This is a genomic window from Levilactobacillus brevis ATCC 14869 = DSM 20054 (genome assembly GCF_001433855.1).
Taxonomy (GTDB): domain Bacteria; phylum Bacillota; class Bacilli; order Lactobacillales; family Lactobacillaceae; genus Levilactobacillus; species Levilactobacillus brevis.
Genome location: NZ_AZCP01000005.1, coordinates 95,592 through 147,173, shown reverse-complemented (window position 1 = coordinate 147,173; position 51,582 = coordinate 95,592). Strand labels below are relative to the sequence as shown.

General features: G+C 46.3%; 52 protein-coding genes and 2 tRNA genes. 6 read left to right on the top strand and 48 right to left on the bottom strand.

Annotated features, from left to right (window positions below; translation table 11 throughout):
- Positions 1-36 precede the first annotated feature (36 nt).
- The 3 genes from glmM to cdaA are packed head-to-tail and all read right to left on the bottom strand — an operon-like array spanning position 37 to position 3,243.
- Entirely contained in the window at positions 37-1,392 is a 1,356-nt protein-coding gene (glmM, locus tag FC61_RS10545; RefSeq protein ID WP_035464359.1) for a phosphoglucosamine mutase, read from the bottom strand.
- Positions 1,393-1,423: 31 nt separating this feature from the next.
- Complete coding sequence (locus FC61_RS10540; RefSeq protein ID WP_021741416.1) at positions 1,424-2,392, bottom strand: CdaR family protein; 969 nt, start codon at positions 2,390-2,392, stop codon at positions 1,424-1,426.
- Positions 2,392-3,243 (bottom strand): diadenylate cyclase CdaA, encoded by an 852-nt coding sequence (gene cdaA / locus FC61_RS10535; protein WP_021741417.1) that lies wholly within the window; start codon positions 3,241-3,243, stop codon positions 2,392-2,394. The genes FC61_RS10540 and cdaA overlap by 1 nt, the downstream gene beginning before the upstream one ends.
- 248 nt (positions 3,244-3,491) lie before the next feature.
- Between cdaA and FC61_RS10530 the strand changes: the two genes are divergently transcribed.
- Entirely contained in the window at positions 3,492-4,154 is a 663-nt protein-coding gene (locus FC61_RS10530) for a DUF1361 domain-containing protein (RefSeq protein WP_021741418.1), read from the top strand.
- A 54-nt stretch (positions 4,155-4,208) separates the two neighbouring features.
- Here FC61_RS10530 and FC61_RS10525 read toward each other — a convergent pair whose 3' ends face one another.
- Together FC61_RS10525 and murB are read right to left on the bottom strand one after the other, a co-directional pair.
- Positions 4,209-6,341, bottom strand: a complete 2,133-nt coding sequence (locus FC61_RS10525; protein WP_021741419.1) for a cation:proton antiporter — start codon at positions 6,339-6,341, stop codon at positions 4,209-4,211.
- 16 nt (positions 6,342-6,357) lie between these two features.
- A complete protein-coding gene (murB, locus tag FC61_RS10520; RefSeq protein ID WP_021741420.1) occupies positions 6,358-7,272 on the bottom strand; it encodes a UDP-N-acetylmuramate dehydrogenase in 915 nt (304 codons plus the stop codon).
- Positions 7,273-7,446: 174 nt separating this feature from the next.
- Between murB and FC61_RS10515 the strand changes: the two genes are divergently transcribed.
- Both FC61_RS10515 and FC61_RS10510 read left to right on the top strand, forming a co-directional pair.
- Positions 7,447-8,211: an exodeoxyribonuclease III gene (locus tag FC61_RS10515; protein ID WP_021741421.1), complete on the top strand. Its 765-nt coding sequence runs from the start codon at positions 7,447-7,449 to the stop codon at positions 8,209-8,211.
- A 25-nt stretch (positions 8,212-8,236) separates the two neighbouring features.
- Positions 8,237-8,773 (top strand): 3'-5' exonuclease, encoded by a 537-nt coding sequence (locus FC61_RS10510; RefSeq protein WP_011667453.1) that lies wholly within the window; start codon positions 8,237-8,239, stop codon positions 8,771-8,773.
- An 81-nt stretch (positions 8,774-8,854) separates the two neighbouring features.
- Here FC61_RS10510 and FC61_RS10505 read toward each other — a convergent pair whose 3' ends face one another.
- The 5 genes from FC61_RS10505 to FC61_RS10485 form a co-directional block, all read right to left on the bottom strand.
- Positions 8,855-9,871 carry an aldo/keto reductase gene (locus FC61_RS10505; RefSeq protein ID WP_035464389.1) on the bottom strand — a complete coding sequence of 339 codons (1,017 nt, stop codon included), beginning with the start codon at positions 9,869-9,871 and terminating at the stop codon, positions 8,855-8,857.
- A gap of 16 nt (positions 9,872-9,887) precedes the next feature.
- Positions 9,888-10,406, bottom strand: coding sequence for a GNAT family N-acetyltransferase (locus tag FC61_RS10500; protein ID WP_021741423.1), 519 nt, complete (start codon positions 10,404-10,406; stop codon positions 9,888-9,890).
- The gene (gene tsaE, locus FC61_RS10495; RefSeq protein ID WP_035464361.1) at positions 10,399-10,872 is read right to left on the bottom strand and encodes a tRNA (adenosine(37)-N6)-threonylcarbamoyltransferase complex ATPase subunit type 1 TsaE; all 474 of its coding nucleotides are present in this window, start codon (positions 10,870-10,872) and stop codon (positions 10,399-10,401) included. The genes FC61_RS10500 and tsaE overlap by 8 nt, the downstream gene beginning before the upstream one ends.
- A gap of 93 nt (positions 10,873-10,965) precedes the next feature.
- Entirely contained in the window at positions 10,966-11,940 is a 975-nt protein-coding gene (pta, locus tag FC61_RS10490; protein ID WP_021741425.1) for a phosphate acetyltransferase, read from the bottom strand.
- Positions 11,941-11,996: 56 nt separating this feature from the next.
- Positions 11,997-12,716, bottom strand: coding sequence for a uracil-DNA glycosylase (locus FC61_RS10485; protein WP_021741426.1), 720 nt, complete (start codon positions 12,714-12,716; stop codon positions 11,997-11,999).
- A 123-nt stretch (positions 12,717-12,839) separates the two neighbouring features.
- On the opposite strand from FC61_RS10485, the gene FC61_RS10480 reads away from it, so the two are divergent.
- Positions 12,840-13,409, top strand: a complete 570-nt coding sequence (locus tag FC61_RS10480; RefSeq protein ID WP_021741427.1) for an LURP-one-related/scramblase family protein — start codon at positions 12,840-12,842, stop codon at positions 13,407-13,409.
- 102 nt (positions 13,410-13,511) lie between these two features.
- On the opposite strand, the gene FC61_RS10475 is transcribed toward FC61_RS10480, so the two are convergent.
- From FC61_RS10475 to FC61_RS10415, 13 genes are all read right to left on the bottom strand, one after another.
- Positions 13,512-14,249, bottom strand: a complete 738-nt coding sequence (locus tag FC61_RS10475; protein WP_021741428.1) for an amino acid ABC transporter ATP-binding protein — start codon at positions 14,247-14,249, stop codon at positions 13,512-13,514.
- A 68-nt stretch (positions 14,250-14,317) separates the two neighbouring features.
- Positions 14,318-14,791: an SsrA-binding protein SmpB gene (gene smpB, locus FC61_RS10470; RefSeq protein WP_011667445.1), complete on the bottom strand. Its 474-nt coding sequence runs from the start codon at positions 14,789-14,791 to the stop codon at positions 14,318-14,320.
- Between the two features lie 15 nt (positions 14,792-14,806).
- Entirely contained in the window at positions 14,807-17,200 is a 2,394-nt protein-coding gene (gene rnr, locus FC61_RS10465; protein ID WP_021741429.1) for a ribonuclease R, read from the bottom strand.
- A 3-nt stretch (positions 17,201-17,203) separates the two neighbouring features.
- Positions 17,204-17,962 (bottom strand): alpha/beta hydrolase, encoded by a 759-nt coding sequence (locus FC61_RS10460; RefSeq protein ID WP_021741430.1) that lies wholly within the window; start codon positions 17,960-17,962, stop codon positions 17,204-17,206.
- Positions 17,963-18,046: 84 nt separating this feature from the next.
- Entirely contained in the window at positions 18,047-18,283 is a 237-nt protein-coding gene (gene secG, locus FC61_RS10455) for a preprotein translocase subunit SecG (RefSeq protein WP_011667442.1), read from the bottom strand.
- A gap of 96 nt (positions 18,284-18,379) precedes the next feature.
- Positions 18,380-19,936: a ClC family H(+)/Cl(-) exchange transporter gene (locus FC61_RS10450; RefSeq protein WP_021741432.1), complete on the bottom strand. Its 1,557-nt coding sequence runs from the start codon at positions 19,934-19,936 to the stop codon at positions 18,380-18,382.
- Positions 19,937-20,002: 66 nt separating this feature from the next.
- Positions 20,003-21,094, bottom strand: coding sequence for a hypothetical protein (locus FC61_RS10445; protein ID WP_235803832.1), 1,092 nt, complete (start codon positions 21,092-21,094; stop codon positions 20,003-20,005).
- Between the two features lie 111 nt (positions 21,095-21,205).
- A complete protein-coding gene (gene eno / locus FC61_RS10440; protein ID WP_021741434.1) occupies positions 21,206-22,525 on the bottom strand; it encodes a phosphopyruvate hydratase in 1,320 nt (439 codons plus the stop codon).
- A gap of 107 nt (positions 22,526-22,632) precedes the next feature.
- Entirely contained in the window at positions 22,633-23,391 is a 759-nt protein-coding gene (gene tpiA, locus FC61_RS10435) for a triose-phosphate isomerase (protein WP_035464362.1), read from the bottom strand.
- Between the two features lie 144 nt (positions 23,392-23,535).
- Positions 23,536-24,738: a phosphoglycerate kinase gene (locus tag FC61_RS10430; protein ID WP_011667437.1), complete on the bottom strand. Its 1,203-nt coding sequence runs from the start codon at positions 24,736-24,738 to the stop codon at positions 23,536-23,538.
- Positions 24,739-24,917: 179 nt separating this feature from the next.
- Entirely contained in the window at positions 24,918-25,928 is a 1,011-nt protein-coding gene (gene gap / locus FC61_RS10425) for a type I glyceraldehyde-3-phosphate dehydrogenase (RefSeq protein ID WP_011667436.1), read from the bottom strand.
- A 68-nt stretch (positions 25,929-25,996) separates the two neighbouring features.
- A complete protein-coding gene (locus FC61_RS10420; protein ID WP_021741436.1) occupies positions 25,997-27,025 on the bottom strand; it encodes a sugar-binding transcriptional regulator in 1,029 nt (342 codons plus the stop codon).
- A 225-nt stretch (positions 27,026-27,250) separates the two neighbouring features.
- Positions 27,251-27,322 (bottom strand) — tRNA-Arg (locus tag FC61_RS10415).
- 121 nt (positions 27,323-27,443) lie between these two features.
- Between FC61_RS10415 and FC61_RS10410 the strand changes: the two genes are divergently transcribed.
- Complete coding sequence (locus FC61_RS10410; RefSeq protein ID WP_011667434.1) at positions 27,444-28,055, top strand: ECF transporter S component; 612 nt, start codon at positions 27,444-27,446, stop codon at positions 28,053-28,055.
- A gap of 70 nt (positions 28,056-28,125) precedes the next feature.
- Here the strand turns inward: FC61_RS10410 and FC61_RS10405 are convergent.
- The 3 genes from FC61_RS10405 to FC61_RS10395 all read right to left on the bottom strand — a co-directional run bounded on the left by FC61_RS10405 (position 28,126) and on the right by FC61_RS10395 (position 29,454).
- Positions 28,126-28,197 (bottom strand) — tRNA-Arg (locus tag FC61_RS10405).
- A 91-nt stretch (positions 28,198-28,288) separates the two neighbouring features.
- A complete protein-coding gene (locus FC61_RS10400; protein WP_021741437.1) occupies positions 28,289-29,002 on the bottom strand; it encodes a LiaF transmembrane domain-containing protein in 714 nt (237 codons plus the stop codon).
- 5 nt (positions 29,003-29,007) lie between these two features.
- Entirely contained in the window at positions 29,008-29,454 is a 447-nt protein-coding gene (locus FC61_RS10395) for a LytTR family DNA-binding domain-containing protein (protein WP_024525615.1), read from the bottom strand.
- A gap of 269 nt (positions 29,455-29,723) precedes the next feature.
- On the opposite strand from FC61_RS10395, the gene clpP reads away from it, so the two are divergent.
- Positions 29,724-30,320 (top strand): ATP-dependent Clp endopeptidase proteolytic subunit ClpP, encoded by a 597-nt coding sequence (gene clpP, locus FC61_RS10390; RefSeq protein ID WP_011667431.1) that lies wholly within the window; start codon positions 29,724-29,726, stop codon positions 30,318-30,320.
- 123 nt (positions 30,321-30,443) lie between these two features.
- On the opposite strand, the gene whiA is transcribed toward clpP, so the two are convergent.
- The 22 genes from whiA to FC61_RS10280 form a co-directional block, all read right to left on the bottom strand.
- Positions 30,444-31,382, bottom strand: coding sequence for a DNA-binding protein WhiA (gene whiA, locus FC61_RS10385; protein WP_011667430.1), 939 nt, complete (start codon positions 31,380-31,382; stop codon positions 30,444-30,446).
- A gap of 2 nt (positions 31,383-31,384) precedes the next feature.
- Positions 31,385-32,395, bottom strand: coding sequence for a gluconeogenesis factor YvcK family protein (locus tag FC61_RS10380; RefSeq protein ID WP_015473435.1), 1,011 nt, complete (start codon positions 32,393-32,395; stop codon positions 31,385-31,387).
- The gene (rapZ, locus tag FC61_RS10375) at positions 32,392-33,276 is read right to left on the bottom strand and encodes an RNase adapter RapZ (RefSeq protein ID WP_011667428.1); all 885 of its coding nucleotides are present in this window, start codon (positions 33,274-33,276) and stop codon (positions 32,392-32,394) included. Before rapZ ends, FC61_RS10380 begins: the two co-directional genes overlap by 4 nt.
- A gap of 146 nt (positions 33,277-33,422) precedes the next feature.
- Entirely contained in the window at positions 33,423-33,968 is a 546-nt protein-coding gene (locus FC61_RS10370) for an HdeD family acid-resistance protein (protein ID WP_011667427.1), read from the bottom strand.
- A gap of 155 nt (positions 33,969-34,123) precedes the next feature.
- The gene (gene uvrA / locus FC61_RS10365) at positions 34,124-36,979 is read right to left on the bottom strand and encodes an excinuclease ABC subunit UvrA (protein WP_021741439.1); all 2,856 of its coding nucleotides are present in this window, start codon (positions 36,977-36,979) and stop codon (positions 34,124-34,126) included.
- A gap of 19 nt (positions 36,980-36,998) precedes the next feature.
- Complete coding sequence (gene uvrB / locus FC61_RS10360) at positions 36,999-39,005, bottom strand: excinuclease ABC subunit UvrB (RefSeq protein WP_011667425.1); 2,007 nt, start codon at positions 39,003-39,005, stop codon at positions 36,999-37,001.
- Positions 39,006-39,121: 116 nt separating this feature from the next.
- Positions 39,122-39,646 carry a hypothetical protein gene (locus FC61_RS10355; RefSeq protein WP_015473432.1) on the bottom strand — a complete coding sequence of 175 codons (525 nt, stop codon included), beginning with the start codon at positions 39,644-39,646 and terminating at the stop codon, positions 39,122-39,124.
- The gene (locus tag FC61_RS10350; RefSeq protein WP_011667423.1) at positions 39,643-40,284 is read right to left on the bottom strand and encodes a YfbR-like 5'-deoxynucleotidase; all 642 of its coding nucleotides are present in this window, start codon (positions 40,282-40,284) and stop codon (positions 39,643-39,645) included. The genes FC61_RS10355 and FC61_RS10350 overlap by 4 nt, the downstream gene beginning before the upstream one ends.
- 93 nt (positions 40,285-40,377) lie before the next feature.
- Positions 40,378-41,319, bottom strand: coding sequence for a thioredoxin-disulfide reductase (gene trxB / locus FC61_RS10345; RefSeq protein ID WP_011667422.1), 942 nt, complete (start codon positions 41,317-41,319; stop codon positions 40,378-40,380).
- A gap of 71 nt (positions 41,320-41,390) precedes the next feature.
- Positions 41,391-42,296, bottom strand: a complete 906-nt coding sequence (galU, locus tag FC61_RS10340) for a UTP--glucose-1-phosphate uridylyltransferase GalU (protein WP_021741440.1) — start codon at positions 42,294-42,296, stop codon at positions 41,391-41,393.
- A 37-nt stretch (positions 42,297-42,333) separates the two neighbouring features.
- Positions 42,334-43,347: an NAD(P)H-dependent glycerol-3-phosphate dehydrogenase gene (locus FC61_RS10335; protein ID WP_011667420.1), complete on the bottom strand. Its 1,014-nt coding sequence runs from the start codon at positions 43,345-43,347 to the stop codon at positions 42,334-42,336.
- Positions 43,348-43,362: 15 nt separating this feature from the next.
- Entirely contained in the window at positions 43,363-44,226 is an 864-nt protein-coding gene (gene lgt / locus FC61_RS10330) for a prolipoprotein diacylglyceryl transferase (RefSeq protein ID WP_011667419.1), read from the bottom strand.
- 5 nt (positions 44,227-44,231) lie between these two features.
- On the bottom strand, positions 44,232-45,167 hold the full coding sequence (hprK, locus tag FC61_RS10325) for an HPr(Ser) kinase/phosphatase (protein ID WP_011667418.1): 936 nt from the start codon (positions 45,165-45,167) through the stop codon (positions 44,232-44,234).
- An 88-nt stretch (positions 45,168-45,255) separates the two neighbouring features.
- Positions 45,256-45,627, bottom strand: a complete 372-nt coding sequence (locus tag FC61_RS10320; RefSeq protein WP_015473430.1) for a phage holin family protein — start codon at positions 45,625-45,627, stop codon at positions 45,256-45,258.
- Complete coding sequence (locus FC61_RS10315; protein WP_011667416.1) at positions 45,628-45,957, bottom strand: PspC domain-containing protein; 330 nt, start codon at positions 45,955-45,957, stop codon at positions 45,628-45,630.
- A gap of 193 nt (positions 45,958-46,150) precedes the next feature.
- The gene (phoU, locus tag FC61_RS10310; protein WP_011667415.1) at positions 46,151-46,831 is read right to left on the bottom strand and encodes a phosphate signaling complex protein PhoU; all 681 of its coding nucleotides are present in this window, start codon (positions 46,829-46,831) and stop codon (positions 46,151-46,153) included.
- 11 nt (positions 46,832-46,842) lie between these two features.
- Positions 46,843-47,601: a phosphate ABC transporter ATP-binding protein PstB gene (gene pstB, locus FC61_RS10305; protein WP_011667414.1), complete on the bottom strand. Its 759-nt coding sequence runs from the start codon at positions 47,599-47,601 to the stop codon at positions 46,843-46,845.
- A gap of 15 nt (positions 47,602-47,616) precedes the next feature.
- Positions 47,617-48,405: a phosphate ABC transporter ATP-binding protein PstB gene (gene pstB / locus FC61_RS10300; protein ID WP_086231933.1), complete on the bottom strand. Its 789-nt coding sequence runs from the start codon at positions 48,403-48,405 to the stop codon at positions 47,617-47,619.
- Between the two features lie 48 nt (positions 48,406-48,453).
- Positions 48,454-49,338 (bottom strand): phosphate ABC transporter permease PstA, encoded by an 885-nt coding sequence (gene pstA / locus FC61_RS10295; protein WP_011667412.1) that lies wholly within the window; start codon positions 49,336-49,338, stop codon positions 48,454-48,456.
- Positions 49,338-50,264: a phosphate ABC transporter permease subunit PstC gene (pstC, locus tag FC61_RS10290; protein WP_011667411.1), complete on the bottom strand. Its 927-nt coding sequence runs from the start codon at positions 50,262-50,264 to the stop codon at positions 49,338-49,340. Before pstC ends, pstA begins: the two co-directional genes overlap by 1 nt.
- Positions 50,265-51,146: a phosphate ABC transporter substrate-binding protein gene (locus FC61_RS10285; RefSeq protein WP_021741443.1), complete on the bottom strand. Its 882-nt coding sequence runs from the start codon at positions 51,144-51,146 to the stop codon at positions 50,265-50,267.
- Positions 51,147-51,397: 251 nt separating this feature from the next.
- A partial coding sequence (locus FC61_RS10280) for an ATP-binding protein (RefSeq protein ID WP_057717085.1) occupies positions 51,398-51,582 on the bottom strand: 185 nt, incomplete at its 5' end.

Sequence of the window (51,582 nt, the reverse complement as noted above, 5' to 3'; positions counted from 1 at the left end):
GGCGGGAACCATCCCCGCCACACAAACATCTTTACTTTATTCGACACCCACTTCAGCCCGAACCACATCCGCAATTCGATCAACATAGGCTGCCACAGTTTCTTCCGTTGGCACCTCTGCCATCACCCGTAACAAGGGTTCAGTTCCTGAAGGCCGAACTAACACACGGCCGTCACCATTCATTTCCTTTTCTACAGTCGCAATCATTGCCTGTACCTGCGGATTCGTCAAGGCCGCTTGCTTATCTGACACCTTGACGTTCACCAGCTTTTGTGGATAAGTCTTCACGTCTGCGGCCAGCTCTGATAACTTCTTACCGGTAACTTTTAAGATATGCAGTAATTGTAGACTAGTCAGTAACCCATCACCGGTCGTATTAAAGTCTAAAAAGACAATGTGACCAGACTGTTCGCCGCCCAAGTTATAGCCTGACTTCCGCATTTCTTCAACAACATAACGGTCACCAACTTTGGTCTTCACCGATTGTAAATCATGAGCTTCCATCGCCTTATACATACCGAGGTTACTCATCACCGTCGTCACAATCGTGTCTTTTTTCAGACGGCCATGTTCTGCCATGTACTTTCCACAAATGTACATGATCTTATCACCATCAACCAAATGGCCTTCTTCGTCAACCGCGATACACCGGTCACCATCACCATCAAAAGCCAACCCAATCGCTGCGCCCTGATCAACCACAAATTTTTGCAATTGTTCAGGATGCGTTGAGCCCACTTGATCATTGATGTTTAACCCATTCGGCGTCGTTGCAATCGTATCAAAATCTAAATTAAGATCGGCATATAAGCGAGACACTAATCCACTGGTTGATCCATTGGCAGAATCAACGGCGATGTGCAAACCATCCAAGTCATCAGCAATCGTTTGTTCCAAGAACTGAATGTATTTCTGACTACCTTCTGAGTAATCCTCAACGGTACCTAAACCATCAGTCGTTGGTCGCGGTAAGTCATCCGTTGGCGCATCCAAGAGTGCTTCAATTTCCTCTTCCATCTCATCGGACAACTTGTAACCATCATTACCAAAGTACTTAATCCCGTTGTATTCAACTGGGTTATGCGAAGCTGTAATCATGACACCGGCTGCCGCACCTTGCGTCCGCACTAGATAAGCCACAGCAGGCGTCGTAATCACACCTAAGCGCAATACTTCGATCCCTACTGATAATAGACCAGCGACCAAGGCATTCTCTAACAATTCGCCAGAAATCCGGGTATCGCGAGCTACCAAAACTTGGGGATGGGCATTTTGACTATCAGCGTGTTGCGTCAAGACATACCCGCCAAATCGACCAACTTTAAATGCCAACTCAGGTGTTAGTTCCTGATTAGCTACGCCACGGACTCCATCAGTTCCAAAATACTTCATCACAAAATTCCTCATTTCTCAAATTGTTTACTTACTTTGTTGTCGCCTTGACCGTCACTTTAATCGTGGTCGGATCAAACGCCGTTACGTTATTATCACTCGTGTCCAGTGTGACCGTCTTAGTTGCTTGACTCTTGACGTCACTGACATCTACGTCCACATCAACCTTACTAAGCTTCTTTAGCTGTGTCGCACTACCGTAAGCGGTGACCTTGGTGGTGTCACTGCTTAGTTTATACGTCGTTCCGGACGAGCCGTTCTTCGCGTTCAAGTTCACGCCAACCTTTTTACTTTGACCATCCGAGGTAATGGGTAAATTCACGGTTGTAGTTGATGGCGTCAAAATGACATTCACAGTTTTACCACTACGATCAATGGCCTCAATAACCGCCTGACTACTAATCGTTTTCTTGGTGTTAGCGGGAACCGTCAATTGAGCAACGACCTGCTTGACCCGTGATATTTCATTAGCGGCGCCCGTTGCTTTGACCGTTGTCGTATCGGAAGTTGCCTTCCCGGCTGAGTAACCAGCCGCAATATTTTGGCTATTATAACGAACCTTAACCGGGAAAGAGACCGTACGCCGTGGTTCGATATCTACGGTAATCTTCTCAGGCTTAATCGTCGACTCAATTTCATGATTAAGTCCTTCTTGATGTAAGGTGACTTTGTGCTTGCCTACGCCTAGATCGCTTAAGGCCGCATAGACCTTAAAATTCTGGGTGTTGGCGGTTGTCGTGACTAACGCCAACGGTCCCTTCAAGGTCACCTTTACTTTTTGCGGATACCCGGTAACAAAATACTTATTACTGTTAACATTAAGCTGTAAAGGAACCGATACCGTCATTGTTTTGGTGGCCGTCAAAGATGTGGTACTGCCAGTAGAACTTGACTGATTATTACTAGACGACTTCGTACTATTAACATATGAGAAAAGTAGAATCGCTAAGATTAACGCCAGAATACGGTAGAGCCACGTTGTATAACGCTCATTTTTCATTAGCGCCGCCCCCCTCTAAACCGTTGATCCACCCAATCCATCGCCTTAACAAAAATATTGTTCGTGGTGGCTGGTGCTTCTTGATTCATGAGTTCATTTCGCAAGAACTTCAGGTAATCGGTCTGGGTTAATCCCCGTAAAAGCTCGTTGTTCTTGGTGATGGACACTTCACCCGTTTCCTCAGAGATTACGATGGTCAATGCATCTGTAACTTCCGAAATCCCAACGGCGGCGCGATGACGCGTCCCCAGTTCTTTAGGAATAAGATTACTTTCGGATAGTGGTAAATAGGCTGCAGCGACCGCCACGCGATTATCGCGAATGATCACAGCCCCATCATGCAGTGGGGTGTTGGGAATAAAGATATTGATCAATAATTCACCTGTTAGTTCTGCGTCCAGATCAATCCCGGTTTCAATATAGTCTTCCAGCCCTGTGTCCCGCTGAATTGTCATCAACGCCCCAATTCGACGTTTTGACATATACTGAATGGCCTTGTCTAAACCATCGATCACTTTATTGGCAGCTTCATTTTCATGTCGGACCCGCACAAATAGTGAGCCTCGACCCAGATGCTCCAAGCCGCGCCGAATTTCCGGTTGGAAAACAATGATGATCGCAATAACTGACCAGTTAATCACCTGATCCACTAACCATGAAACGGTGTTCAAGCCTAAATAAGCGCTAATAAACCGGACAATTAGAATTAAGATGACGCCTCGAAAGAGTTGAATCGCTTTCGTTCCCCGTAACATGACAATGAGTTCATAAATCACGAACCAAACAACTAAAATGTCGAGTAGGTTCACCAAATGCCCCAAAGTCAGGAGATTTCCCCAATCCAGGTTCATAACTTTCCCTCCAAATTGAATTCAAATTTTATTATAGCACGGCCCCGCAAACATTTCGCCCTGATTCACATAATCCAGCGCAAAGTCCCATTTTAACCGACTAAAATGCTTATGGATTTCTTAAAGTCTATATTAGGGGGTCATTATTACTTGGATAATCTGTTAACATAGAAGTCATATTCTGTCCGCTTACAGCGCCGGCGCTGTAAAATAGAGGTAGTTAGTTGTGAAAGGTCTGGTGATTGCTTATGAGTCGGCGTGCCCGCTGGGAAATTCGGGGATTTTTCATTGCCTGGTTAATTTTTCTCTTTTTCCGGGCAAAAGATCCCTTTGGTTTTCTTGTCCTTAATACCTTTTTGGGATACATTCCGATTGAACTGAGCTTCCATATCGGTAAACAACGTCCGCGTAGTGGCTGGCTTTTTTGGCCATTGGTCTTGATCTGGTTACTCTTTTATCCAAACGCGCCTTATCTACTGACTGACCTCTTTCACCTTTCGCTCCTGCAACCATACGCGGTTAGTGGATTACTTCGGGTAACTCCACACTTATGGATCTATTTCACTTATATGCTGACCAGTGCCGTTAGTTGCGCCTTCTTGGGTTTCTGGAGCTTGAACTATGTCAGTCACGTGCTAACTGCCCGAATAGCTCATGATAACCGTGGCGTACGGTTGCTAGTTGTCTTAACCTTAACATTCTTAACCTCCGTTGGCGTCTACATTGGCCGGTTCTTACGTATTCATACCATCTATCTCTTCTTGAATCCAGAACAATTTATTCGACCACTACTAAATATGTGGACCAGTAATTTATGGATTTTCGTTGGTCTAATGACCTTTATCCAACTATTCTGCTATTGGATTTTGCATATTATTATGGCGAATAATCCTTCTAAATCGGCTGAATGACTAACACCATCAAAAAAACTCGGTGACCCCCATCAGGGACCACCGAGTTTTTATTTAGCCATCTTCACTATTCAAAGACATCACGAGCACGTTTTCTGAGTAATTCACGTATTGCCGCAAATGTGATGCCATATTCCAAGTAATGTTTCCGGCTTCCAACAAGGTCTGGATACCGGAACGCTCGGCTCCCAAGGCTCGGACCCGCATCTTGTTAATCTGATGCTGATACTGTTCCTCATGACCGGGCGCCGTTTCTGCTTTAGCTCGTTCAATTCGATTTCGATATTGAACCAATAAATGGTAGACCGCTTGGTTATCGAACTGGGTCTCATCAACGTCTGAACTCGCCAAATATTGCGATAACGCTTTGATGGCGGCCTTAGACGTTTCTCGTTCAATCAAGTGGTTCTCTGCATGTAACCGCTCCGTATCCTCTGAGTGCAGCCAGTAAGCCGCGTTACGGAACATATGCTTGAAAAAGACTCGCCAATATCGCATAACACTTGGCATCGTATTTCCTGCTACCTGAGTCAACCGACTTTCTAGATTTTCAATTCGCCGCAAGGCCCCAACATAACTAGTTTGCGTAATTTTTTCAGCCTGTCGAAGTTCTTTAAGTGAGGCCCGTTCACCAGCCAAGGCCACTTGTCGTAATTTAATCTCATCGGCTAAGACCTTTTGCATAGCGGTATCCGCGCGATAGTTCATTTCCAACCGACGAATGATAAATTGATAATCCAAAATCAAATCATAGGCTGCCCGCTGATTGTCCGGTCGGCGCATCTCTTCAATCTTCGAGATGGCTAACCGCATGATGTACGCCCGCGCTTCGTCCTCACTAATCTGTCGGACTTGATTGGCGGGAATCTCATCGCCATCAGCATCTAAATCAATCTCATTGGCACCTTCATCACTAGCACTCGCCCGTGTTTGTAACGGTTGCTTAGACGTTGAAATTAATGGCAACGTCACCGTGGCAGCCACCAAACTAATAATAATGACACCCGATGCCACAAACAGCATCAAAGAACGGGTGGGAAAACTCGCACCAGAAGCAATAGTTGCTGGCACCGATAATACCCCGGCCATGGTCACAGCGCCTCTGACGCCTGAAAGCCCCGACAGAAGAGACATCCGAAAACCTGGACGATCCTTGGGCGCTTTGTGATTTAATCGTTCAAATAACACATAACCATACGTCCAAGCCGTTCGAATGGCAACCAAAATAACCCACGCCATAAACGCAAAGAACAAGGCTTCCCACGTATTGAACTGGCCGCCCTTGATCACTTCAGAGGTTGCGACTGGCAGCTCAATTCCTAAGATCACAAAGACAATCCCATTCAAAGAATAGATAATAATATCCCAGACCTTTTCCGTAACTAACTTTAACTCCGGCGAGTCATCAACGATCCGATTCTCCCGGGCATGATACAATACACCGGCCGTAACCACGGCAATCACGCCAGAAGCATGCGTAATCTCTTCGGTCACTAGATAAATCACAAACGGCGTCGCAATTTGAAGCACCGTATTGAAAATCACATCATCGATGCCTTGGCGCCGCAGGACATCCATTAATAACTGAATAGCCGTCATAAAAATTAACCCGGATAAGAACCCGACAACACTGATATAAAAGAAATCCCCCACGGCCGTTCCAGCCGAGAAAGTTCCCGTGACCGTCGCCGCAATCGCATATTTAAACGCAATCAGGCCACTGGCATCATTGATTAAGCTCTCACCGCTGACCAAATGCATCAGACTCGCTGGTAACTTAGCTTGCTTAGAAATTGACTGCACCGCCACCGGATCAGTTGGTGACAAAATAGCCGCCAACGCTAACGCCACGGTAAATGGCATCTTCGGAATCAATTCATAGATGAGAAACCCACCAAGAATTGTCGTTAGAAATACCAGCCAAATGGCATTAGCGAAGATTGGCCCCCGCAACCGCCACAATTCTTGTCTTGGAAAGCGCCGGCCATCGTTATACAGTAATGGCGCAATGAATAGCAGCAAAAACCAATCCGTTTCCAGCGGCACTTCGAATTGCCACACTAATGCGACCACTAAGCCAAGTGCAATCTGAATTAAACTAACCGGAATAAACGTGAGGTAGTGACTGATAATATTGGAAAGTAACACTAACACAATTAACAGAATCACTGCTTCAACTATAGGCACATAAGGTCACTCCTTTTTATTTTTGAGTCGTTGGTTCTTCACCAATAATACGGACCTCAGTTTCTAAGGTCACTCCATCTTTTTCTAAAATAACGGCTTGGATATGGTGAATTAGTTCCAGATAATCCGTTGCAGTTGCATGGTCAATGTTCACAATAAACCCAGCATGTTTGGTCGACACTTGGGCGCCACCCCATTTCAAACCTTGCAACCCAGCTTCTTGAATCAACTGACCCGTATAATGTCCAACTGGACGCTTAAAGACGCTCCCACAGGATGGTAGTTCTAGCGGTTGTTTAGCAGCCCGCCGTGCATTCAAGTCATCCATTTGGGCTTGAATTGCGGCACCATCCCCAGGAGTCAGCGCAAACGTTGCTGTCAAGACGATATCATGATAATCCTGAATCGAACTATGCCGATAGCCAAAATCAAGTTCTGTTTGATTTAAGGTCCGAATCTCGCCTTCTGGCGTCAAGACCTCAGCGGCAACTGCCACGGTGCTAATCTCACCACCATAAGCCCCAGCGTTCATAAAGATTGCCCCCCCAACACTACCAGGGATGCCGGCGGCAAATTCCAAGCCACTTAATGCATGTGCTTGGGCCACTTGCGTCGTCGTAATCAATGCCGCTCCCGCCTCAGCGGTGACCGTATTACCGGCTGTTGTAATGGCCGCCATCTGTGTCAGAATCATCACTAAGCCACGAATACCACCATCTCGCACAATCAGGTTACTAGCGTTCCCAACTACTGTGACGGGTAAGCTAATCTGATTGGCATATGCTAACAGTGACTTGGTCTCCTGGACATTTGTTGGAAAGGCCAAGTAGTCGGCGGGACCCCCAGTCTTCGTGTGGGTGTAATGCGCTAAAGGCTCATCACGCAAAATCTTAATTGCTGGAAATGCCGTCGCTATATCTGCCATCATCATGAATTTTCCCTCGTTCCGCAAAGATTTAAGTATCGTTTGGTTAATTACCGATCAAACTTTTTGAACATTAATAGTCCTATTTTACCATGAAACACCCCCTGTTCGGTAATCAACGCTTCAATTACAGTAAAATCTAACTTTTCTGGTATACTAACAAGTAGTTGGAGGTGCCACATGAAATTTATTTCTTGGAACGTGAATGGCTTACGGGCAATTGTCAAAAAAGGGTTTGTCGAGACCTTTCAGGAGCTTGATGCTGATTTCTTCGGCATTCAAGAAACTAAGTTGCAGGCCGGACAAATTGAACTCGATCTGCCAGGCTATTATCAGTATTGGAATTATGCCGAACGCAAAGGATACTCCGGAACGGCACTCTTTACCAAACATCAACCCCTGAATGTCATCTACGGCATCGATGCGCCTGAATTTGACCACGAGGGACGAGCGATTACGTTAGAGTATCCCGACTTTTATGTCCTAACCTGTTACACTCCCAACTCGGGGAGCGGCCTTAAACGGCTTGACTTTCGTCTAGGTTGGGAACACGCCTTCTTGACCTTCATTCAAAAGCTAGATGCCAAAAAACCAGTGATTTTTTGTGGCGACCTCAATGTTGCCCATACCGAAATCGATTTGAAGAACCCCAAAACCAATCATCATAATGCCGGTTTTACCGATGAAGAACGAGCGAAAATGACCGCGCTACTAGCGGCCGGCTATACGGATACATTTCGTTACTTTAACCCAGATGTGACCGAACGTTATTCTTGGTGGAGCTACCGATTCCATGCTCGCGATAACAATGCTGGTTGGCGAATTGATTACTTTATCACCAGTCAGCGCTTGCAAAATCATCTGCAAGACGCTAAAATTCTAGACCAAATTATGGGTTCTGATCATTGTCCAGTGGAGTTGGACGTGACTGATCTCACTGTTTAATTGATAATCGAAAGGAAAGATGACCGTGAATTTTGTTGCAATGGACTTTGAAACGGCAAGTGGCAAACGCTACAGTGCCTGCTCGCTTGCCCTCACTATTGTCCGTAATGACCAAGTCGTCGACGAGTTTTACTCATTAATTAAGCCGGATACCGACTTCTTTTGGCGGAATGTTCAAATCCACGGGATTCATGAACGAGACGTTGCCAACGCCCCTACCTTCCCAGAAGTTTGGCAGCACGTTGCCCCATTCTTTCAGCGGGATCGCCTAGTGATTGCGCACAATGCCCCATTTGACAATGGCGTTTTACGCAGTAGCTTGGAACACTATAACCTGCCACCCGCCCGGTACCTGACATTAGACACCGTTAAAACGAGTCGCAAATTTTTCCCAGAATTTCCAAACCATAAGCTAGACACAGTCTGTGACGAACTTGACATTGACTTACATCATCACCACAATGCGCTAGATGATAGCCTGGCATGTGCGAATATTCTGCTTTATGAAGCCCAGCATTTTGGGACACAACCACTGAAATCCTTTGTTTCAGTCACTGCTTAGCCAAAGCTGGTGCGACCTGCTATATATTAAAAAACTAGTATCTGCCAATTTATTTTTGGCGATACTAGTTTTTTGATCACATTATTTTGCGGACCAGTCAATCGGTGCTTGTCGATCCAAGATTGTATCAATTTCCGTTAATTCAGCGGGCGTAAAGTCCAAATGATCTAAGGCCTGAACATTAGCGACAACCTGTTCTGGACGACTAGCCCCAATTAGGACGCTCGCCATCGTTGGTTGCCGTAAGTTCCATGCCAATGCCATCTGCGCCAAACTCTGATGACGGCGTTGAGCCACCTGATTGAGCGCCTGAATCGTCTGCAAGGTCTGGTCAACTTGTGCCGGATGTAAGAACGGAATCGTTGCCTTATTGGCCCGCGAGTCTGCTGGCACACCATGTAAGTATTTATCTGTCAATAGTCCCTGGCACAGTGAACTGAAACTCACCGCAGCTTGGTGCTGGTTGGCTAACTCTGGGAGTAAGTCCGTTTCAATCTGCCGATTTAATAAATTATAACGGGGTTGATTGATAATATAGGGGGTTCGTAACTCCCGAAAAATCTGGGCCATTTGCCGCGTTTGTTCCCCATTATAATTGGATAATCCCACATATAATGTTTTGCCGGAACGGACCAATTGATCCAACGCCAAAGCGGTTTCTTCCGGATCGGTTTGCGGGTCCGGTCGATGACTATAAAAGACATCAAAGTAGTCCAAGCCTGTACGCCGTAAGCTCTGGTCAGCGCTGGCAATCAGACTCTTACGTGACCCCCAATTACCATAAGGTCCAGGCCACATCACGTAGCCTGCCTTACTGGCAATAAATAACTCATCACGATAAGTGTGCAGGTCCCGGGCCAGAATCCGTCCAAAATTGCTTTCCGCACTACCCGGTTCCGGACCGTAGTTATTCGCCAAATCAAAATAGGTAATTCCCAAATCAAACGCTTGGTGAATGATTGCAGCCTGCCGATCATTAGCATCGACACTGCCGAAGTTATTCCACAATCCTAATCCAATGGCCGATAATTTAATGCCACTTGTTCCCAAAGAACGGTAAACCATCCGCTCATACCGCTGTGAAGCTGCTTGATAGATCATCTTTGTCGTCACCTTAATTTGCTGAATGTCGTTGATACACCATTTCAATAGCGGTTACTGATTGCCCACTGGCATCAATGACCGTTGTGGCCGGGTTAGCCGTCCGCTCAAAGCCCAATTTTTGATAAAGTTTAACGGCAGGTACATTACGTGTTTGGACTTCTAAACCAATTGCTTGCAGGTCACTCGCCGTTTCTAACCAATACAAGGCCTCATCAACCAATGCGGTACCAATCCCTACATGCCAGTAAGCCTTAGCAACCGCCACACCTAATTCGCCCACATTGCCCTGTGGCGTTGGCGCAACCGAACACACGCCGATCAACTGCGGTCCCACGCTGGCAACCAACAATAAGTGGCGGGTACTCTGCTGGATCTGAACCAGCTGATCTGCTTCTTGGGCGGCGCTGAGCGGTTCAGCGGCATCCGCCAAACTAAAAGTGTCACTCTCCTGTTGGAGCTGATCCATCAGGGTTAAAAGCGCCTGGGCTTCCGTTGCTTCTGGTAGCCGAATGCTGACTTCTTCACTCATGAGCCACCGCCAATTGTGCGACTAATTTTTCAAAATGCGCACCGACTGGCTCAAAGCGTAAGGTTCGTTGTGACTCTCCCGCTTCATCATCTCGTTTGAAAACGATTCGTAAATAAGCGGCCGGTAGTTCGTCCGCAATGAATTTTGACCACTCAATAACATTAACACCATCGCCATTAAAGTATTCATCTAGCCCCAATTCATCTCCACCACCATTTTCTAACCGGTAGACGTCCATATGGTACAACGGTAAACGACCGCCCTGGTATTCTCTAATAATGGTAAAGGTCGGACTTTTGACGTGCCGTTTGATGCCAAGCCCGACTGCCAATCCCTTAGTGAATGTCGTTTTACCAGCACCTAAATCGCCATCTAACAAAATAACATCTTGGGCATGTAACCCAGCTGCTAATTGTTGTCCGAGTGCCATCGTTTCTTCCGGACTTGTTACCGTTATTTCAAACACGCCTGTCACGTCCTTTTCTTCTTAACTATCTGATTACCCATAAATAATACCCGGACCGCTAATAAATCGCAATCCGGGCACCTCTTTTATCCGTTATAGTGATTGTGCCGCCGTAATGATGGCTACCTTGTACACATCTTCCTCATTACACCCACGAGATAAGTCGGAAACTGGCTTGTTCAAGCCTTGCAAAATTGGTCCGATGGCTTCGAAGCCGCCAAACCGTTGCGCAATCTTGTAGCCAATATTTCCAGATTGTAATTCAGGAAAGACGAAGACATTGGCATGCCCAGCAACCTTAGAATCAGGCGCCTTTTGCGTCCCGACACTGGGAACAAAGGCCGCATCAAATTGTAATTCACCATCTAATGGTAGGTCTGGCGCCGATTCATGGGCCAAAGCCGTTGCCTCTTGAACCTTCGTCACCATATCACCTTTGGCTGATCCTTTAGTGGAGAAGCTCAGCATGGCAACTTTGGGATCAATATCAAAGACCTTAGCCGTGTGTGCACTTTCAATGGCCACTTCAGCCATTCCGGCTGCATCCAATTCAATATTAATCGCACAGTCGGCAAATACGTAGCGTTCGTCACCCTTTTGCATGATAAAGGCCCCACTAATACGGTGAACGCCAGCTTTAGTTTTAATAATTTGTAGGGCTGGACGCACTGTATCACCAGTTGCGTGCACCGCACCAGAAACCATACCGTCAGCCTGCCCCATATAAACCATCATAGTTCCTACGTAGTTCGGATCTTTTAGCATTTCGGCAGCTTGTTCCGGTGTATTCTTACCCTTACGACGTTCAACCAACGCATCTAACATCGCCTGATGTTGATCGCTTGGCATCTGGGCTGGGTCCAGAATCGTTAACTGGCTCAGATCAATTGCATGGTTCGTTGCCGTGGTCTCAATCTGACTTTGTTTGCCCAAGACAATTGCTTTGACCAACCCATCAGCGACCAATCGACTAGCGGCACCTAAGACGCGTTCATCCTCCCCCTCGGGAAAGACGATGGTTTTATTTTGACCATTAATTTTTTGCTTGAGACTATCAAAAAGTTCCATAAATGACGACCTCCAAATAAAATATCCCACGAATCAATTCTCTTATGGTTACCCAGTTAATGTGTGTCTGAGGTTGACTCATCACTGACGGTCACCTGCTGCGGCAACTGCCAGTCAATGGGTGTTTCCCCTAATGACGTTAGTGCGATGTTGGTTTTAGAAAACGGTTTGGACCCAAAGAAACCACGATAAGCTGATAAGGGACTAGGATGTGGTGACTGTAACACAATATTTGTCTGGGTATCGATCAATTTAATTTTTGACCGCGCTGCACTCCCCCACAAAATAAAAATCACAGGTTCCGGCCGAGCTGATAACTTTTCAATTGCCGAATCCGTCAGTTGTTCCCAACCATGTCCCCGATGCGTATTAGCGGTTTTAATGCCTTCACGCACGGTCAACACTGAGTTCAAGAGCAAGACGCCCTGGTCGGCCCAATGTTTCAAATAGCCGTGTTGCACCGGTTGAACGCCTAAATCATCTTGTAACTCTTTATAAATGTTCACCAGTGACGGTGGTATTTCGGTTCCCGGTAAAACCGAGAAACTGCACCCATGCGCCTGGCCTGGATTGTGATACGGGTCTTGACCCAAAATAACCACTTTTACCTGGCTAAATGGCGTCCACTCGAACGCGGTAAAAATGTGATACATGTCTGGATCAATCCGGTAATGTTGATACTCCTCCACCAAGAAGCGCCGTAATTCTTGATAATAGGGCTTCTCAAATTCGGGCTCTAATACCGGCCACCAATCATTATGAATAAACGGTTTCATTCCCAACACCTCGGTTTTATTTTAGCATACCCGCCGCGCAAATGATATTATTCATCGCCAACCGATGAAACATGGTAGAATGAACACAGTGAGTTGTTCATTTACTGGATAAGGAGGATTCCCATGCGTGTACTTTATCTCAATCAGGCTGCCCTATCGGCTAAGGCGACATCCGTTGTTCGTGACCAACACAATCAGTCACGCTACTTACTGGTTGGTAAATGGGGACTGCGGGCCGACGTTGTCTCGGTTTATACCATTGCTGGGAGTCTAGAGGCCGAGGTCAAACAAGAAACCCTTGGCCTGCTCCCCAAGTTTCGCCTCCTTTATCATCGCCAACTCGTTGGCCGCGTCAGCAAAACGTTTGGTGTCATTCGCGAAGTCCTGTTTGTCCGAGGATTAAACTGGATTATCATGGGGAACCTTAACCATGGGCACTTTAAGATTTATCATGGTCGCGACCTCATCGCATCCATTGATCGGGTCTCCGCCTCCGGTAACACTGTCGCCTTAACGGTTGACCATCCAGACCATGAGGCCTTAGTTATCTGTCTTGCAACGATTTTGGATCGTTGGGCCAAGCATCAACAACGGCTACCGAATCCGCTGAAAGCTTGGGCACCACGAACCCTGTCTCCAGGTGAAGTAGCACCAAGCGTGGCGCGACAACCTGTAAAAAAACTAGCTGACTAATTATGATATTAATAAAAACAATCGCTATCTTCAGAATTCGTGGCTTTCTGAAAATAGCGATTGTTTTTTAGTTTCCTTGAAGCAGCCACAAGCATGCGTTGACTACACATTCAAGATTTTATTCAAAAAAACCTTTGTTCGCGAATTCTGCGGATGCTCAAATACCGTAGTCGGTGTACCCAACTCCTGAATGATACCATCATCCATAAAAGCGACCCGGTCCGCCACATTTTTAGCAAATCCCATTTCGTGAGTAACCACGACCATCGTCATACCAGACTCAGCCAATTGCTGCATCACGGCCAAGACGTCACCAACCATTTCTGGATCTAATGCCGATGTCGGTTCGTCAAATAACATAATCTCTGGTTCCATTGCTAGAGCGCGGGCAATGGCTACTCGCTGTTGCTGACCGCCAGACAGCGCATGGGGCATGGCTGTGGCTTTATCAGCGAGGCCCACTTGCGCCAACAACTTTTTTGCTCGCGCATCAGCATCAGCTCGGCTCAACCCATTAAGTTGTACGGGACCCAGCGTCACGTTTTGTAAAACCGATAGATGTGGAAATAAATTAAAATGCTGGAAAACCATGCCAATGTTTTCACGGATATGATTCAGGTTAACGTGCGGGTCACCAACCCGCTGACCGTTCACCATCACCGTCCCACTCGTAACTGATTCCAGCCCATTTAAGCACCTTAAAAACGTGCTCTTTCCTGACCCAGATGGTCCTATTAAACAGAGCACTTCTTGTTCCTGAACATCTAATGTGAGTCCTTTTAGAATTTCATTTTGACCAAACGACTTATGCAAGTCGCTAACCTGAATTTTTGCCACCATCCCTATTAACCTCCCGATGAAAAAAGGAGACAACCAAACGAACCACGTCCTGTTGTCTCCTCTCAGTATTAATAATGCTTCATCACCCGTGCAATTTGTCGATCTTGTTCACGGCGTTTAATGGTTTCTCGCTTATCAAATTCACGTTTACCTTGGGCTACCCCGATGAGGACCTTGGCAAAACCATGCTTAAGATACATCCGCAATGGTACCAACGTTACCCCTTTATCCATGGTCGCCTGCCCTAACCGCCGAATCTCCTTTTTATGCAACAAGAGCTTGCGGTTACGCAATGGATCATGGTTAAATCGGTTTCCTTGAACATACTCACTAATGTGGACATTCATGAGCCAAGCTTCATTATTGCGAATTTGGGCAAAACCATCTTGCAAGTTAACCCGTCGTTCGCGCACCGACTTGATTTCCGTTCCAGTCAAAGCAATACCAGCCTCGACCGTTTCTAACACGGTGTAATCATGACGGGCCTTACGGTTCTGCGCTAAAACATTATCTGGTGTTTTCTTGGACTTCTTTTTTGCCAAGTTGTGTCACCTCGCTTAGTGCCGGCCACCTTGCGAATTGTTCCGTTGTTGACCACCATGGTTATTGTTATTCCGATGGTTGCCACCATTGTGCGAATTCGTTGACCGTTGGTTATTGTTCCGGTGGTTCCCGTTACTATGGTTGCCACCATGCTGATTACCATTGCGGTTGTTGTTACTCCGCCCGTGATAATTGCCACCACGTGAGCGATGCTCACGATGCGGCAGTAAGTCGCTGACCGGTGCGGCCTCTGGATTTAACAGTTCAAAGTCAATTTCACTTTGTTCTTTATCAACATGAATGACCTTGACCCGAATTTCCTGGCCAATTCGGTAAGTTCGCCGCGTATTCCGACCAACCAGTGCCATATACTTTTCAACATATTCGTAGTAATCATCTTGCATCCGGCTAATATGAATCAAGCCTTCAATCGTATTAGGTAATTCAACAAACATCCCGAACTTCATGACCGAACTAACAACCGCATCGAACTCTTCGCCCACATGATCGGCCATATATTCAGCCATCTTCATGTCATTCGTATCACGTTCTGCATCAATTGCGCGCCGTTCAGCCTCAGATGTATGAACACCAATTTCTTCCAAAATTGGGGCAAACTTTTGCTTGCTGGCATCGTTAATACCGTGATCTTCATAATAGTGAATCATCCGATGAACCATCGTATCAGGATACCGGCGGATTGGTGAAGTAAAGTGGGTGTAGAATTCCGCACCCAACCCAAAGTGTCCCAAGGATTGATCCGCATACCGCGCCTGCTTCAAGCTCCGCAGCATCATAACCGACACCATGGTTTCTTCAGGCTTACCGGCTACTTGCTTTAAGACCCCTTGCAACATCTTTGGCCGTAGGTGATTAGGATCACCCTTAACATTGATCCCAAAGGCCGTTAAGAATTCGAAGAAACTCTTGACCCGATCACCATCTGGCGTTTCGTGGACCCGGTACAAGAACGGTACCTTCGCCCGGAAATAATGTTCCGCCACCGTTTCGTTAGCTGCCAACATGAAGGATTCAATCATGCGTTCAGCAATTCCACGAGTCCGCAACTGCACATCAATGGCGTGGCCTTGTGCATCCACAATAATTTCAGCTTCACGGTCATCAAAATCAATGGCCCCACGTTGCTTACGATGCTTGACCAAAATCCGGTGTAAGTCACCCATGTCTTCAAACATTGGCACCAGTTCCTTGTAACGGTCCATGGTCAATTGATCGTGGGCTTCTAAGACCTGGTTAACCGCCGTATACGTCATTCGTGCTTTTGAACGCATAACTGACGGATGAATCCGGTGCTTCACAACATTCCCGGACTGATCGATTTCCATGTCACAGCTCATACATAAGCGGAGTTCACCCTCGTTAAGAGAACAAATCCCATTAGACAAACGCCGCGGTAACATTGGAATAACCCGATCGGTCAAGTAGACACTCGTTCCCCGCTTGTAAGCTTCCTTGTCTAAGATAGAATCTTCCTTGACATAGTGGGACACGTCAGCAATGTGAACACCTAAATGATAGTTACCATTAGGCAACTTCCATACCGTTACGGCATCATCCAAATCTTTGGACGACTCACCATCAATGGTAACCAAATCTTGGTCAGTGATGTCTTCACGGCCTTTGGTTTCCTCAGGCAAGACGTGATCGGGAATTTCGTCAGCGGCCTGCATCACTTCTTCTGGAAATTCAGAAGGAATGTTGTGTTGGTAGACCACTTGTAAAATATCAATTCCGGGATCATCAACACTACCGATCACTTGCTTGGCAATTCCCACCATAGCATCGGGATGCTCTGCACTCGGATATTCCGTAATTTCAGCCGTAACAACTTCGCCCGAAGTTGGGTTTAAGCCCACGTTGGTCACATAGAACTTATACTTCATGACCTTCTTGTCCGTCAAACGAACTTGTCCCAAGTAGCCCGCATCGTCGTCGGTTTGCATAAACTCACCGACAACTTGTTCGTAATGATGCTCCACAATTTCGGTCACTTTACCTTCGGGTCCCTTACCGCTTCTGGGATCGCCTGATCGAATGATTTCGATTTTGACTGTATCGCCATTCAAAGCCCGCAAGGTATTATCAGGTGCAATGTAAGCGTCCGGCTCGATCTTATTTTCATCATAAGCCACAAACCCGAAACCCTTATCATTGCCATGAAAGATTCCCGTCAAGGTTCGTTGGCTGGGATCTAATTGGAAATGACCGTGATCGGTAACTTGAACAAGCCCGTCACGTTCTAATTGCGCCAATTCCTGCACGATGAGCTTAAATGCAGCTGAACCGTGATAATGGAGCGCATCTGAAATGCCTTCAACTGTATAGCTTTGGTCCGAATGTGATCGGAAGAAAGCTGTTAAATCTGTTTTTAAAGTATTATCTTGCACTATCTATTCCTCGTTATTTTTAAAGATTGTTTGTAAAAACGCCAAAATGTCTGTTTCCAATGCATGGTGTGCCGCATTAACCGTCAGCACATGGCCGGCACCGGCATACTCATGAAAATCAATTTGTTCAGATGGATAAGCATCTGCTAGCCATTGCCCAGAACGGGGGTCAATCATCTGATCCGCGTCACCCTGGGCAATAAAGACCGGTTGTTTGACACGCTCCAAGTGGGTCGCCGTGGTATCCGCAAATGCCTGAATTGCTGTCAATTGTGCTGGCAGCTGTTCCTTCAGCCAGGCCAAGCGCCTAGTCTGTTCATCGGCTGACAACCCTTGTGACTGATAAGCCGCCTGGGCCATTTGCATAAATGCCGCTGGCACGTTAGTCTGCCCCCGAAAGATAACGGGCGACGCAATTGTGCCACCACCCTGCAACTCTGGATCAGCCATCAAAGCCCGCGTCGCAAAGAGGCCGCCCAAAGACAACCCAAAAATGGCAATCTGTTGGTAACCTCGCTGCCGCAAATTGGCAATCGCTGCTTGCGTGTCCTGCCACCATTGCTGTGGTGAGCCCTGCCGTAAAATGTCCGCGGGATCGCCGGTTGCGTGGCCCGAAAAGATGGGCGCCAAGACGGTATAATTCTCGCCCTGAAGTCGCCGAGCCAATAACCGCATGTCGTTGGAACTACCGGAGTAAGCGTGCAGTAGAATCACTGCTTGAGGTCCCTGCTCAAAGAAGAGCGGGGTTGGTTTTCGAATCATGTAAAACCACCACTTTCCGCTATTTTAAAGTTACTCTGTAAAAAAGCCCCCTGTAACAAACAAACAGGAGGCCCACATTTTACTCTAGTGTGATGATAAATAAACTAAAGCCATTGCCAATCCAAAAAACAGGATTCCCAAAACAACTGTGACTTTTTGCATAAAAGCTTCAAACCCTCGGGGTTTCTGCTTTGCAAATAAGTCATCCGCACCACCAGATAAAGCGGATAACGCGTCGTTGGTCTTGGCGGGCTGCATCATTACTGCGATAATGATCAGCACTGCGACAATTAAAATACAGGTCATTAAAAAGTTATACACGAATTTGCCTCCTACCTATCGAATAGGTCTAATAGGTCTAACTATACTCCATCTAATTTATCATAATCAGCCACGTTTTACCAGCCCCCGGCTTCGTTAATCGCTCGGCTGGGTAGAAGAATCGTTTAAGTGGGTGAGTTGTTGTCGGACAAATGCCCGATTATGCTGATAGGTAAAAATCAACAGGGTATCTCCTGCTCTTAAGATCGTGTCACCGTTCGGAATCACCTGTCGTTCGCCACGACGGATGCCTACCAGTAAGGTATCCGGTGGCCAAGCTAAGTCCCGGACCTGCCGTCCAGCAAGCCCGGCCCCCTCATTAACGGGAAACTCCAATTGATCAGTTGGCCCATCTGACTGGGCCTTTGCGGGAACCACCATTTGTTGCAGCATGGCTTCATAAATTGGTGCCCCGCCCAAAACATCAACCGTAATGTAAGCCACAATTGCCACCACTGCCAGTGGCATTAAATGTTGAAGCGTGCCCACCATTTCAGTGATTAATAAAATTGCTGTAAATGGCGCCTTGGAAATACCGGCAAAATAACCAGCCATCGCATAAATCATAAAATTAGCCACATACATAGTCGGTAACCAACCAACAGCAACAAAGCACCGCGCGCCAATAGCGCCCAACAATGCGCCTAAGGTTAAAATAGGCAGAAAAATACCGCCCGGTAGCCCCGAGCCATAGCTAATCGTCGAAAAGACAAACCGGAGAATAAAATAACCAATTAATGGTACCAATAACGGTGTTTGCTGGGCAAACTGGACAATCAATTGATTGCCGCCACCTAAAGTAATCGGCCACCAAAGTCCCACTGGAATAACCAATAAAAAGGGGATGATTCCGTCAAACTGGCGTGGCAGCCAAGTTAATCGGCCATACCAGTGGCCAACACGGAGCGTTACCCACTGGTAGCCATAGCCTAGCCCGCCTAAACCGATCCCCAATAGGAGTAACAGGCCATAATATTTCAGCGGTAGGGCCTGCCGATAAACAATATGTAACACCGGCGTCAATCCAAAAATTTCGTTAGACACGAAGTTGGCAACAACGGCACTTGTTAGTGATGTGAGCCATACTAAGGTTGAAAAGTTGTGATAAACTTCTTCCAAAATAAACAAAGTTGCCGCGATTGGTGCGTTAAAAGCCGCGGAAAGTCCCGCGGAAGCCCCGCTGGCTATCATCAAACGACGCCGACTACCACTAAAACCTAGCCGGTCTGCCAACCCCTGAGCCACGGTACCACCCAATTGAATTGATGGCCCTTCACGTCCCAAGAATAGCCCGGACCCAATGCCTAAAATACCACTAACAAATTTCTTCCAGAGGACTGGCCACCAAGCATAGTCTAATTCACCAGCCAATTGCCCTTCAATTTGGGGAATTCCAGAACCTTTAATCATCGGTGTTTGTTTGACCCAATGACCAATCATAAGTGCCATTAACACCAATAGAATCGCCCAGGGAACTAGTCCCCACGGATGCTGACCCAACCAGCCATAGACTGCCTGAACCAAGCTTAAAAGATGTTCAATAATCAATCGGAACGTACTAACGACAATTCCGGCAAATAACCCGACTAAACACCCCAAAACAATGGCATTTAGTCGGGTTAGATCATGCTGTGTTCGTTGCTGGTGTTTCATGAGTCGCTTGCACCCCCACTAGTAAATAAATGTCTATTTACCAGTTTAGCACACATATTTCTAAGATTAAAAACGAATTCGCCGATAGACAACGTATCCTAAACATCCCCAAATACCGGCGAATCCCCACCAACTTGCGGCACTTGCCCGTTCGTTGGTCTGGGGCAGCCGACGAGTTGCATGGAGTGTTGTCGCCTTAGCTGTTGCAGTATCAGAACTTGGCACGGGCGCTCTGGCTGTCCGTAATCGCGAAGTCCGTGTATTCCGTACCCGGCGATGATTGTCCCTAAATTCTTTAGGCTTGGTCATAGACGGTGAGTGTAGGCCTTGTTTTGATGCTTGAGCCGTCGGAATGGACTGCCACCAATCACGCGGAGCTTGATGACCAACCGAAACCGGGGGACGAACTGGCGTTGGCTGTTTAGTTGGCTTATCTCCTGTCGCTCCAACAGTCGTCTGATCTAAAATGGGCTGCGGCATTGGTGTCGGGGTCGGCTGTGGCATCGGCAAGGGATTTGGTTGCGGTTTGGGAATATCTGGCGTTGGCGGTTCAGGTGTTGGTTGTGGCTTGGGAATATCTGGCGTAACTGGCTCAGGAGCTGGATCTGGTGGTGTAGGTTTATCCCCACCAGATGGCGTTTCGGCGCCCGTCACTTTCTGAACCCCAATGGTCCACGTGTCTTCCGGCTGTAACGCAAATCGTTCAGCGACTTGTGAGGCCGCCAGTTGGTACCCGGTTGGTGCTGTGATATAGACGAGTCCACCAATTTGCAGCGGTGCCTTTGATTCACGCTGACTGACAACGGTCTTTTGTTCATCAACGAAGCGCAAATGGACTTTGGCCACGTTGTATTCCATCGCTACATAGCGAATTATTCTAGCGCTACTACCTGGACGATCGGCCGCAGGTGGTATATATAACGGTTTTAACTGTGATAACTGGGGGTGCCCGGGAAATGGTTCCCCTGGAATCACTTGCTGCTTAACCGTCGCAAAGACACGTGAAGCTTTAACGCCCAATTCATCACGCGCTTCAACTTTATACATGATCTCCAACTCGTACGGTTCAGCAGCCTGAGCGCTCAGGCTCTGACTTCCCCAAACCATTCCCGTTAAGATCACGGCTAGGTGACGCACTATTCGATGCCATTTCATCATCAATTCCTCCCTCGTTAGCAATAACTCCGTAGAAATTAAGACTAGGCATGCCAAACAACAAAAAAAGAAGCAAACCCATCGCTGGGTCTGCTTCTTCATTTTCACTTTAGCTTACTTGTTGATGATGGCCATCCGCGCATCTTCATCCAAGTTGTAGAAGGAGTGAATCCCCTTGTATTCGGAAGTCTTACCTAATTGGTCTTCGATCCGCATTAATTGGTTGTACTTAGCGATCCGTTCGCCACGGCTCATAGAACCAGTCTTGATTTGACCAGCGTTCAAAGCAACAACCAAGTCAGCAATCGTGGTGTCTTCAGTTTCACCAGAACGGTGAGAGATGACAGCCGTGTAACCAGCTTGCTTAGCCATTTCAACAGCTTCAACCGTTTCAGTCAAAGTTCCGATTTGGTTCAGCTTGATTAAGATAGAGTTACCAACGCCCATCTTGATTCCCTTAGCCAAGTAGTCCGTGTTCGTAACGAACAAGTCGTCACCAACCAATTGAACCTTCTTGCCAAGACGTTCAGTAGCCATTTGCCAGTCTTCCCATTCGTTTTCATCCAAAGGATCTTCGATAGAAACAACTGGGTACTTGTCAACAATGCTTTCAAGCAAGCTAACGAATTCTTCGGCCGTGTATTCTTTACCGTCACCAACTAATTCGTACTTCTTCGTGTCAGCATTGTAGAATTCTGATGAAGCACAGTCAAAGGCAATGGCAACATCCTTACCAGGTACGTAGCCAGCGTTCTTGATTGCTTCAACCAAGATTTCAAATGGTTCTTCGTTGTTCTTCAAGTCAGGGGCAAAACCACCTTCGTCACCAACGGCAGTAGAGTAACCCTTTTCGTTCAACAAGTTCTTCAAATTGTGGAACGTTTCTGAGCCCATCCGGATAGCTTCCGTAACAGACTTAGCACCAACAGGCATAATCATGAATTCTTGGAAGTCAACCTTGTTGTTGGCGTGCTTCCCACCATTGATAACGTTCATCATTGGTGTTGGTAAAACATGACCATTGAACCCGCCTAAGTAGTTGTACAAAGGTTGGCCTAATTCGTCAGCAGCAGCACGGGCAGCAGCCAATGAAACACCTAAAATGGCATTAGCACCTAACTTACCCTTGTTTGGTGTACCGTCTAAGTCGATCATAGCTTGGTCGATGGCCCGTTGATCAGTCACATCGTAACCAATGATTTCCTTGGCGATGATGTTGTTGACGTTATCAACAGCCTTAGTAACACCCTTACCCATGAAACGACTCTTGTCGCCATCACGAAGTTCTACGGCTTCATGTTCACCAGTTGAAGCACCAGAAGGAACAATCCCTCGGCCCATTGCACCGGCTTCAGTGTATAGTTCAACTTCAACAGTTGGGTTACCACGAGAATCTAAGACTTCGCGTGCGTAAATATCAGAAATAATAGACATTTTTGTATTCTCTCCTTATGAGTGTTTGGCTTCACGGGAACAAAACGACAATCCCATGTTTCATTCTATAAGTTTAACTTTGAACTTTCAATCACATTTTGACCGAATTACAAATTTTGGTAGTTAGCCAGCTGAATAAATGAGGTTTCATCCAAACTGGAACCACCCGCTAACACACCATCCACATTTGATTTAGCCATCAAACCGGCAATATTATCTGGCTTCACACTACCACCATACAATACCCGCACACCGTTGGCCAAATCATCCGAGTAGATGTCAGCTAGTGTCTGCCGAATCAAATAACAACCCTCTTCGGCCTGATCAGATGATGCTGAGGTGCCACTACCAATCGCCCAGCTAGGTTCGTAAGCAACGACGATCTTAGCGGCATCTTCGGCACTAACCCCTTTTAAGGCTGCTGAAACTTGATTAACGACCCAATGGATCTTTTCACCAGCGGTTCGCCGACCCATCGTTTCATCACAACACAGAATAGGTGTCATGCCGTTACGAAAGACCGCTTGCACCTTACGATTAATCACATCATCGGTCTCATTAAAGTACCGGCGACGTTCCGAATGACCCACGATCGTGTAGGGAATCCCCATTTCATGAAGTGCCCGTGGGCTGGTTTCTCCCGTATAGGCCCCTTCATCTTCGTAGTAACAGGTTTCTGCAGCAATTCGCAGTGTCCCTTCAGCATTGGCATCCAGCATCGTTTGTAAAAACAACGCTGGCGCCGCCACGGCCGTTTCAATAACATCTGCCTGCGGTAATTGACCCTGTACGGCATCGATGAATTGACGTGCCTCAGTGACCGACTTATTCATTTTCCAATTGCCAGCAATGAGTGGTATTCGCAACCTCATCCACCCCTTCTAAATAATAAATTGATTACGCTCACCATCTTACCGAATTCCCGCCGGATTAGCCAGCGAAGACTCTTTATTGGTAGTAGCAATCACAACAAAAAGCCATGGTGACACCCACCACAGCTCTTCATTAATTTATTTATCAGAAATTGCAGCAATTCCTGGTAACGTCTTACCTTCAAGGTATTCCAGAGAAGCGCCACCACCAGTAGAAATGTGGGAAAGCTTGTCAGCAACACCAAGTTGTTGAACAGCAGCAGTGGAATCACCACCACCGACAATGGTCTTAGCATTCGTCAACGTACCCAAGAACTTCCCAATTTCCAAAGTTCCTTCGGCATAGTTGCTCATTTCAAAGACACCCATTGGGCCGTTCCAAACAACCGTCTTCGCATCCTTCAAGACATCCTTGAATTCAGCAACTGACTTAGGGCCGATATCCAAAGCCATGTAGCCATCTGGCACATCGCCTTCGACTGTCTTGTGTGGTGCGTCGTTGTCAAACTTCTCAGCAACCACGGAATCAACTGGTAAGACCAACTTGTCGCCGGCCTTGTCCAAGATTTCCTTAGCTAAGTCAATCTTGTCCGTTTCAACCAATGAATTCCCAATCTTCATACCCTTGGCAGCATAGAAGGTGTAGGTCATCCCACCACCGATAAGAATCTTATCAGCTTTAGCCAACAAGTTATCGATAACACCGATCTTATCAGACACCTTGGCACCACCTAGGATGGCAACAAATGGGTGTTCTGGGTTATCAACAGCACCACCGATAAAGGTGATTTCCTTTTCCATTAAGAAACCAGCAGCCGTTTGGCTCATGTTAGAAGCGATACCGACGTTAGAAGCATGTGAACGGTGCGCCGTTCCAAATGCATCATTAACGAAGACATCACCCAATGAAGCCCAGTACTTGCCCAATTCAGGGTCGTTACCAGATTCACGCTTAACGTTTTCGCCATCTTTGACGTCTTCATAACGCGTGTTTTCCATAACCAAAACATCACCGTCATTTAAGCCATCAATTGCGTCTTCAAGTTGCTTGCCTTCCGTGGTTGGAACGAAAGTGACTGGCTTGTTTAACAAGTTTGACAGGCGTTCTGCGACTGGACGCATGGACAAACCAGGCTTGTCTTCTTCCTTCTTGATCCGACCTAAGTGGGATAAGAGAATGGCCTTACCACCATGTTCAATCACATACTTGATGGTTGGTAAAGCTGCGACGATCCGGTTATCGTTACCAATAACGCCGTCTTTGATTGGGACGTTAAAATCGACCCGCATCAGGACTTTTTTGCCCTTTAAGTCTAAATCGGAAACTGTTAATTTAGCCAATTTGGAATCCTCCTTGAAAATATCATTTAAAAGATTACTTTCACAATATACAGCACTTATCCCAGAAATTCAAAGGACTTATGCGATTTTTTAATCGACTAACAAAAACGTGGCGGAGAAATTACCTCCCTCCGCCACGTTCGTGAGTCTTATTTTAAAATGTTGAATCAGCTTGTAGATTAGAGCGTTGCAAAGTGCAATAACGTCCGAACCATGTTACAAGTGAAGCCCCATTCGTTGTCGTACCAAGCAACTGTCTTAACAAGTTGCGTGTCACCGGCAGTCGTAACTTCCGTTTGGGTTGGGTCAAAGACAGAACCATGGTCGTCGTCGATGATATCAGTTGATACGATTTCGTCAGCATTGTAACCAAAGGCTTCGTTACCTTCAGTGTGCTTCTTCATTGCATCGTTGATTTCGTCAGCAGTAACCTTCTTGTCCAGAACGGCAACTAATTCAGTCAAAGAACCATCAACAACAGATACCCGTTGTGCATGGCCTTGTAACTTACCCTTCAAGTCAGGGATAACCAAACCGATAGCCTTAGCGGCACCAGTTGAGTGAGGAATCGTGTTAACACTGGCAGTCCGGTTGTTACGCATCTTCTTGCCACGAGGGCCATCTAAGATTTGTTGCGTAGCAGTGAAGGCATGGATCGTCGTCATAGTCCCGGCCTTGATCCCGAATTCTTCATTCAAGAAGTAAGCCATTGGGGCTAAACAGTTGGTCGTGCAAGAACCAGCAGAAACGATGATGTCATCCTTGCTCAAAACGTCCAAGTTAACGCCAGGAACAACCGTCGTAACGGCACCGGCTGGAGCAGATACTAATACCCGCTTAACACCAGCATCGATGTGGGCGTGAGCCTTTTCTTCAGAAGTGTAGAAACCGGTACATTCAAGGACGAAGTCAACGCCGTCATTCTTAACCCAAGGAATATCTTGAGCCTTTGGTTCAGCGTAAACTGGGTATTCCTTGCCGTCAACTACGATACCCGTATCCGTAGCAGAAACTTCGCCAGGGAAACGACCATGAGTTGAGTCATACTTTAACAAGTAAGCTAACATTGAGGGCGTCGTCAAATCATTGATGGCAACAACTTCGATGTCATTTGACTTGAGTTCGTGAATCCGCTTGAAAGCTAAACGGCCGATACGGCCGAAACCATTAATACCAATCTTTACAGTCATACTGTGATTTCCTCCTTCAGGAAGCAAACAAAGAATATTTTTTTAAAAAGCAGTACATGTTAAGTGTATCACTTTTTTAAAACAAAGTCAGCAGCACCTTCATCAGTAATTAACCAAGTCTGTGCTGGCGCCAAACGCATGTATGCAGCAATGGCTGTGCCCTTTTCGGCACCACCAGCCACCGCAATCACTAATTGTTTAGCGGCTAAATCGCCAATTTCCAATCCAATTCGGGGAAACTTGCTCACCACGTGGCCCTCGGCATCATAAAAGTAACCAAAGGCTTCTCCGACCGCATGGGCCGCAGCCAGATCAGCAATCACGTGGGGCGCCATCTTGCGCCGTTTGGCCATGACAAACGCCTGACCAATGCCGTGAATCACGACGTTACTCTGCCCAATTAATTGCAACACCTCATGAATTGCTGGCTCTGCAAATAAGGGCTTATAGGTTGCTGTCGTTAACTGTTCTGGAACATACAATTGCCGAAAATCACTATTGGTCTGCTGGGCCATCTCTGCAGCAACCGTGTTGGCTTGAATCGCCGGAGACTCCCCAACACCACCACGGGCAGGGACAAACAACAATTGACGATTAATCGACAAGGCCGGTGTGAGCACCTGAGCTACCGCAGCCAACGTATGACCACCCATTACAGCAACTGTACTGTGTCCCGTTGGCATTTCGTCAGTCAAGACTCGGTTAGCTGCCTGGGCCATAGCGTTCAATGACCCATTAGCGGCCGTGCTATCACCCGGCACAATCGTACAATGGGCAATACCTAACTGTTGCGCCAGTGTCTGTTCCCGTTGTTGCCGACCAGCCAAGTCATTCATTACCGGTGCTAAGCCTTGCAAAACGCGTTGCCCAGCCGCCGTAACTTGCATGCCCTTAACTGACATTTGAATATAGCCCAGACCGGCTAAGGCATCTGTCGTTGTCCGCACAGTTCGCTCTGAGCAAGCCAAGTTTGTCGCTAAGGTTCGACGACCAACGGGTTGAAGGTTTGCAACACCCTGTAGGATACGGAAACGGCTGGTTAGCTTTGTAACCATTTGAGGCATGATGGCCTCTACCCATTGCCAATCCTCATGCATGTCGGTAACCTCCTAGTGGGACGATGTCCGACCAGCGGTGGCTAATTATCGCCCACCCTGACCAAAAATTTAAGGCCAACTTTCGCCAACCTTTAACGACTACTAGTATAAGCCCCACCCCGCCCTTTAGCAAGTGATTAACCTAGAGAATTAATGGAAGCCTTTACATGATTAAATGCCGAAATTTGCACAAAAAAAGCCGAGATCATCCTCTCGACTTACCGATGCGCCCGGAGGGAATCGAACCCCCATTTCAAGAACCGGAATCTTACGTGCGATCCATTACACTACGGGCGCATTACAACAACACCTCAACTACTATAACTGATTTTGGATAAAAATACAAGCCAAATTCTGCTTTTTTACGTGGCTAATCATGCTATAATGGCGACATTAAGTTTTGGTGGAGGTTTCATTTATGACGCGACACAAAACATTTCGCCTCGTGGTTGATGCACTATTAATGGCGATTGTACTTTTGCAAAATCTGGTCCCGTTTCTTGGATATATTCCTTTTGGCCCCTTTAGTATGACACTAATCGGTCTCACTGTTATTGTCGCTGGGAGTGCTTTAGGCCCACGCGACGGGTTGCTCATCGGTGGCTTCTGGGGACTTATCACCTTTGTTCGGGCCTTTACTTGGCCTTCTAGCCCCGTGGCACCGTTAATCTTCACTAATCCACTGATTTCCATTTTACCCCGTTTGCTGATGGGACTTGTGGCTGGTAGTCTTTATCTTTGGGGACGTCATCGACAGTGGTCCATGCGCCAAGCTATGCAAGTCGCGGCTGGTTGTGCCGCACTAACCAATACAGTGTTAGTTTTAGGGTTGGTCTTTTTATTTTATCAAACGCCTGCTGTTGCCACAGCTTTCGGCGCCACGGGTAACCAAACATTGGGGTATGTATTGATGATTTCGCTTTTCACTAACGGTATTCCTGAATTAATCTTGGATGTCCTTGTAGCCCCATTAATTGCAATGCCATTACGGCGACAATGGGAGCGACTTAAGCCACAGACAACCAAGTAACTGCGATGATTTCATCGCAGTTTTTTTGGCAACAAAAAAGCCGCAACGTCAACAACGTCACGACCACTGATGCGCCTGGAGGGAATCGAACCCCCATCTCAAGAACCGGAATCTTACGTGCGATCCATTACACTACAGGCGCAAAACAACATCGGTACTTTTGAGCACTTAATTACTATACCCGATGCTGAATATAAATTCAAGTGGCTGGGTAAATATTTTTCAATTTCCCATTAAATGTAGATAATCGTCACCCCGCCAAAACTCACCTTGCCGGTAATTGAAACAGCGGGCGCCTCGTTCTGGGCTTCTTGAATCCCCTTTTCCTCCACCGTACCAAAATTAACATCAATATTCGTCTTCACGTTCCACGTTCGGGGAATGTATAATTCGGCACCGCTAAACGACGTCTCTAACACAATTGACGCACCAGACGGGTTGAGCTGCACCTCATCAAAATACACTTTGGCATTGCCCATAGATACCTTAATCACTGCCTGACGAAAATCTGGGGACTGAATATAGCGAATGCTACTGCTCATGTTAACGTCCACCACGGCATCTTGATCACTGATACTTTCAACATCATCATGATTTTCCGCCCAATGATGATGCCATTCCTGGCGGTTAACATACGCGTGATACCAACGCGGCTTAATGATTAACGACAGCCCGATCGTTAACAGCAAAGCCGCTCCTAGAATAGTCCACGGCGCCAAGGCAGCAATACCTAAGGGCCGAGCAAAAATAATCGCCAAAAATGCTAGAGAAAACACCATCCCCGGTACCGCTAAGTGAATTAAGCTAGCCACAAAACCCGCCACTAAAAACATCGCAATGACGATCGTCCAAAAGCCAATATGTAGGCTAAATAATCCCAATTGACTGACGACCAAAATACCGGCCGCCAGAACTAAGAAAATACCCCAAAACCAATTTCGTCGCATAATTGTTACCCCTTTCGTTCCAATGCTAATTTCAATGCTTGATAATACCGTCGTGACACGTACAACTGCTTGTGCGAGTGCTTAAACCGAACCAAATTACCGGTAACTGATTTAGTTAACGAAAAAATCTGTTGTCGGTTCAGGATTGCCGATTTGGAGACCCGTTGAAAGTTGGCTGGTAATTCATCTGCTAGCTCGTATAGGCGCTGGCGCGTATTAAAAACCTGGTCCGCTGTATGAGCCATGACTTGATGATCGGCAGCCTCAAAAAACAAAATATCCTGTAGCGCAATTTGGTAATTCTGCCCACGTTGACGTAAGGCTATCTGCTGATATTGTGGCGTAGCATTTTGAAATGCCGTTGCCAATGCATTAGCAACCTGTGGACTATTGGCCCGAATTGTAATCTCTGGCTCATTGGCCTGATCATCAACTTCCAATCGAATCTTCAAATCTTCACCCCCTATTACTACGTTTAAGTTAACCATATTGCTTCAACAAAGAAAATGATTTTACCGTAACTGGTTCGTTTTCCCCCGTAAGTGGTCAGGGACTGACAGAATACGTGACCTTTGGACAAACTCTGTTATGATAATTCTAGTCAATTGGCTGTCAGAATTAAACGAAGTGTTTTTGTTTGACCTACTCTGACCTTAGCGGTACACTAGCATCATGTTAGCTATCGCTAGCCATTCAAATGTAAAAGGGAGGCTATCTTGTCATGAATTTAGTACCAACAGTTATTGAACAATCATCCCGTGGCGAACGGGCCTATGATATTTATTCACGACTATTAAAAGACCGGATTATCATGTTATCTGGTCCAATTGAAGATGACATGGCCAACGCCATCATCGCGCAGTTACTCTTCTTGGATGCCCAAGACTCAACCAAGGACATTTCACTCTACATCAACTCACCTGGTGGTGTCGTTTCTTCCGGCTTGGCCATCTATGATACCATGAACTTCATCCAATCTGACGTGCAAACGATCACGTTAGGGATGGCAGCTTCCATGGCAAGTGTCTTGGCTTCATCTGGGACTAAGGGCAAGCGTTTTGCTTTGCCTCACGCCCAAGTGATGATTCACCAACCATCTGGTGGTGCCCAAGGACAACAAACGGAAATCGAAATTGCTGCTCGTGAAATCTTGAAGACCCGTGAATTGATCAACAAGATTTTAGCAGAGAATTCCGGTCAACCGATTGAACGCCTCAATCAAGATACTGAACGAGACAACTACTTGAGTGCTCAAGAAGCGGTTGATTATGGATTAATTGACCACATCATGACCAACAGTAGTGAACAAAAGAAGTAGTGATTAACCCCAAAAGTGTCGTCATTCGACGGCGCTTTTTTTTGCGTTTTTGGGACCATATACTAATGCCAATTACGACAAAAAGACCAGTCAATCGTTTTAAACGATTGACTGGTCTTTTAACTAGGCCGTGGCCTCTTCACGTAGTTGCTTAGCGTAATCATTAATTTTACGCAACCGGTGATTAATTCCCGATTTTGAGATGGGACCACCAGGAACCAGATCCCCCAACTCTTTCAAGCTTACTTCTTTATGTTCTAATCGGGCCTCTGCCACTTCTCGCAGCTTAGTTGGTAACTGGCCTAACCCGACAGTAGCATCAATAAACTCGATATTATCAATCTGACGGGTTGACGCATTAGCTACCTTGTCTAGATTGGCATTTTCACAATTAACTAACCGGTTGACCGAATTGCGCATGTCCCGCATAATCCGGACATCCTCGAATCGTAGCATGGCCGTCGTCGCGCCAATTAGTGAAAGAAAGTCCGCAATCTTTTCGGCCCCTTTGAGGTAGGTAATATATCCACTACGACGAACGATGGTCCGCGCATTTAGCTCATAGCGATTCATCATGTCAGCAATCACTTGATTGTGTTCTTCATACAAAGAATAAATCTCCAAATGATACCGGCTGGTTTCTGGATTGTTCACAGAACCACCGGCTAAAAACGCGCCGCGTAAGTAGGACCGCACCCGCATATCATCATCCAAAATTTCGTTAGGAACCGATTCCAGCAGCTGCATCCCGTCAAAAATTCCAAGATCGGAAAGAACCTCTGTAACGCCCGTTTTGACCCGAACGATGTAGAGATTATTTTTCTTGAGCTTCATCTTTCGCCGAACCAGTAGCTCACTTTCCAAATCATAAAACTGTTTGAGCAATTGATACATTCGGCGGGCAATCGCTGGATTTTCTGTCTGCACGTTCAAGACAAAATGCCGATTAGCAAGTCCCAAAGCACCGTTCATTCGAATCAGTGCAACGAGTTCTGCTTTAGCATTTTCTCGGTGGACCTCCAACGTGGTCAATTCCTTTTTTACTTCACTGGCATACGACACCGTTAAGGCCTCCCCTTCATTCGATAACGCGGCTGACCAATCAGGTTCAAGAGTTCACGCACGACCTCTTGCCCGTTGTGAAAGGCCCCATTATCACGTAATTGCAAGAAGTCGGTTGAGATGACCCGACATCCCTGATCACGTAACCCTTGAAAATCATGCCGTACCGGTTGGGACATTTCATCCCACCGCTGATAGTCAATGTACTGATCTGGCACTTTACGCGTGTTAACCAACACCGTATCAATAAAGTTCGCATCCAAATGGTGGTTAAGCACCCGAACATGGTCAGCATCGGAGAAACTTTCGGTTTCCCCTTTTTGGGTCATGATATTACAAATATAGACAACCTCAGCAGCACTATCTTTGACCGCCTGACCGACACTATCAATCATTAGATTGGGCAAAATACTGGTGAATAGACTTCCGGGGCCCAAAACAATTTGGTCCGCATTCATGATCGCATCAATGACCGGCTGAACGGCCTGCGGTTGCTGGTGGTGATTACTGGTTTCAACCCACACGCGTTTAATCAGCTTATGAGCCGCTGTAATTTCCGATTCACCACTTAACGTACTGCCATCGGCAAATTGCGCGTGTAACTCCAATGGTTCGTTGGCGGCAGGATAAATATGCCCATTAACTCGCATAAGTTGTGACAATTCTTGAACTGCATCAAAGATGCCCCCTTTCATTTCTGAAAGGGCTGCGATAATCAGATTACCAATCGCGTGACCGGCAAAAAAATCATCTGTGGTTTCAAACCGATATTGGAACAATTCTTTATAAATATCAGGAATTTCCGCTAACGCCACCATGACGTTACGAATATCACCAGGCGGCACCACGTTTACGTAATGCCGAATGATACCTGATGATCCGCCATCATCGGCCACCGTCACGACAGCCGTGATGTCCACATTCTGGTCCCGTAAATTGCGTAAAATGACTGGCAATCCGGTCCCTCCGCCAATGACCACAATCTTAGGTCGGCGGCTAGTCAGTTCTCTCATGAGCGATTAGCGGACTCCTTTCTCTTTTCAATATCCCGATGGGTCACGTGCACCGGGTAGGTGTTACCAAGGGCTTGCCCCAATCGTTGCGTTAACGCAACTGATCGGTGTTGACCACCCGTACATCCAATTGCAATGGTTAAGCTGGATTTTCCCTCTTGCTTGTATCCAGGAACAATCGTCGTCAGCAGACCCAAGAAGCGTTGATAGAACTCTTCCGTTTGTGGTTGATTCATAACATAGTCATAGACCGGTTGATCCATTCCCGTTTGATTCCGCAGTTCCGGTAAATAATACGGGTTAGGTAAGAACCGCACGTCCATGACAATATCGGCATCAATAGGTAATCCATATTTAAAGCCAAATGACATCAATTCAATATGAAAGGCTTGGGTTGTTTCTGTTTCGTAATTATGGAAAATTTCTTCGCGGAGCTTTCGCGGGCTTAACTTCGTGGTATCAATCACCAACTGAGCAGCTTGGCGAATTGGCGCTAAGAGTTCTCGTTCACGCGAAATACCTTCAAGGACCCGGCCATTTCGTGCCAATGGATGGGAACGCCGTGTTTCTTTGTAGCGCGAAACCAATTCAGCATCGGAAGCATCTAGGAACAAGACCTGCGCATTCATGGTTCCGTGAACCGCCACGTCGTTTAACATCCGCACGATCTCATCATAAAATGCCCGTGACCGCAAATCGATCACCAAAGCAATTTTACTTAATTTACCGGATTCACGGACTAAATCCCAAAACTTCGGTAATAGCGAAGGCGGCATGTTATCGATACAAAAGTAACCTAAATCTTCGAAGCTTTGCATGGCAACGGTTTTCCCCGCCCCACTCATCCCAGTGATGATCACCAGGCGAATATCCTCAGTCATGGCACTTCCGCTCCTTTTTGAAAACAATCTTTATGCAGTATAGCACACCGGGCGTGTCTTTTCCTAACGATTCCCTTAAATCTACTGAATTTTTCCACAAAAAAACGCTATGATGCGCTAACAAGCACACACCATAGCGTTTTAATTTAGGAGCGACTCCGGGCAATCGCAATCCAGATCGCATTAATTCCAAAGACAATAAAGAACATGGCAATCAACCAGTTTAAAGATAGCGCCGCAATCACGGGATGGATAAACAACATAATCCCTAAGATCAGGCTGATGACATCTAGAATCACTGATAACCAGAAGAATCCGCCACCGAAATCTCGTAAATGACTGGCAACCAATAGTCGTTCAATAGAATCAAAGATAAACCACAGCGCAAACAAGTAGCCTAACGTTACGATTGCGCTATTCATATCAAAGAAGAAAACGACTGCAATTAAAATATCCAGAATACCTAAGACTAACGCGAAGTTAGCCCGGAACCCCGTTACATCTCGCAGTTTTTTATATCCGGCGATCGTGGTCAAACCACTCAACAAAGCCATCACAGCAAAGATAATGGCTAAACTTGTCAATCCAATCTTAGGGGATCGTAAGAGGCCACCGGCAGCCACAATAAATAAGATACCGAGGATAAATTCTCCCCAGTCAAAGCCCCAACGGGACCGATTCATATTAAACATCGTCTGCATCTCCTCACAACACCGGTCACATGACGACCGGTTTTCAACTATTGTACTGGTTTTTTCCAGTTCTCACAAGGGGGGCAGGACTACTAGCCCGACCAAGTAGACCTAAAAAAGGCCATGACTCTCGCCACGGCCCCATCTTTAACAATCTATGCTTGCTGATCTGCTTCTGTCCGTTGCCGGTCTCGTTCTAAGACTGGCTTCAAATACTGACCAGTATAACTATTTGTGACTTGTGCTAATTCCTCTGGGGTACCTGTTGCCACAATATTGCCCCCAGCTTCGCCACCCTCTGGTCCTAAATCAATCAAATGGTCTGCGGTTTTAACGACATCGAGATTGTGTTCAATGACTAGTACCGTATTACCTTTATCAACGAGTCGATGCAAGACCACCAGCAGACGTTTAATATCATCCGCATGTAACCCGGTGGTTGGTTCATCTAGGATATAGAAGTTTTTCCCGTTTTGTTGCTTGTGCAATTCTGACGCTAATTTCATCCGTTGGGCTTCGCCACCAGATAATGTTGTCGCTGGCTGACCTAATTTTACATAACCTAAGCCAACGTCTTGGATGGTTTGCAACTTACGCGTAATCTTAGGGATTGCTTCAAAGAATTGAAGCGCCTCACTGACAGTCATATCCAAGACATCAGCGATGTTCTTCCCTTTGTATTCAACTTCCAACGTTTCAGAATTGTACCGGGTTCCATGACAAACCTCACAGGGGACATAAACATCTGGTAAAAAGTTCATTTCAATCTTTAAAATACCATCACCATGACAGGCCTCACACCGGCCGCCCTTAGTGTTAAAGCTGAACCGTCCCTTTTGATAACCCCGCAACTTGGCATCGTTAGTTTGAGCAAAGAGTGTCCGGACATCATCAAAAACACCGGTATAGGTGGCTGGATTACTCCGTGGTGTCCGCCCAATTGGACTCTGGTCAATATCGACCAGTCGTTCAATATTCTTTACCCCGGCGATACTCTTGAACTTTCCGGGCTTTTCCGAGTTATTGTTAAGCTTTTGCGCTAGTGCCCGTTTCAAAATCGTATTAACCAGCGTTGATTTCCCAGAACCAGAAACCCCCGTCACCACAACAAACTCGCCCAATGGAAAATCAACCGTGATGTCTTTGAGGTTATTTTCAGCAGCCCCAGTGATCCGAATGCTTTTGCCATTACCCGTACGTCGTTCTAACGGGACTGGAATATACTGCTTACCCGACAAATACTGCCCAGTCAGTGACTTACGTGACCGCATGACTTGCTTCGGTGTTCCGGCAGCCATGACGTGACCACCATTCTCACCAGCCCCCGGGCCAATATCCACAATATAATCGGCAGCGCGCATGGTGTCCTCATCATGCTCCACCACAATCAACGTATTGCCGAGATCACGCATCTGTTTTAGAGAAGCAATTAACCGATCGTTATCGCGCTGATGAAGACCGATAGACGGTTCATCTAAAATATACAGCACACCAGAAAGATTCGACCCGATTTGAGTAGCCAAGCGAATTCGCTGGGCTTCACCCCCAGACAAGGTTCGGGCTGACCGACTCAATGTCAGGTAGTCCAGCCCAACGTTACGCAGGAAGGTCAAGCGATCCTTAATTTCTTTTAAAATCGGTTGGGCAATCACTTGGTCTTGTTCACCAAAGCTCAGTTCCTTAAAGAAGCCCAACTCCTTATCAACTGGCAAGTTGGAGACTTCCCCAATGTGTTGATGATTAATCTTGACACTCAATGCTTGACGATTCAACCGATAACCATGGCAGGTTTGACAGGTCAGTTCTGTCATATACTTACGCATCACATCGCGGGTAAAATCACTATTGGTTTCGTGATAACGCCGATCAATGTTCGGAATAACCCCTTCAAAAGCTACATCCACATCCCGAACACCACCGAAATCATTTTCATAATGAAAATGAAATTCCTTACCTTGTGAGCCATACAAGACCAAAGCTTGATCGTTTTTAGAAAGTTCTTCAAATGGCGTATCCATGTCAACGTTAAACGCCGTACAAGCCTGCTCTAACAGTGCTGGGTAATATTGTGAGCTAATTGGATTCCACGGCTCTAAGGCCCCTTCACGCAAGGTCTTCGTCTTATCAGGCACCACTAGGTCTAAGTCAACTTCCAACTTAACCCCCAGTCCGTCACAGTCGGGACAGGCGCCAAATGGTGCGTTAAATGAAAATAATCGGGGTTCTAACTCACCCACGGTAAAACCACAGACGGGACAAGCGTAGTGTTCCGAAAAGATCATTGGTTCGCCATCAATTAAATCTGCGATCGCATAACCACCACTTAGCCGCAATGCCGCCTCAAATGAATCAAATAGCCGTGAGCGAATCCCTGACTTGACGACAACCCGATCAATCACAATAGCGATATCGTGACTTTGGTTCTTATTAAGCTCTGGCACTGAGTCCAAATCCATGGTTTCCCCATCGACGCAAACCCGCACAAAACCTTCTCGTTGAATCTTCTCAAAAATCTTTTTATGTTGTCCCTTTTTAGCACGCACGATTGGTGATAATACTTGCAGTTTAGTTCGCTCTGGTAGCGCCAAGACTTGGTCCACCATCTGCTCAACACTTTGGCTAGTAATCTCAGTGCCATCATTGGGACAGATGGGTGTCCCGACCCGGGCCCAAAGTAAACGCAAATAATCATTAATTTCAGTCACCGTTCCCACGGTTGAGCGCGGGTTCTTAGACGTGGTTTTTTGGTCAATCGAGATTGCTGGACTCAATCCATCGATAGAATCCACGTCTGGTTTATCCATCTGACCCAAGAATTGACGTGCATAGGAGGACAGACTTTCGACATAGCGCCGTTGTCCTTCCGCATATAGGGTATCAAATGCCAACGAACTTTTGCCAGAACCGGATAAGCCACTAATCACCACTAGCTTATTCTTAGGAATCGTCACATCGATATCTTTTAAGTTATGGGCGCGGGCCCCGTGAATCACGATCTTATCGTTTAACAAATTGTCGTCTCCTTACTCACTAATCACCAATCTCAGTCTTCATATCCATAATGGTATCGCGCAATGAGGCCGCCTGTTCAAAGTCCAATTTCTTAGCCGCTGCACGCATCTCATCTTCAAGCCGAGCAATCAACTTTTCTTGATCTTCCTTGGTCATATCTTCAAAGTCACTCGCTACGAAATCATCCTTTTCACCCGCATTGTCGTTCTTCTTTGAAACGGCAATGAGGTCCCGAATTGGCTTGATGATGGTCGTTGGCGTAATCCCATGTTCTTTGTTATAAGCGATTTGAATCTGTCGCCGTCGAGCCGTCTCATCCATCGCAGCTTGCATGGAATCCGTAACTGAATCAGCATACATAATCACCGATCCGTGTGAGTTTCGGGCCGCTCGACCAATCGTTTGAATCAACGACCGTTCATTACGCAAAAAGCCTTCCTTGTCAGCATCTAAGATGGCAACTAGTGAGACTTCGGGAATATCAATCCCTTCACGCAAAAGATTAATCCCGACTAGCACATCATATTTACCCAGCCGTAAATCCCGCATGATCTCGGTCCGTTCGAGTGTCTTAATGTCCGAATGTAAATAAGCCACTTTGATACCCAGATCCTTGAGATAATCCGTCAAATCTTCGGCCATTTTTTTCGTTAAGGTCGTGACAAACGTGCGCTCATTCTTCTCAATCCGCTGATTAATCTCGCCGACTAGATCATCCATTTGACCCATAATCGGTCGAACATCAATCGTCGGATCTAACAAGCCAGTCGGTCGAATAATCTGTTGCACCACGTGATCCGTTTGCTCGGCTTCGTACGGTCCGGGAGTCGCTGACATGTAAATAACCTGATTGATGTGCTGTTCGACTTCGTTTAGCTTAAGCGGCCGATTGTCTAACGCACTGGGCAACCGAAATCCGTAATCCACTAATTGTTGCTTCCGTGCCCGGTCCCCGTTGTACATCCCCCGCACTTGCGGCATAGTAACGTGTGATTCATCGACCACTAGGAGAAAATCCTTGGGGAAAAAGTCTAATAAGGTATACGGTGGTTCGCCTGCTTGCCGACCATCCATCCAGCGCGAATAATTTTCAATCCCACTGGTGTAACCCATCTCGCGCATCATTTCAAGATCATAGGTCGTCCGCTGTTTGAGTCGCTGTGCTTCCAGTAATTTACCGTCATTTTCCAATTCAGCTAATCGCTCTTTTAGCTCGCCTTCAATCCCGGCCGTTGCTTGGGCCATGATATCATCGTTCGTCATAAAGTGGGTTGCTGGGAAGATGGCCACGTGTTCTCGGTCACCCACAATTTCCCCAGTCAGGGCATCGACTTCCCGAATACGATCAATCTCATCACCAAAAAACTCGACTCGCAGCGCCCGCTCATCTCGCGACGCTGGGAAAATTTCCACAACATCACCGTGAACCCGGAAGCGGCCCCGTTGGAAATCATAATCATTGCGTTCAAATTGAATATTAACGAGCTTACGCAACAAAGCATCACGTTCAATCTCCTGACCGACCCGTAATGAAACCACATGATTCTTATATTCGGTAGGGTCCCCTAAACCAAAAATAGAGGAAACGGAGGCCACCACGATCACATCATTCCGTTCTAAGAGTGAACTCGTTGCCGAATGCCGTAACTTATCAATCTCATCATTGATGGACGAATCCTTTTCAATGTAAGTGTCACTAGAAGGCACATAGGCCTCCGGTTGATAATAATCGTAATAACTCACAAAATATTCCACCGCATTATTAGGGAAAAATTGCTTGAATTCTCCATATAATTGGCCGGCCAACGTTTTGTTATGTGACAACACCAGTGTCGGTTTATTCACGTTTTTAATGACATTGGAAATCGTGAACGTCTTCCCGGTCCCAGTGGCGCCCAGCAAAATCTGAGCCTTCTCACCGGCCTCAATGCCGTGTGTTAATTGATTAATTGCCTCCGGTTGATCGCCGGTAGGTTGATATTTTGAGACCAAATCAAAGGCCCGATCTGTTTGTCGATCGATCATGACTGGTAACCTCCTTACCCATTTTTATTCATCAGAAAAGATGGGAAACGGCTCGTTTCCCATCGTGCTCAAATATTCTACCATACCGAACATACTTTCGCCAGTTTGCCGGTCCGTTACCGAAACTTATCCTGATAGATCGTTACATTAGCGGCCCGGCTTCCCTTAGTCACCGTTGTCGTTTGTACCGCTACTAATCCCTGATCTTCCCAGAATTGTTTCATTTGCCGATCGCCCATGAAATTACTTAGTTGCAATTGTACCGCACCGGCTGTTTTTAACGTGGTTACTAAGCTCTGATAATAGCTAGCTAATTCTACGGATGACACGCCCTTTGCCGGTAACCACATCCCAACCCACACCAAACTTGGTAGCGGGTAATCAATAATTAAATCAACTAAAACAATCAGTTGCTGATCTTTAAAAATCCCCAAATAGGCCTTTTGATCAACTGTTGCGTTCAACGGCACATCCGTTACATCTTGAATGGCCTCTTGCCGTGTCACCGGATGATCTTGAAAATGCGCAAAATACGCTGGATGACTAGCCTGAAACTGATAAATCAACTCATCATCGTCATGAGTTAATGGCCGCACCGTTCCTGTAGTCAGATGTTGATTCCACACTTCTGCTAATTTCATTTAGATGGCTCCTCCAAAAGTTGGTTAGTCAGTTGTGCCAGCTTCTGCCGGTCACTGAAATCAGCGGCCAACATTTCTGGTAAGACTTCCGCTAAGAAATATTGGACACAGGCTAACTGCTTAAACTTCAAAATCGTGGTCAAACTTTCCCGATAGATTTCTGTAAAAACGGGTTCCGGATTACCCTTTTGAATTTCGCCAAACGATTCATAAAGCAAATCCACTTTATCAGCAACGGATAAGATCTGTCCTTCCAAAGTTTCGTCTTTGCCTTCCCCCAACCGCCGCGTATAAGCCGCCTGAAACTGGGACGGAATTTCATTTTGAATGAAGTTAGCTGTCAGCGAATCCTCAACATCAGCCAACATTTTTCGGAGCTCCGGAGTTGCGTACTTCACTGGCGTCTTAATATCGCCGATAAAGCGTTCCGTGTAATCATGATTCAAGGCCTTTTCATAGACTAATCGCCAATTAACTGTATGCCCAGCCTGTTCTTCAACGTCGGCCAAGAATTGGGCTACTTCGGCCACTTTAAACGAATGCGCTGCAACTGAATGTTGCTCAAACTTGAAATATCCCGGTGCTCGATCAATCGTTTCTAGATCACTTAAACTCTGTAAGAACTGATTCATTCCCATAAACCCGCCACTCCCTTTTGATTATTATTTGTGTCTCCACGACCGCAAAAAAAGCGGAAACACCGGTTAAGGTTGTCTCCGCTAAGTTTACCATTATTGTGCTGAAGCTGCTTGTGACTTTAGATCTTCCAAGTAGCTAAAGACTGCTTGACCGGCAATACCACCATCGCCAACCGCCGTGGTGATCTGCCGCAAATCTTTTTGTCGCACGTCACCGATAGCAAAGATCCCGGGAACCGCCGTTGCCATATGATCATTGGTTTTAATCCAACCAGCATCGTCGGTAATGCCCAAATCAGTAAAGGCGTCGGTCATTGGTAAGGTTCCCACGTAAATGAAGACCCCACTAGCCGCAATCTCACCCGTTTCACCGGTTTGATTATTTTTAGTGGCAACACCGGTAACCTTCATATCGTCACCCAAAATTTCAGTGACATTCGTATTCCAAACAAATTCGATCTTGTCATTTGCAAAAGCCCGATCCTGTAAGATCTTTTGTGCCCGCAATTGATCACGCCGATGGATGATCGTAACCTTTGAAGCAAGACCCGCTAAATATAAGCCTTCTTCAACAGCCGAATCACCGCCACCAATGACGACCACTTCACGGTTCTTAAAGAACGCGCCGTCGCAGACCGCACAGTAAGAAACACCGCGGCCACCAAATTTATCTTCCCCAGGCACGCCTAGCTTCTTGTATTCGGAACCAGTTGCCACAATAACGGCCTTAGTCTCGTAATCACCATCATCGGTTTTAACGATCTTATGATCACCATGATCCTCAATCGCCGTCACGCTACCATAAGCGTACTCGGCACCAAATTGGGTCGAACCTTCATACATATCCTTAGCCAAATCCGGCCCTAAGACTGACTTGAATCCAGGATAGTTTTCAATCGCTGCCGTATTGTTCATTTGACCGCCATAAATCCCACGATCTAGCATTAATACCGATAAATTAGCCCGTGAAGCGTATAACGCCCCCGTCATGCCGCCTGGTCCGGCACCAATGACAATAACATCGTAACTTTTCAAGGTTAACGCTCCCTTCCACTCTTGTGCTGTGATAATACTGACACTTTACTAGTAAAAAGTAAGTTTGTCACCTATTTTGACTTGGGTGTTTGTTCATCTTCCTTGGCAAGCTGAGCGCCTAAGGTCTTAATGTACTCGCGTAACTGCGTTTTTGTTTCTGGATGTTGAAGACCATACGCAATATTGGTCTGAATCCAGCCGAACTTATTGCCGACATCAAACCGTTTGCCTGTATATTCGTGGGCAAACACGCGTTGTGTTTTATTGAGGTTATCAATGGCGTCTGTCAGTTGTAATTCATTGCCTAAGCCCACTGGGGTGTTTTCCAACGCTTCAAAGATTTCTGGCGTAAAGAGGTAACGACCAATAATGGCTAGATCACTAGGTGCTTCATCTGGTTCTGGCTTTTCCACAAAGTTGGTAACGTTGTACAAACCTGGCGCCGTTTCTTCAGACGGATTAATGACTCCATACTTCGCCGTATCCTTATGTGGAACTCGCATCACAGCCAAGGTTGAAGCCCCCGTTTGATCATAGCGATCAATCAATTGCTTGGTTAAGGGCACCTTGCTATCTGTCATATCATCGCCTAACATCACGATAAATGGTTCATCACCAATAAAGGCCTTCGCCGTCAATACTGCATCCCCCAACCCACGTGGGTACGGTTGTCGGATAAAGTATAGATTCATGCCAGTCGTTTCCTTAACTTGTCGTAGCATTTCATCTTTGTGCTTAGCTTCTAGATTAGCTTCCAATTCTGGATTGGAGTCAAAATGGTCTTCGATGGATCGCTTAGATTTCCCATCGACAATCACAATATCTTCAATTCCCGATTTGCGCGCTTCCTCCACGATAAATTGGATAGTTGGCTTATCAACAATCGGTAACATTTCTTTAGCTAAAGCCTTCGTGGCTGGTAAAAAACGGGTTCCTAATCCAGCTGCTGGAATGACGGCTTTTCTAACTTTTCTCATAATTAAACGTTCCTTCCTCAGTATCCCCAGAGTATTCCTAAAATTCAGATCGACCTTCGCGTTGCATTAAATCAGAAATTGCGGTGCGAATGTCCTTTCCTTCATAAATGACTTGATAGATGGCTTCCGTGATCGGCATTGAGACACCACGTTCACGGGAAAGCTCGTATGCCGCCTTGGTGGTTGCTAAGCCTTCAATAACCATCCCCATATGGTTAATAACATCATCTAAAGCTTCACCACGTCCCAGTTCATCACCAGCGCGCCAATTACGTGAATTTGAGCTTGTCGCCGTCACGATAATATCACCAACACCGGATAGTCCAATGAAGGTCATAGGATCAGCGCCAAACGATGTCCCTAGTCGTGAAATTTCAGCTAGGCCACGCGTCATCAAGGCCGCTTTAGCATTATCGCCATAGCCCAAGCCGTGTAGTGCACCAGCACCCAACGCAATAATATTCTTCAAAGCTGCACCAATTTCAACCCCAATAATATCTGGATTAGTGTAAACCCGGAAGTAGGATGTCATGAACAACTTTTGCACATATTTGGCAGCCTCTGGGCTAGCACTGGCAGCAGTAACCAACGTAATATCTTTACGGGCCACATCTTCCGCGTGACTAGGACCAGACAAGACCGTAACCGCCTGGCGATTCTCAGCTGGAATTTCTTCTTCCAAAACTTGAGAGAGCCGCTTATAGGTCTGTTGTTCAATCCCCTTGCTAGCATGAATTAATTGTGGTTGTAAGTGCTGATCTTGCAAAATAGTTGCCACTTGACCCGCCACCGAACGAATGGCTTTCGTTGGGACAACGAATAAGATCGCATCTACATCCGTTAAGGCACTCGCTAAATCGGAGTAAGCCACTAGCGAAGGAGAAAACGTAAAGTCCTTGATGTAGTGGGTATTGGTATGTTGCGTATTCAATTCTTCAACCTGTTTGGGGTTGTATGACCATAGCCGAACATCATGTCCGTTTTCATCCAAGACGCTCGCTAAAATCGAGCCCCACGAACCGGCACCGAGTACTGCAATTTTCTCTGACATAGTAATGGATTCTCCTTATTTAGAAAGATTGGTTTTTTCGCGAAATGGATTGCCCGCTAGATAATCAATTGGTGGCGTTGTTGCGCGCCGACGGTAAATCCAAATCACTAATGCACCGACAAATAATACGACAGACAACGCTTGCGAAATCCGCAACAGGTGGAATAACCACAAGCTATCTGTGCGCATGCCTTCAATGAAAAAGCGGCCAAACGAATACCACATGACGTAAGCCAAGAATACTTCACCCTGCTTGAATAAACCAGGATAGTGCCGCAAACTCATTAACACGACGAATCCCATCAAACTCCACGTGGATTCATACAAAAACGTTGGTTGACGGTAGGCACCGTTAATCAACATTTGACTAATAATCCAGTGAGGTAGATGAAGCCCTTGTAAAAAGGCTAAACTCGTCACGCGACCAAACGCCTCTTGATTCATGAAATTACCCCAACGACCAATAGCTTGACCTAAAATAACCGTCGGTGCGGCCACATCAAGCATCAGCCACGTGGGAATGAACCGTGAACGACAGAAGAGAACCACCACAATTCCAGCCCCAATTAAGGACCCATAGATGGCAATTCCTCCATCCCAGATTGCAATTATCTCACTGGCATGCTGCGCGTAATAACTCCAATTAAAAATCACATAATATAGCCGGGCGGCAATTAGGGCTGCCGGCAGAGCCCATAAAATCATGTCATAAATATCATCCGGATTAATGCCTCGACGACGACCCTCACGCACCGCTAGTGTCACCGCAATGATGACCCCCGTCGCGATAATGACGCCGTACCAGTGAACCGCAATTGGTCCTAAATGAATGGCGATGGGGTTAAGCGCCGCCACAATTGGTGAAAAGATAACGCCCATCTCCCTTATGATTTATTCGCATTTTGTTTAATTAAGCGCTTTAGATTGTCATCAAACACTTTGGTTGCATCGTAACCCATTGAACGTGCGCGGAAATTCATCGCCGCCGCTTCAATGATGATTGCTAGGTTTCGCCCTGTCTTAACGGGGATACTAATCTTAGGTACCACGACGTCAAAGAAGCGTTGGGTTTCACTATTATTGCCTAGGCGATCAAAATGATTATCATCTTGCCACAACTCTAGGTGGACAATCAGGTCGATATCCGTTTCGCTTCGGACAGCGCCAGCACCAAAGAGATTCATCACATCAATAATCCCAATCCCCCGAATTTCTAATAGGTGACTTAGAATGGCTGGTGCAGCACCAACTAAGGTTTGTTCATCTTGTTGATAAACCTCTACTCGATCATCCGCAATCAGTCGATGACCCCGTTTAACCAGTTCCAAAGCAGTTTCACTTTTACCAACACCAGAATCTCCGGTAATCATGACCCCAACACCATAGATATCCACCAAGACCCCGTGAACAGATTGACGTTCGGCGAGTTTGCCTTCTAAGAAGTTGGTCATATTACTCAAAACCCGCGACGTTGTCAGCTTGGTACCCAAAATTGGGATTCCGGCCTCTTCGGCAGACTGCGTTAATTCCTCTGGTGGATCTAATTGGGTGGAAATAACAAACGCAGGTGTTTCTGGCTGACACATTTTACGCATAACATTTAACAGTTCTTTATGACTCATCCCTTTAGCAAAGGATGTTTCGGTAATTCCTAATAGTTGAACCCGTTTCGCCGGGTAGTAATTAAAATAACCGGTTAATTCCAATCCAGGTCGTGAAATATCACTAGTCGTAATTTTTCGATCTAAATTGTCTTTACCCGTATATACATCCAAGCGGTTCGCTTTGACGAGTTCGGCCACTGTGACACTTTCGGTCATGGGCGCTCCTCCTTACTACATCGTAAACTACTTTAATTTTAGCACTTTCCGGTAGTGACTCCTACCAAATTAAATCGTTATTCACAACTTAATGCTGGGCAAAATGATCACTGATAATCGCATTACATAACGACATTACAATCGCAATAATCAACGTCGTGCCAAACGAGGCAAAAGCAAAGCTACTCCCGACAAACCACGACGTCAATTCCAGCATGGCCGCGTTGATCACGACACTAAATAATCCCAATGTGAGGATGGTAATTGGCAGCGACAAAACGAACAGAATGGGCTTCACCACCGCATTTAACAGGGCTAAGACTAAGCTCGCAATCAATGCCACCCAGACACTGGAGACATAAAATGAATTTTGAAACGACCCAGCGAGTGAGCTTTGGAAGAAACCAGCTAACGCAAGGAAAATTAAGGCATTAACAAAAATCCGGGGCCAAAACCGCATTTAATTTTCCCCCTTATGTGAATCCTTAACATCTTGTTCCGTGACATCATGGATAACTTTACGGTCTGGTCGTTGCGGCTCAGAACTACCACGAAAGAGATCCTTAAAACCAGGACCAGCTGGCCGGGAATCATCCAGTGGCATGAAGCTCATGACCACGACATACACCATCAACCCCAACAAGCCATGAGTAGGAATGGCAAGTGAAATTAACACATAAATCACCCGTAATAAATTAGCATTCCAATCAAAATACTCTGCAATTCCGCCCAATACCCCACCAATCAAACGATTCGTACGAGAACGGACTAGACGCTTTTTTTCTGCCATAGGCGGACACTCCTTTTTATCAGTTATTAGATTAAGTCTATCATATCTGATTAACTGTGTTAAAAGCCAATCATTTAAAGGGATTTTTTTAATAACTTCCCCGATAGGCTCAGAATAGCGAAAGCGGCCACTGAAAGCAAGTCTTCAGTGACCGTTGTCATAAATCTTCAGTTTTGGTTAACGTTTAGGGTGCTTAATCAGTCGTATCAGATTGACTAGCTGAATTTAACTCAATGATTTGGCCTGACTTGAGGTAAATAATCCATTCACAGACATTAGTCACATAATCACCAATCCGGCTTAAATCCTGCGCTACATTCAGGTAAATTGAAGCTCCCGTTTCAAATGCTGCATCCAACCGCATTTGCTGATAGCTATCGGCTCGTACTTGGTGATTCAAGTCATCTAGCTGCCGGTCAACTGCCGCTAACTCGCGGGCTTCGTGCTCATCTTTGTTAACGTAAGCACTCAAAACATCTTTAACCATTTGGGTCGTCAAGTGTCCCATCTGCCCGATCAATTGCTCGATCACTGGAATTTTTTGCTTATCACCAAATTTAATGGTGGCATGCGCGATGTTACGCGCATGATCCCCCGCTCGTTCTAGCTCCGACACTGCTTTTAGAATCGTCACAATTTCTCGCAGGTCAGTGGTCACCGGTTGGTATAACGCGATCATTTCAAATGTCTTTTTTTCCAACGCAATTTCTCGTTCATTAATTTGGTGATCCTGGTCAATTATTTTTTGGGCCGCTACGGCATCTCGATTGGTAAACGACTCTACCGCCTGCTCGATCACTTCGCTGACCAACATCCCCATTTCAGTAAAGTCCGCATCTAAATCTGCCAACTCGTCATCAAATAGTCTACGCATAAACTGCCTCCTTATCCAAAGCGACCACTAATGTAGTCTTCCGTTTGCTTATTTGCTGGGTTCATAAAGATGTTCTTAGTTTGATCCACTTCGATTAACTCACCATTCATAAAGAATGCCGTCCGATCCGCAATCCGTGATGCCTGTTGTAAGTTGTGAGTTACTGTAATAATCGTATAATCGTGGCGTAAATTCAAGAGGGTTGCTTCGATTTGACTACTTGACACTGGATCTAGCGCACTAGTTGGTTCATCAAGTAAGATAATCTCAGGCGAAACCGCTAAAACGCGAGCAATGCAGACCCGTTGTTGCTGTCCACCTGATAGCGCTAGTGCACTTTCATGCAGGTGATCTTTCACCTCATCCCACACCGCTGCTTGACGCAAGGATTTTTCAACGACCGCATCTAATTTTTCTTTATCTTTTTCTCCGGCGATACGTAACCCGTAAATTACGTTATCGTAAATGGAAAATGGGAAGGGATTGGGTTGTTGAAATACCATGCCAATCTCTTTACGAATCTGAACCGTGTCGGCATTGGGTGAATACAGATCGGCTCCTTTGAATTTGATGGTTCCCGTAATCGTGACGTTAGGAATTAAATCATTCATCCGATTTAACGTCCGCAAGTAGGTTGACTTCCCACACCCTGAGGGACCAATTAAGGCGGTGATGCCCTTCTCATTGAAGTTCAAGTTGATGCCCTTCAAGGCTTCCTTGTCACCGTAGTATAAATGTAGATCCTTGGTCGTTAAAATTTCCTTACTCATTATTTGTTCCTCCTCTTAGCCAAAGTTCCCCGAAACATAATCACTCGTTACCTGTACCGATGGATTGGTAAAGATATGGCTGGTTGTATCATATTCCAACACACGCCCTTGGTTAAAAAAGGCCGTATATTCACTAATTCGCCCAGCTTGTTGCATATTGTGCGTCACGATAATGATGGTATAATGCTGCTTTAATTCCAACAACGTATCTTCTAATTGGCTCGTTGACACTGGATCTAAGGCACTGGCCGGTTCGTCTAGTAACAAGATATCTGGCTTAACGGCAATGGCACGCGCAATACACAACCGCTGCGCTTGCCCCCCAGACAACGCCAAGGCACTCTTATTCAAATCATCTTTGACTTGTTCCCACAAAGCCGCTTGTTTAAGTGACGTTTCCACAATCTCATCTAGCTGTTGCTTATTCGTTACCCCCCGTAACTGCAAAGCAAAAGCAATGTTGTCGTAAATCGACTTGGCGAATGGATTGGGCCGTTGGAAAACCATGCCTACTCGCCGGCGCATCTCGTACACGTCAACGGCCGGCTGATTGATGTCCACGCCACGATACATAATCCGACCGGTTACCGTCGCAATCCGATCATTCATTCGATTCAATGAGCGTAAAAAGGTTGATTTTCCCGAACCCGACGGTCCAATCAGCGCCGTGATTTGATTACTAGCAAACTCAAGGTCACCCTCAAATAGTGCTTCCTTTTTTCCATAAAACACATGCAGGTCTTCTGTTGACAAAATGACTGGATGTTTTGGATCGGTCATCTTAATCACGTGCCGTTCTTCCATTTCGGCCGCCTTGGTAACATCATTATTAATAAACATGGCGTGTCCTCCTTAGGCCGACGTTAGTCGTTTGTATAAACGCTTGCCCAGGTAACGGGCGGCAAAGTTAAACAATAATATAGCCAGAACCAACACGGCCGATGATCCAGACGAAATGGCTTTAGCGTCTGGCATAATCCCTTCAGAATTAATTTTCCAAATGTGTACGGCTAAAGTTTCAGCTGGTCGCATCGGATTCAAGGGACTGGAAATGTTGAAGGGATTCCAATCAGCGAAATTCAAAGCTGGGGCACTTTGTCCGGCCGTGTAAATCAACGCAGCCGCTTCCCCAAACACCCGGCCCGCACTCAGAATAACACCGGTTAAGATGCTGGGAACAGCAGCTGGTAAAATCACACGGGTAACGGTCTCCCATCGTGACAATCCCAAGGCTAGTCCCCCCTCACGCTGAACGTCACTAATCGTCCGTAGCGAATCTTCAATACTCCGCGTCAATAACGGTAAATTGAAGAAAGTTAAGGCAAACGCGCCTGAAAGAATGGAAAATCCCAAGCGTAACTTAACAACGAAGAAGAGAAAGCCAAACAGGCCAACCACAACAGACGGTAATGAACTCAAAATTTCAATGGCCGTTCGAATCGTGGTGGTCACCCAATTATCCTTAGCATACTCATAAAGGTAAATCGCGGCACCAAGAGCAATAGGAAACGAGATCAACATGGCCAAAATCAGTAAATAAAACGAATTGAATAGCTGAACGCCTACACCACCGCCCTTGAGAAAGGCCTTAGCGGGTGCCGTTAAAAAGTGCCAGTTTAACTGTGGCAACCCACTGATTAAGATATAACCTAGCAGCGCCAATAAGATGAGAACCACTAGGCCCGCAATGCCGTAAAGTCCGCCAATGGCGACTTTATTTTGTGTTTTGGAATTCATTATTGCAAGCGCCCCTTTCGACCAATTAAGCGAATAATCAGGTTAAAGACGAGTGACATTAATAACAGCACTAATGCTAGTGACCACAAGGCGTTATTTTGTAGTGAACCCATCACCGTATTACCAATACCTGTTGTTAACACAGACGTTAAGGTTGCCGAGGGGGACACTAAACTACTTGGCATTAACGCCGCATTCCCAATCACCATTTGAACGGCTAGTGCTTCACCGAATGCTCGCGCCATACCGAATACTACGGCAGTCATGAGTCCTGGCGTAGCAGCTCGCAGGACAACTTTATAAATCGTTTGCCACTGCGTCGCTCCCAATGCCAGTGATGCTTCTCGGTAGTAACGGGGAACGGCCTTTAAGGCATCCGCACTCATGGATGTCACTGTCGGCAAGATCATCACAAACAACACACAAGTTCCCGATAAAATCCCAAAGCCACTACCACCAAAGATGGCTCGCGTCGCCGGAACAACTACGGATAAACCAATAAACCCATAAACAACTGATGGAATTCCCACCAACAGCTCTGTTACTGGCTGCAAGATCTTGGCGCCACGATTAGGCGAAATTTCATTCATAAAGACTGCCGTACCGATCGCAAATGGTGTTGCGACAATGGCTGACAGAATCGTAATCAGAAAGGAGCCAACAATCATGGGCAGTGCGCCCACTTCTGGTTTACCATGCGCGTCCGTGATACCTGGATTCCAATTTTTGCCAGACAGAAAATCCCAAAGATTGACGTGATTACTGGTAAACGTCGCAATTCCCTTTGAAGCCACAAATCCAATAATGGCGACCACCACGGCAACAATCAGTAACAAGGCCGTCAGACTGATGGTTCGCCCCCAGATTTCCAATTTAGCGGCTTTCGAACGCCGCTTTAACTGTTGCTCTAATTGCTTGTTATCCATCTAGGCCCCTCCTGTCTTAGTAATATGTCCATTAGCATCCCGTTCCACCAACATTTGATCCGGTGACAAGTAACCTAATTGCCGCACCAACGTATTTTGAATAGCCGGCGACTGAACGTAAGTGATAAAAGCTTTCGTCAGACCGGTTGGTTGGCCTTTGGTGTAGAGATGTTCATAAGACCAGATTCGCCAATCATTTGTCGTCACATTCACCTCTGTCGGTGCAACATGATTTAACGACAAGGCTTGCACCGTTTTATTGACGTAAGAAAAAGCAACGTAACTGATTGCACCGGGGGTCGTCGCCACAATTGTGCGCACCATTCCAGAAGAATCTTGTTCCTGAGCTGTCTTAGAACGATGATTGGCCAAGCCAAATTGTTCAAAAGTGGCCCGAGTGCCACTTCCTTGCGCCCGGTTGATCAACACGATGCTCTGATCCGCCCCTCCAACTTCTTTCCAATTGGTAATCTGACCCGTAAAAATTTTGATTAATTGATTAGTTGAGAGGTTTTTCACGCCCACTTTTTTATTCACGATGGGCGTAATTCCAACAACGGCAACCCGATGATCCACCAATTGCCGGGCGTTAATCCCTTTTTGTTCCCCAGCAAATAGGTCGGAATTACCAATCTGAACCGCACCTTCTTGAATCTGGCTAAGTCCGGTTCCAGTACCGCCACCCTGCACGTTAATAAACGTTCCGAGATGTTCACCCGTATACTGTTCACCAGCTGCTTCTACGAGCGGTTGTAGTGCCGTAGAACCAACTGCTGTGATTGATTCACCCGCATGACTGACCTCACGCGTCTGGTAAGCATAAATTCCCAATGCCATTAAGATAACCAGCACGAGTCCTTGCACCCAGCGTTTTTTCGACATACCGTTGACCTCCTAGTCAGTTGAGCGTCGCGGCTCAACCATTTCAAAAGCTAGTATAGCGGAGCAATGTAAATGTCATGTAGACGTATTGTAAAGGTTGTGTAAATATAACCCGAATTAGTCAATTTAATCGTCTGCGCTCCAAAACGAGAGTGAGACAAAAGGCGGTTAGCGAGCGCCCGTTTCGGCACCTAATATTTGGAAACACAAAAAGAGCCCGAGACTTTTGTCTCCGACTCGTCATTTAGCGATTATTGTCTTGAAAACGTCATCGTTACTGTCGTTCCTGTACCTAACTCACTTTGAAGGTCAATCTTGCCGTTTAGCGACTGGACTAACTCCCGTACAATTGCTAGGCCCAATCCGGTTCCACTAACCAATTGGTTGGAATGTGACACATCGGCCCGATAGAATCGTTCAAAGACCCGCTGCTGGT

Bases quoted from the DNA above. Each gene is read 5' to 3' on its own strand.
- uvrB (WP_011667425.1), bottom strand. From the start codon at position 39,005: ATGATCGATCGACAAACAGATCGGGCCTTTGATTTGGTCTCAAAATAT.
- FC61_RS10350 (WP_011667423.1), bottom strand. From the start codon at position 40,284: ATGGGAATGAATCAGTTCTTACAGAGTTTAAGTGATCTAGAAACGATT.
- FC61_RS10540 (WP_021741416.1), bottom strand. From the start codon at position 2,392: ATGAAAAATGAGCGTTATACAACGTGGCTCTACCGTATTCTGGCGTTA.
- FC61_RS10355 (WP_015473432.1), bottom strand. From the start codon at position 39,646: ATGAAATTAGCAGAAGTGTGGAATCAACATCTGACTACAGGAACGGTG.
- gap (WP_011667436.1), bottom strand. From the start codon at position 25,928: ATGACTGTAAAGATTGGTATTAATGGTTTCGGCCGTATCGGCCGTTTA.
- phoU (WP_011667415.1), bottom strand. From the start codon at position 46,831: ATGCGTAGACTATTTGATGACGAGTTGGCAGATTTAGATGCGGACTTT.
- galU (WP_021741440.1), bottom strand. From the start codon at position 42,296: ATGAGAAAAGTTAGAAAAGCCGTCATTCCAGCAGCTGGATTAGGAACC.
- cdaA (WP_021741417.1), bottom strand. From the start codon at position 3,243: ATGAACCTGGATTGGGGAAATCTCCTGACTTTGGGGCATTTGGTGAAC.
- FC61_RS10530 (WP_021741418.1), top strand. From the start codon at position 3,492: ATGAGTCGGCGTGCCCGCTGGGAAATTCGGGGATTTTTCATTGCCTGG.
- FC61_RS10370 (WP_011667427.1), bottom strand. From the start codon at position 33,968: ATGTTTAATATGAATCGGTCCCGTTGGGGCTTTGACTGGGGAGAATTT.
- FC61_RS10400 (WP_021741437.1), bottom strand. From the start codon at position 29,002: ATGCGACGAAATTGGTTTTGGGGTATTTTCTTAGTTCTGGCGGCCGGT.
- FC61_RS10460 (WP_021741430.1), bottom strand. From the start codon at position 17,962: ATGATTCGAAAACCAACCCCGCTCTTCTTTGAGCAGGGACCTCAAGCA.
- FC61_RS10450 (WP_021741432.1), bottom strand. From the start codon at position 19,936: ATGAAACACCAGCAACGAACACAGCATGATCTAACCCGACTAAATGCC.
- FC61_RS10335 (WP_011667420.1), bottom strand. From the start codon at position 43,347: ATGTCAGAGAAAATTGCAGTACTCGGTGCCGGTTCGTGGGGCTCGATT.
- FC61_RS10410 (WP_011667434.1), top strand. From the start codon at position 27,444: ATGACGCGACACAAAACATTTCGCCTCGTGGTTGATGCACTATTAATG.
- FC61_RS10475 (WP_021741428.1), bottom strand. From the start codon at position 14,249: ATGGTGGCAAAAATTCAGGTTAGCGACTTGCATAAGTCGTTTGGTCAA.
- FC61_RS10315 (WP_011667416.1), bottom strand. From the start codon at position 45,957: ATGGCAGAAAAAAAGCGTCTAGTCCGTTCTCGTACGAATCGTTTGATT.
- FC61_RS10285 (WP_021741443.1), bottom strand. From the start codon at position 51,146: ATGTCGAAAAAACGCTGGGTGCAAGGACTCGTGCTGGTTATCTTAATG.
- clpP (WP_011667431.1), top strand. From the start codon at position 29,724: ATGAATTTAGTACCAACAGTTATTGAACAATCATCCCGTGGCGAACGG.
- FC61_RS10380 (WP_015473435.1), bottom strand. From the start codon at position 32,395: ATGAGAGAACTGACTAGCCGCCGACCTAAGATTGTGGTCATTGGCGGA.
- FC61_RS10420 (WP_021741436.1), bottom strand. From the start codon at position 27,025: ATGCATGAGGATTGGCAATGGGTAGAGGCCATCATGCCTCAAATGGTT.
- pta (WP_021741425.1), bottom strand. From the start codon at position 11,940: ATGGAACTTTTTGATAGTCTCAAGCAAAAAATTAATGGTCAAAATAAA.
- FC61_RS10320 (WP_015473430.1), bottom strand. From the start codon at position 45,627: ATGCGGTTTTGGCCCCGGATTTTTGTTAATGCCTTAATTTTCCTTGCG.
- pstB (WP_011667414.1), bottom strand. From the start codon at position 47,601: ATGAGTAAGGAAATTTTAACGACCAAGGATCTACATTTATACTACGGT.
- pstB (WP_086231933.1), bottom strand. From the start codon at position 48,405: ATGGAAGAACGGCACGTGATTAAGATGACCGATCCAAAACATCCAGTC.
- pstC (WP_011667411.1), bottom strand. From the start codon at position 50,264: ATGGATAACAAGCAATTAGAGCAACAGTTAAAGCGGCGTTCGAAAGCC.
- FC61_RS10485 (WP_021741426.1), bottom strand. From the start codon at position 12,716: ATGAAACCGTTTATTCATAATGATTGGTGGCCGGTATTAGAGCCCGAA.
- hprK (WP_011667418.1), bottom strand. From the start codon at position 45,167: ATGACCGAAAGTGTCACAGTGGCCGAACTCGTCAAAGCGAACCGCTTG.
- lgt (WP_011667419.1), bottom strand. From the start codon at position 44,226: ATGGGCGTTATCTTTTCACCAATTGTGGCGGCGCTTAACCCCATCGCC.
- rapZ (WP_011667428.1), bottom strand. From the start codon at position 33,276: ATGACTGAGGATATTCGCCTGGTGATCATCACTGGGATGAGTGGGGCG.
- FC61_RS10500 (WP_021741423.1), bottom strand. From the start codon at position 10,406: ATGAGTGAAGAAGTCAGCATTCGGCTACCAGAAGCAACGGAAGCCCAG.
- FC61_RS10515 (WP_021741421.1), top strand. From the start codon at position 7,447: ATGAAATTTATTTCTTGGAACGTGAATGGCTTACGGGCAATTGTCAAA.
- murB (WP_021741420.1), bottom strand. From the start codon at position 7,272: ATGATGATGGCAGATATAGCGACGGCATTTCCAGCAATTAAGATTTTG.
- FC61_RS10445 (WP_235803832.1), bottom strand. From the start codon at position 21,094: ATGATGAAATGGCATCGAATAGTGCGTCACCTAGCCGTGATCTTAACG.
- FC61_RS10480 (WP_021741427.1), top strand. From the start codon at position 12,840: ATGCGTGTACTTTATCTCAATCAGGCTGCCCTATCGGCTAAGGCGACA.
- eno (WP_021741434.1), bottom strand. From the start codon at position 22,525: ATGTCTATTATTTCTGATATTTACGCACGCGAAGTCTTAGATTCTCGT.
- glmM (WP_035464359.1), bottom strand. From the start codon at position 1,392: ATGAAGTATTTTGGAACTGATGGAGTCCGTGGCGTAGCTAATCAGGAA.
- pstA (WP_011667412.1), bottom strand. From the start codon at position 49,338: ATGAATTCCAAAACACAAAATAAAGTCGCCATTGGCGGACTTTACGGC.